Source organism: Mesorhizobium wenxiniae (assembly GCF_002284535.1).
Taxonomy (GTDB): Bacteria; Pseudomonadota; Alphaproteobacteria; order Rhizobiales; family Rhizobiaceae; genus Mesorhizobium; species Mesorhizobium wenxiniae.
Window position 1 is genome coordinate 402847 of sequence record NZ_NPKH01000039.1, and the last position, 56027, is coordinate 458873.

52 protein-coding genes and 1 pseudogene (1 of these 53 running past the window's edge) are annotated in these 56027 nt (G+C 63.5%); 19 read left to right on the forward strand and 34 right to left on the reverse strand.

What is annotated here, in order from left to right:
* Positions 1 to 101 precede the first annotated feature (101 nt).
* Positions 102 to 1751, reverse strand: a complete 1650-nt coding sequence (locus CIT31_RS32165; RefSeq protein WP_095521814.1) for an ABC transporter substrate-binding protein — start codon at positions 1749 to 1751, stop codon at positions 102 to 104.
* Between the two features lie 43 nt (positions 1752 to 1794).
* The gene (locus CIT31_RS32170) at positions 1795 to 3345 is read right to left on the reverse strand and encodes a trimethylamine methyltransferase family protein (RefSeq protein WP_095521815.1); all 1551 of its coding nucleotides are present in this window, start codon (positions 3343 to 3345) and stop codon (positions 1795 to 1797) included.
* Between the two features lie 92 nt (positions 3346 to 3437).
* On the opposite strand from CIT31_RS32170, the gene CIT31_RS32175 reads away from it, so the two are divergent.
* Positions 3438 to 4352, forward strand: coding sequence for a LysR substrate-binding domain-containing protein (locus CIT31_RS32175; protein ID WP_095521816.1), 915 nt, complete (start codon positions 3438 to 3440; stop codon positions 4350 to 4352).
* A 6-nt stretch (positions 4353 to 4358) separates the two neighbouring features.
* Here CIT31_RS32175 and CIT31_RS32180 read toward each other — a convergent pair whose 3' ends face one another.
* A complete protein-coding gene (locus CIT31_RS32180; protein ID WP_095521817.1) occupies positions 4359 to 5348 on the reverse strand; it encodes a zinc-dependent alcohol dehydrogenase family protein in 990 nt (329 codons plus the stop codon).
* A gap of 104 nt (positions 5349 to 5452) precedes the next feature.
* Between CIT31_RS32180 and CIT31_RS32185 the strand changes: the two genes are divergently transcribed.
* Complete coding sequence (locus CIT31_RS32185; protein ID WP_095521818.1) at positions 5453 to 6355, forward strand: LysR family transcriptional regulator; 903 nt, start codon at positions 5453 to 5455, stop codon at positions 6353 to 6355.
* An 81-nt stretch (positions 6356 to 6436) separates the two neighbouring features.
* Complete coding sequence (mutL, locus tag CIT31_RS32190; RefSeq protein WP_095521897.1) at positions 6437 to 8311, forward strand: DNA mismatch repair endonuclease MutL; 1875 nt, start codon at positions 6437 to 6439, stop codon at positions 8309 to 8311.
* A gap of 203 nt (positions 8312 to 8514) precedes the next feature.
* Here mutL and CIT31_RS32195 read toward each other — a convergent pair whose 3' ends face one another.
* Positions 8515 to 9408, reverse strand: a complete 894-nt coding sequence (locus CIT31_RS32195; protein ID WP_095521819.1) for a DMT family transporter — start codon at positions 9406 to 9408, stop codon at positions 8515 to 8517.
* A gap of 90 nt (positions 9409 to 9498) precedes the next feature.
* Here CIT31_RS32195 and CIT31_RS32200 point away from each other — a divergent pair, with 90 nt between their 5' ends.
* Both CIT31_RS32200 and CIT31_RS32205 read left to right on the forward strand, forming a co-directional pair.
* Positions 9499 to 10425, forward strand: a complete 927-nt coding sequence (locus tag CIT31_RS32200; protein ID WP_082982519.1) for a LysR substrate-binding domain-containing protein — start codon at positions 9499 to 9501, stop codon at positions 10423 to 10425.
* A 143-nt stretch (positions 10426 to 10568) separates the two neighbouring features.
* On the forward strand, positions 10569 to 10802 hold the full coding sequence (locus tag CIT31_RS32205) for a DUF2093 domain-containing protein (RefSeq protein ID WP_029354089.1): 234 nt from the start codon (positions 10569 to 10571) through the stop codon (positions 10800 to 10802).
* 24 nt (positions 10803 to 10826) lie between these two features.
* Here the strand turns inward: CIT31_RS32205 and lpxK are convergent, their stop codons facing one another.
* From lpxK to CIT31_RS34545, 7 genes are all read right to left on the reverse strand, one after another.
* A complete protein-coding gene (lpxK, locus tag CIT31_RS32210; RefSeq protein WP_095521820.1) occupies positions 10827 to 11855 on the reverse strand; it encodes a tetraacyldisaccharide 4'-kinase in 1029 nt (342 codons plus the stop codon).
* A gap of 1 nt (position 11856) precedes the next feature.
* A complete protein-coding gene (waaA, locus tag CIT31_RS32215) occupies positions 11857 to 13173 on the reverse strand; it encodes a lipid IV(A) 3-deoxy-D-manno-octulosonic acid transferase (RefSeq protein WP_095521821.1) in 1317 nt (438 codons plus the stop codon).
* Entirely contained in the window at positions 13170 to 13958 is a 789-nt protein-coding gene (locus tag CIT31_RS32220; RefSeq protein ID WP_095521822.1) for a lysophospholipid acyltransferase family protein, read from the reverse strand. The genes waaA and CIT31_RS32220 overlap by 4 nt, the downstream gene beginning before the upstream one ends.
* 5 nt (positions 13959 to 13963) lie before the next feature.
* On the reverse strand, positions 13964 to 14209 hold the full coding sequence (locus tag CIT31_RS32225) for a DUF4170 domain-containing protein (protein WP_029354097.1): 246 nt from the start codon (positions 14207 to 14209) through the stop codon (positions 13964 to 13966).
* Positions 14210 to 14285: 76 nt separating this feature from the next.
* Positions 14286 to 15092 carry a 3'(2'),5'-bisphosphate nucleotidase CysQ gene (locus CIT31_RS32230; protein ID WP_095521823.1) on the reverse strand — a complete coding sequence of 269 codons (807 nt, stop codon included), beginning with the start codon at positions 15090 to 15092 and terminating at the stop codon, positions 14286 to 14288.
* Positions 15079 to 16422: a TldD/PmbA family protein gene (locus tag CIT31_RS32235; RefSeq protein ID WP_095521898.1), complete on the reverse strand. Its 1344-nt coding sequence runs from the start codon at positions 16420 to 16422 to the stop codon at positions 15079 to 15081. Before CIT31_RS32235 ends, CIT31_RS32230 begins: the two co-directional genes overlap by 14 nt.
* A gap of 115 nt (positions 16423 to 16537) precedes the next feature.
* Positions 16538 to 16747 (reverse strand): hypothetical protein, encoded by a 210-nt coding sequence (locus tag CIT31_RS34545; protein ID WP_095521824.1) that lies wholly within the window; start codon positions 16745 to 16747, stop codon positions 16538 to 16540.
* 10 nt (positions 16748 to 16757) lie between these two features.
* Here CIT31_RS34545 and CIT31_RS32245 point away from each other — a divergent pair, with 10 nt between their 5' ends.
* The 3 genes from CIT31_RS32245 to CIT31_RS32255 are packed head-to-tail and all read left to right on the forward strand — an operon-like array spanning position 16758 to position 18931.
* Complete coding sequence (locus CIT31_RS32245) at positions 16758 to 17831, forward strand: glycosyltransferase family 2 protein (protein WP_095521899.1); 1074 nt, start codon at positions 16758 to 16760, stop codon at positions 17829 to 17831.
* On the forward strand, positions 17806 to 18498 hold the full coding sequence (locus tag CIT31_RS32250) for a class I SAM-dependent methyltransferase (RefSeq protein WP_095521825.1): 693 nt from the start codon (positions 17806 to 17808) through the stop codon (positions 18496 to 18498). The genes CIT31_RS32245 and CIT31_RS32250 overlap by 26 nt, the downstream gene beginning before the upstream one ends.
* A 49-nt stretch (positions 18499 to 18547) precedes the next feature.
* Complete coding sequence (locus CIT31_RS32255) at positions 18548 to 18931, forward strand: GtrA family protein (RefSeq protein ID WP_245316540.1); 384 nt, start codon at positions 18548 to 18550, stop codon at positions 18929 to 18931.
* Here CIT31_RS32255 and CIT31_RS32260 read toward each other — a convergent pair.
* The 7 genes from CIT31_RS32260 to CIT31_RS32290 all read right to left on the reverse strand — a co-directional run bounded on the left by CIT31_RS32260 (position 18928) and on the right by CIT31_RS32290 (position 27457).
* Positions 18928 to 19560, reverse strand: a complete 633-nt coding sequence (locus CIT31_RS32260) for a hypothetical protein (protein WP_095521827.1) — start codon at positions 19558 to 19560, stop codon at positions 18928 to 18930. The genes CIT31_RS32255 and CIT31_RS32260 overlap by 4 nt on opposite strands.
* Positions 19547 to 20710 (reverse strand): hypothetical protein, encoded by a 1164-nt coding sequence (locus tag CIT31_RS32265; RefSeq protein WP_095521900.1) that lies wholly within the window; start codon positions 20708 to 20710, stop codon positions 19547 to 19549. Before CIT31_RS32265 ends, CIT31_RS32260 begins: the two co-directional genes overlap by 14 nt.
* Positions 20711 to 20820: 110 nt before the next feature.
* Complete coding sequence (locus tag CIT31_RS32270) at positions 20821 to 22830, reverse strand: glycoside hydrolase family 127 protein (protein ID WP_095521828.1); 2010 nt, start codon at positions 22828 to 22830, stop codon at positions 20821 to 20823.
* 27 nt (positions 22831 to 22857) lie between these two features.
* Positions 22858 to 23715, reverse strand: coding sequence for a carbohydrate ABC transporter permease (locus CIT31_RS32275; protein ID WP_095521829.1), 858 nt, complete (start codon positions 23713 to 23715; stop codon positions 22858 to 22860).
* A complete protein-coding gene (locus tag CIT31_RS32280) occupies positions 23715 to 24641 on the reverse strand; it encodes a carbohydrate ABC transporter permease (protein WP_095521830.1) in 927 nt (308 codons plus the stop codon). Before CIT31_RS32280 ends, CIT31_RS32275 begins: the two co-directional genes overlap by 1 nt.
* Positions 24642 to 25017: 376 nt before the next feature.
* Entirely contained in the window at positions 25018 to 26271 is a 1254-nt protein-coding gene (locus CIT31_RS32285) for an ABC transporter substrate-binding protein (protein ID WP_095521831.1), read from the reverse strand.
* 130 nt (positions 26272 to 26401) lie between these two features.
* Positions 26402 to 27457 (reverse strand): LacI family DNA-binding transcriptional regulator, encoded by a 1056-nt coding sequence (locus tag CIT31_RS32290; RefSeq protein WP_095521832.1) that lies wholly within the window; start codon positions 27455 to 27457, stop codon positions 26402 to 26404.
* 439 nt (positions 27458 to 27896) lie between these two features.
* On the opposite strand from CIT31_RS32290, the gene CIT31_RS32295 reads away from it, so the two are divergent.
* Positions 27897 to 29627: an adenylate/guanylate cyclase domain-containing protein gene (locus CIT31_RS32295; protein WP_095521833.1), complete on the forward strand. Its 1731-nt coding sequence runs from the start codon at positions 27897 to 27899 to the stop codon at positions 29625 to 29627.
* A 158-nt stretch (positions 29628 to 29785) separates the two neighbouring features.
* Here the strand turns inward: CIT31_RS32295 and CIT31_RS32300 are convergent, their stop codons facing one another.
* Complete coding sequence (locus tag CIT31_RS32300) at positions 29786 to 30685, reverse strand: HNH endonuclease (RefSeq protein WP_095521834.1); 900 nt, start codon at positions 30683 to 30685, stop codon at positions 29786 to 29788.
* A gap of 205 nt (positions 30686 to 30890) precedes the next feature.
* On the opposite strand from CIT31_RS32300, the gene CIT31_RS32305 reads away from it, so the two are divergent.
* Positions 30891 to 31433 carry a dihydrofolate reductase family protein gene (locus CIT31_RS32305; protein ID WP_095521835.1) on the forward strand — a complete coding sequence of 181 codons (543 nt, stop codon included), beginning with the start codon at positions 30891 to 30893 and terminating at the stop codon, positions 31431 to 31433.
* A gap of 139 nt (positions 31434 to 31572) precedes the next feature.
* On the forward strand, positions 31573 to 32592 hold the full coding sequence (locus tag CIT31_RS32310; RefSeq protein WP_095521836.1) for a PQQ-dependent sugar dehydrogenase: 1020 nt from the start codon (positions 31573 to 31575) through the stop codon (positions 32590 to 32592).
* Between the two features lie 540 nt (positions 32593 to 33132).
* Here CIT31_RS32310 and CIT31_RS32315 read toward each other — a convergent pair.
* On the reverse strand, positions 33133 to 34053 hold the full coding sequence (locus tag CIT31_RS32315; protein ID WP_095521837.1) for a LysR family transcriptional regulator: 921 nt from the start codon (positions 34051 to 34053) through the stop codon (positions 33133 to 33135).
* A 167-nt stretch (positions 34054 to 34220) separates the two neighbouring features.
* Between CIT31_RS32315 and CIT31_RS32320 the strand changes: the two are divergent.
* Positions 34221 to 35116, forward strand: a pseudogene (locus tag CIT31_RS32320) (MBL fold metallo-hydrolase).
* Here CIT31_RS32320 and CIT31_RS32325 read toward each other — a convergent pair.
* Complete coding sequence (locus CIT31_RS32325; RefSeq protein WP_101918722.1) at positions 35019 to 36110, reverse strand: phosphosulfolactate synthase; 1092 nt, start codon at positions 36108 to 36110, stop codon at positions 35019 to 35021. The pseudogene CIT31_RS32320 and the gene CIT31_RS32325 overlap by 98 nt on opposite strands.
* 134 nt (positions 36111 to 36244) lie before the next feature.
* Between CIT31_RS32325 and CIT31_RS32330 the strand changes: the two genes are divergently transcribed.
* Positions 36245 to 37195 carry a CapA family protein gene (locus CIT31_RS32330; protein ID WP_245316541.1) on the forward strand — a complete coding sequence of 317 codons (951 nt, stop codon included), beginning with the start codon at positions 36245 to 36247 and terminating at the stop codon, positions 37193 to 37195.
* 213 nt (positions 37196 to 37408) lie between these two features.
* On the opposite strand, the gene CIT31_RS32335 is transcribed toward CIT31_RS32330, so the two are convergent.
* The gene (locus CIT31_RS32335; RefSeq protein ID WP_101918723.1) at positions 37409 to 37816 is read right to left on the reverse strand and encodes a c-type cytochrome; all 408 of its coding nucleotides are present in this window, start codon (positions 37814 to 37816) and stop codon (positions 37409 to 37411) included.
* Between the two features lie 105 nt (positions 37817 to 37921).
* Positions 37922 to 38281 carry a hypothetical protein gene (locus tag CIT31_RS32340; protein ID WP_095521839.1) on the reverse strand — a complete coding sequence of 120 codons (360 nt, stop codon included), beginning with the start codon at positions 38279 to 38281 and terminating at the stop codon, positions 37922 to 37924.
* A 352-nt stretch (positions 38282 to 38633) separates the two neighbouring features.
* Here CIT31_RS32340 and CIT31_RS32345 point away from each other — a divergent pair, with 352 nt between their 5' ends.
* Positions 38634 to 39785, forward strand: coding sequence for a helix-turn-helix transcriptional regulator (locus tag CIT31_RS32345; RefSeq protein ID WP_095521840.1), 1152 nt, complete (start codon positions 38634 to 38636; stop codon positions 39783 to 39785).
* 10 nt (positions 39786 to 39795) lie between these two features.
* Here CIT31_RS32345 and CIT31_RS35600 read toward each other — a convergent pair whose 3' ends face one another.
* Positions 39796 to 40062, reverse strand: coding sequence for a winged helix-turn-helix domain-containing protein (locus CIT31_RS35600; RefSeq protein WP_245316542.1), 267 nt, complete (start codon positions 40060 to 40062; stop codon positions 39796 to 39798).
* A gap of 21 nt (positions 40063 to 40083) precedes the next feature.
* Here CIT31_RS35600 and CIT31_RS35605 point away from each other — a divergent pair, with 21 nt between their 5' ends.
* A complete protein-coding gene (locus CIT31_RS35605) occupies positions 40084 to 40335 on the forward strand; it encodes an ADYC domain-containing protein (RefSeq protein WP_245316543.1) in 252 nt (83 codons plus the stop codon).
* A gap of 63 nt (positions 40336 to 40398) precedes the next feature.
* On the opposite strand, the gene CIT31_RS32355 is transcribed toward CIT31_RS35605, so the two are convergent.
* The 5 genes from CIT31_RS32355 to CIT31_RS32375 all read right to left on the reverse strand — a co-directional run bounded on the left by CIT31_RS32355 (position 40399) and on the right by CIT31_RS32375 (position 47068).
* On the reverse strand, positions 40399 to 41283 hold the full coding sequence (locus tag CIT31_RS32355) for a patatin-like phospholipase family protein (RefSeq protein ID WP_095521842.1): 885 nt from the start codon (positions 41281 to 41283) through the stop codon (positions 40399 to 40401).
* Between the two features lie 20 nt (positions 41284 to 41303).
* Positions 41304 to 42554: a M16 family metallopeptidase gene (locus tag CIT31_RS32360; RefSeq protein ID WP_425350690.1), complete on the reverse strand. Its 1251-nt coding sequence runs from the start codon at positions 42552 to 42554 to the stop codon at positions 41304 to 41306.
* A 262-nt stretch (positions 42555 to 42816) separates the two neighbouring features.
* Entirely contained in the window at positions 42817 to 44181 is a 1365-nt protein-coding gene (locus CIT31_RS32365; RefSeq protein WP_095521843.1) for a M16 family metallopeptidase, read from the reverse strand.
* A gap of 96 nt (positions 44182 to 44277) precedes the next feature.
* Positions 44278 to 44832, reverse strand: a complete 555-nt coding sequence (gene rsmD / locus CIT31_RS32370; RefSeq protein WP_065009665.1) for a 16S rRNA (guanine(966)-N(2))-methyltransferase RsmD — start codon at positions 44830 to 44832, stop codon at positions 44278 to 44280.
* Positions 44813 to 47068, reverse strand: coding sequence for a pseudouridine synthase (locus tag CIT31_RS32375; protein WP_095521844.1), 2256 nt, complete (start codon positions 47066 to 47068; stop codon positions 44813 to 44815). The genes rsmD and CIT31_RS32375 overlap by 20 nt, the downstream gene beginning before the upstream one ends.
* 176 nt (positions 47069 to 47244) lie before the next feature.
* Here CIT31_RS32375 and CIT31_RS32380 point away from each other — a divergent pair, with 176 nt between their 5' ends.
* Positions 47245 to 47697, forward strand: a complete 453-nt coding sequence (locus CIT31_RS32380; protein ID WP_095521845.1) for a nucleoside deaminase — start codon at positions 47245 to 47247, stop codon at positions 47695 to 47697.
* A gap of 29 nt (positions 47698 to 47726) precedes the next feature.
* Here CIT31_RS32380 and CIT31_RS32385 read toward each other — a convergent pair whose 3' ends face one another.
* Positions 47727 to 48404, reverse strand: coding sequence for a hypothetical protein (locus CIT31_RS32385; RefSeq protein ID WP_095521846.1), 678 nt, complete (start codon positions 48402 to 48404; stop codon positions 47727 to 47729).
* Positions 48405 to 48593: 189 nt separating this feature from the next.
* Entirely contained in the window at positions 48594 to 51578 is a 2985-nt protein-coding gene (ileS, locus tag CIT31_RS32390; protein WP_095521847.1) for an isoleucine--tRNA ligase, read from the reverse strand.
* Positions 51579 to 51633: 55 nt separating this feature from the next.
* Between ileS and CIT31_RS32395 the strand changes: the two genes are divergently transcribed.
* A complete protein-coding gene (locus tag CIT31_RS32395) occupies positions 51634 to 51849 on the forward strand; it encodes a hypothetical protein (protein ID WP_095521848.1) in 216 nt (71 codons plus the stop codon).
* A gap of 36 nt (positions 51850 to 51885) precedes the next feature.
* Here CIT31_RS32395 and CIT31_RS32400 read toward each other — a convergent pair whose 3' ends face one another.
* Positions 51886 to 52698 (reverse strand): MipA/OmpV family protein, encoded by an 813-nt coding sequence (locus CIT31_RS32400; protein ID WP_095521849.1) that lies wholly within the window; start codon positions 52696 to 52698, stop codon positions 51886 to 51888.
* 209 nt (positions 52699 to 52907) lie between these two features.
* On the opposite strand from CIT31_RS32400, the gene CIT31_RS32405 reads away from it, so the two are divergent.
* A complete protein-coding gene (locus tag CIT31_RS32405; protein ID WP_095521902.1) occupies positions 52908 to 53462 on the forward strand; it encodes an HdeD family acid-resistance protein in 555 nt (184 codons plus the stop codon).
* Between the two features lie 2 nt (positions 53463 to 53464).
* Here CIT31_RS32405 and CIT31_RS32410 read toward each other — a convergent pair whose 3' ends face one another.
* Together CIT31_RS32410 and CIT31_RS32415 are read right to left on the reverse strand one after the other, a co-directional pair.
* Positions 53465 to 54448, reverse strand: coding sequence for a bifunctional riboflavin kinase/FAD synthetase (locus tag CIT31_RS32410; protein ID WP_095521850.1), 984 nt, complete (start codon positions 54446 to 54448; stop codon positions 53465 to 53467).
* A 9-nt stretch (positions 54449 to 54457) separates the two neighbouring features.
* Positions 54458 to 55318: a TIGR01459 family HAD-type hydrolase gene (locus CIT31_RS32415; RefSeq protein WP_095521851.1), complete on the reverse strand. Its 861-nt coding sequence runs from the start codon at positions 55316 to 55318 to the stop codon at positions 54458 to 54460.
* Positions 55319 to 55665: 347 nt separating this feature from the next.
* On the opposite strand from CIT31_RS32415, the gene CIT31_RS32420 reads away from it, so the two are divergent.
* Positions 55666 to 56027: the 5' portion of a pilus assembly protein TadG-related protein gene (locus CIT31_RS32420; protein WP_095521852.1), read on the forward strand. Its footprint extends 1597 nt past the window's final position; 362 of the gene's 1959 nt are visible here — the first part of the coding sequence; it begins with the start codon at positions 55666 to 55668; its stop codon lies off the right edge, out of view.

Consider the following 56027-nt stretch of genomic DNA (forward strand, 5'->3'; position numbering starts at 1 on the left):
CTTGGGCGTTAACTCAGGCGCCCTTGGGCGTTAACTCAGGCGCCCTTGGGCGTTAACTCAGGCGCCCTTGGGCGTTAACTCAGGCGCCCTTGGGCGTTAACTCAGGCGTCCAACCAGACGTTCTGGAGATCCATCTCGAAAGTCTGGTGGACAGCGTAATTCTTCACCTTCTTGTCCATGTGGCTGTACAGCTTCTGCCAGAACGGCTGAATGATGACGCCCGAATCCTGCAGGATCTGCTCGATGTCCTTCATCACCTCGCGCCGCTTCTCCACGTCGACGAGCGACAGGGCCTGCTTGAGCTTGGCGTCGAAATCGGGATTCGAATACGCCGTCTCATTCCAGGCCTCGCCGGTGCGATAGCCGAGCGCCAACACCTGAACCCCGAGCGGGCGCATGTACCAGATCGTCATGGAATAAGGATATTTCGTCCAGTCGTTCCAGAAGGTCGAGCCCGGCAGCACCGTTCGCTTCACCTTGATGCCGGCATCGCGCAACTGGCCGGCGATCGCATCGCCGGTGTTCTTCTGCCACTCGTCCTCGACGGTGATCAGCTCATGCTCGAAGTCCGCCTGCCCCGCGTCGGCCATCAGCTTCTTGGCGCCGGCCGCGTCCCGCGTCTTCTTGGGCAGCGGATAATATTCCGGATGGATCGGGCTGACATGGTGGTTCTCGCCGACGGTCCCTCGCCCGGCATAGCCAAGTTGCAGCACGGCGCCGTTGTCGACCGCCATCTGCAGCGCGTTGCGCACCTTTTGGTTGTCATAGGGCTTGTGGGTGATGTTGGTGCGGGCAACCAGTGTGGTCGCTGTCGCGACCTCCGATTTCACCAAATCCATCTTGTCGAGGATGTCGATGAAGTCTGCGGGCGTCTCGAAGTTGATGTCGATCTCACCGGACTCGAACGCGTTCACGGTGGCGTTGAAGTCGGTGCCGTAGTCGATGAATTCGACACTGTCGAGAGGCGCCTCGCCGCCCCACCACTTGCCGTTCTCACGACGCTTGACGACCGCTTTCTGGCCGACATCATAAGAGACAAGCTCGAAAGGTCCAGTACCGATCGGCTTCTTGATCGGGTCGGCGCCGTCGGCGTCAAAGTTGCGGTGGACGACGAGCGCCGGATAGTCGGTGAAGTTCGGGATCAGCGAGATATCAGGCTCGTTCAGCTTCAGCTTGACGGTGTTGTCGTCGACCTTGGTTATGGCGCCATCCCTTGCCTTGCCGGTCTTTGCGTCGATCAGCGCGCCGACGCGCGCGGCCATCGAATTGCCCGAGGCGCCTTTCTCGCACCAGCGCGTCAGATTGAAGACAACGTCATCGGCGTTGAAGGCATCGCCATTGTTCCAGGTCACGCCCTTGCGCAGGTGCAGCGTATATTCGGTGGCGTCGTCATTGACGTCCCAGCTTTCGAGCAGAACCGGTTCGAAGGTGAACTGTTTGGTGTAGCGCACCAGCGGCTCCAGCCAGGTGCGGGTGACGTTTGCCATCTCCACCCAGTCATAAGTGCGGGGATCCTTCTGCGCCTTCACCGACATCGAAACGTGCAGCGTTCCGCCCTTCTTCGGTTCTTCGGCCAAAGCCTGCTCCGGCACGGCCAGACCGATCATGCCGTAGGCAAGGGCCGTCGATGCCCCAAAGGCGCTTGCCAGCGCCAGAAACTCGCGCCGGTCCATCCGGCCTGCACGCGTCTCTGCCGCCATTGCCTCGATCGCATTCGGCACGCGATCGCCGTTGCTTCTGAAGATTGTCATTTTTTCCTCCCGTCTGATTCCCGTCAGGTCTTCGCCTGTCCTATTAACTAACGCTGTCCGGCAGCTTCTCCTCACGCAGCGCAATCAAATCTTCGAGACCATCGGCAATGCCCTCATCGAGCTTCGGCTCCTCATAATCCGCGAGCATGTTGCGCGCTTTGTCGCGGCCGCGCGTGTCGTGGTCCTTTGCCCCTTCAGCCTTCCACTGTTCGTAGGAATTGAAGTCCATGATGCTGGGCATGAAGAAGGCGGACTCGAAATGTTCAAGCGTGTGCTGGGTGCCGAGGAAGTGGCCCTGCGGCCCCACCTCGCGGATCGCCGCCATCGCTTCCTTGAAATCGTCGAACGGAAGGCCGCCAGCATATTTGTACCAGCCAACAAGCTGTTCGCAGTCCGTCGCAAACTTTGAATAGCCGCAGGTCAGGCCGGCCTCGAGCCATCCGGCGGAGTGCCAGATGTAGTTGGCGCCGGCAAGGATGGCGGCATGCATCAGCATGTTCGCCTCGTAGCCCGCCTGGGCGTCATTCAGCTTCGATCCGACATGGAAGCCCGACGTGCGCCAGGGCAGCCGGTATTTCCGCGCCAGCGCCCCCATCAGATACATCATTTGGGCCGCCTCAGGCGTGCCGCCCATGGGAGCGCCGGTCTTCATGTCCACCGTAACCATGAACTGCCCGTAGATCTGCGGCGAACCTGGACGGAGGAGCTGTGTGAACGCGACGCCAGCCAGCGCTTCCGCATTGACCTGCGCGACCGCACCTACGGCAGAGGCCGAAGTCGAGGCGCCGCAGAGGGCGAACGGCGCCAGGATCAGCGGCTGGTTGTGACGCGCATAGACCTTCATCGCGTCCAGCATGGTGGCGTCCCATACCAGTGGCGAGTTGCAATTGGTGATCGCCACCAACACAGGGTTGTCACGGACGTAGTCCTCGCCGAAAACGATGCCTGCCATCGCCATCGTGTCTTCGGCTCGATCCCTGGACGTCACGATGCCCATGAACGGCTTGTCGGAATGCTTCAGCGCCGAATGAATGATGTGGAGGTGACGCTTCGGCACCGCAATTTCCATCGGCTCGCAGATGATCGAGCTCGACGAGTGCAGCGCTGGCGCCATGTAAGCGAGCTTATGAAAATTCTGAAGGTCGGCGAGCGTGCCATAGCGCCTGTTGTTGTCGAGGTCGCGCACGTAAGGCGCGCCATACATCGGCACGAAGATGGAATTCTTACCGCCGACGCGGACCGAGCGCTCAGGGTTGCGCGCATTGAGCGTGAACTCCGGCGGGACTTTCGAGACGAGTTCCATCAAGAGCGCGCGGTCAATGCGGACGCGCGTCTCAGAGACATCGGCTCCGGCGGCCATCCACAGTGCTATGGCCTCGTCGTCACGGAACTCGCAGCCAACCTCTTCGAGGATGGCGAGCGACTCCTGGTGGATAAGCTCGACAGCCTCGTTCGGGACCATTTGGTATGCGGGTATGTTGCGAACGAGCGTCGGAAACGACGCCATGGGAGTTCCCCGCAGCGCCTTGCGGCCTAGGCGGCCGCCACCTCGGCGGCTGGCGTGTTCGGTGACTTCGGCGGCCGGTGCGTTCATGGCAACTCTATCCTCCCAATGATGACCAGCGTAGCGAGAGAAAATATGGCTGTGACGCTGGAAAATCCTGATCTCTTGTATAAGCTCAGCTTATGCGAAGCTTGCGCCATCTGCTGCCGTCGGCCGGCAGCCTGATTGTTTTCGAGGCCGCCGGGCGGTTGTCGAGCTTTACCGCCGCCGGGCGAGAGCTCGGCATGACGCAGGCTGCCGTGTCCTATGCGATCCGCGGCCTCGAAGAGCAGCTGGGCGCGAAACTGTTCCAGCGCCGCCATCGGCAGGTCAGCCTTACCGAAGCCGGCGACCACTTCCACGCCGACGTCTCGCTCGGCCTGTCGCACATCCGCAGGTCAGCGGAGGACCTGCGCCAGCAGGCGACCGGCGGCCATGTGACGCTCGCCGCGTCGACGGCCTTCGCCTCGTTCTGGATGATGCCGCGCCTGCAGCAGTTTCGCGACGAACTGCCGGGCATCGACCTGCGCATCCAGACCGCCGACCGTGATCTCGACATCATCGCCGAAGACATCCCGCTCGGCGTTCGCGGCGGCGAACCGAGGGAATGGCCGGACTATCATTCGCTGCCGTTGGCCGATGAGGAAATATTCCCAGTTGCGGGCGCGAGCTATGTGGCGCGATTCGGGCTGCCGGAAACGGTCGAGGATCTCCCTTCACACCGGCTGATCCATCTCGAAGAGCCGTTTCGCGATGCCGCGAGCTGGGACGAGTGGTTCCAGTCGGCCGGGGTCAACATCACCGATGCCGGGCGCGGCTTGCGCATCAACGATTATGCGCTGGTGATCCAGGCGGTTATGGAAGGCCAAGGCATTGCGCTCGGCTGGGGTCACCTCGCCGAGCGGCTGCTGGCGTCGGGACTGCTGGTGCGTGCGACCGGCCACACGATGACGACCGGCAAGGGATTTCATATCATCTGGTCGAGAAACCGCGAGCTCAGCGACAACGCCCGCAAGGTTCGGGACTGGCTGGCCGCGCAAGCGCGAGGCTCCCATTAATGCTCGTCAGATCGTCACGACGATCGTGCCGAATTGCTCGTTCGACTCGAGAAAGCGATGCGCCTCGACGATCTGCTCGAATGGAAAGGTTTTGGCGATCACCGGCCGAAGCGACCCCGACATCAACCCGTCAAGGATGAACGTCTTGGCGGCCTCCAACCGCGCCGGATCGCCAGTGATTTCGTGGACGAGATAGCCGCGCAGCGTCAGCGTCTTGGCCAGCACGGCGAATAGCGGGAACGGCGTTGGCTCGGGGCTCAAGCCGCCATATTCGATGAGAATGCCACCCCGTGCCATCGCCCCCGTCAGAGGCGCTAATATCGGGCCGCCGACTGCGTCGAACACCACTCGGATGTCCTCCGCGCCGGCGATGTCCTTCAGCCGGGCTTCCAGATCTTCGTCCGCTAAAGAAATAACATGGGCGGCGCCGAACTCGAGCAAGGCCTCTCTCTTGGCAGATGTCCGCGTAGCCGCGATCGGGGTCGCGCCAACCATGTTGGCAATCTGGATCGCGGCGAGTCCGACACTGCTTGATGCCGCGGTAATGACGACAAAATCGTCCCTGCTGAGTTTGGCAATGTCGATCAGTGCGCCATAGGCGGTGAGATACTGCGTCCAGACGGCTGCCGCCTCTTCCCAGCTGAGCGATGGCGGGTGCTTGACCACGAGATTGGCGGGATATGTGGCAATCTCACCATAGGCGGGCCAGCGGGCCATGGATAGTGGCGGCACGACACTGACGGCCTCACCTGGCGCAAAACCGCCCACGCCTTCGCCGACCGCTTCGACGACACCGGCTGCCTCAAGGCCAAGACCGGAAGGCAATGGCGGCGTCTGGATATAGGTGCCCCACCGCATCAGCGCCTCGGCCCGGTTGAGCCCCAACGCCTTGACCCGGATCTGAATCTCGCCCCGACTAGGCTTGGGAATATCGACATTCTCGATGCGCAGAACCTCGGGACCACCATGCTGATGAAAACGAACAACGCGTGCCATCCGGCCATAACTCCAAAATATTTGAACCGAATACGCTATGCCAACAGCCGCCTGGCAGATAAATAGCTGCTTGGGCAAGACAGTAGAAACTGAGAGTTTTGAATATGGATCGCCTTACCAGCATGGCCGTGTTCGTCAAAGCCGTTGATCTGGGCTCGTTCGCGGCGGCTGCTGCCGCTCTCGATCTGTCCGGACCGATGATCGGCAAGCATGTCCGGTTGCTTGAAGAGCGTCTGGGTGTGCGCCTCATCAACCGGACCACTCGCCGCCAGAGCCTGACAGACTTCGGGCGGGCTTATTATGAGCGCTGCCGGCTGGTGCTCGCTGAAGCCGAGGCTGCAGATGCACTCGCGGCCGATCAACTTTCCGAACCACGCGGAAAGCTGCGCGTCATCATGCCTGTGCATTTCGGCCGGCGCTGCGTAGCCCCAATCCTGCTGGAGCTTGCGCAGCGATATCCTGCTCTGGAACTCGACCTGTCGTTCAGCGATCCCATCGCCGATCTTGCAGAGGATGGCTGCGATCTTGCCATCCGGACCGGCATTCTGGAGGACCAGGCCGGCGTGATCGCGCGGCGCATCGCGCGCCAGCGCATGGTCGTCTGCGCGTCGCCATTCTATCTCGAGATGCACGGGTGGCCACGGCAGCTAGAGGATCTCGGCAGCCACCAGGCCATCATCTACCGCCGTTCGGGCCGTGTCGTTCAACCTTGGCTGTTTCCGCGCGATGATCAGGCCGCGGTGGAGGTCATGCCGGTCAGCCGCTTGCGGCTCGACGACCTCGCTGCGATCGCCGATGCCGCGGCCGAGGGCATGGGGCTTGCCTGGCTGCCATACTGGCTGGTCCGTGAACACATTCAGACCGGCGCACTTCTCGTGCTGCTGCCGAAACAGCCGGGATTTCTTTACGACGCCTATGCGCTATGGCTGCAGACGCCTCACTTGCCGCTGAAGGTTCGTCTGGCCGTCGATGCGCTGGCGGCAGCACTGCCCAGGGTGATGACGTGAAATGCAGGAGTGCGGTGGGCGGCGCGGATACCTCTATTCTGCCTCTCCCGCATGGGCGGCGAATCCGCGTATAGTGCCTTCATGCCCATCCGCCAGCTTTCCGAAACGATGATCAACCAGATCGCCGCCGGCGAAGTCATCGAGCGTCCGGCAAGCGTGGTCAAGGAACTGGTCGAGAACGCACTCGATGCCGGCGCTGCCCGGGTCGAGATCGTCACCGCCGGAGGCGGGCTCAACCTGATCCGCGTCACCGACGACGGCTGCGGCATCCCGGAGAATGAACTGGCGCTGGCGATCGCACGCCATTGCACCTCGAAGCTCGCCGACAACATTCACGACATCCGCTCGCTCGGCTTTCGCGGCGAAGCGCTGCCGTCGATCGGCTCGGTGGCGCGGCTGTCGATCCGCTCGCGCACGGCCAACGGCGACAGCGCCGCCGAGATCGGCATCGAGGGCGGGCGCGTGTCCGCCGTCAGGCCGGCGGCCGCCAATCGCGGCACCACGATCGAGGTGCGCGACCTGTTCTTCGCCACGCCGGCGCGGCTCAAATTCATGAAGGGCGAGCGCGCCGAAAGCTCGGCGACCAGCGATGTGATCAAGCGCATCGCCATCGCTTTCCCCGCCGTGCGCTTCACGCTGACCGGTTCCGACCGCTCGACGCTGGAACTGCCGGCGACCGACGACAGCCCGGAAGGCCGGCTGCGCCGCGTCACGCAAGTGATGGGCGCCGACTTTCCGGAGAATGCCATTGCCATCGACGCCGTGCGGGACGGCGTGCATCTCGCCGGTCACGTCTCGATCCCGTCGTTCAGCCGCGCCAATGCGCTGCAGCAGTACGCCTATGTCAATGGCCGGCCGGTCCGCGACAAGCTGATCGCCGGCGCTATTCGCGGCGCCTTCGCCGACGTGCTGCCGCGCGACCGCCATGCAGTGACGGTGCTGTTCCTGACGCTCGATCCGGCCATCGTCGACGTCAATGTCCATCCGGCCAAGGCCGATGTCCGCTTCCGCGATCCGGGGCTGGTGCGCGGGCTGATCGTCGGCGCCATCCGCGAGGCGCTGGCCAATGCCGGCATCCGTGCCGCCACCACCGGGGCGGCCGGCATGATGGCGGCGTTCCGGCCGGGCGCGGCGTCCTATGCCCATGCCGGTCCGGCAAACGGCCATCGCAGCTACGAAGCGGCCTACCGGGCCTCCCGCTTCGCCGGTTTCGACGCCTCCCGCTCGCCGCAACGACCGCTGGACATGGGGCTTGAAGACACGGAATTCAGAAATGGTGGCTTCGGCGAAAACGATCAGGCGGCGTTCGACGCCGGACCGCTTCACAGCGCCGACGCGCGTGCCGGGCAAGCCGAAGCGGCGGAGACGCTGCTTGGCATGGCGCTGGGCGCCGCACGCGCGCAGGTGCACGAGAACTACATCGTCGCGCAGACCAAGGATTCGCTTGTCATCGTCGACCAGCATGCAGCGCATGAGCGGCTGGTCTACGAGGCGCTGAAGAACGCGCTGCATGCGCGCGCCGTGCCGTCGCAGATGCTGCTTTTGCCCGAGGTCGTCGACCTGCCGGAAGAGGATGCCGAGCGGCTTGCCATGCATTCCAAAACGCTGGCCCGCTTTGGCCTCGCCGTCGAGCGCTTCGGCCCGGGTGCGGTCGCGGTACGCGAGACGCCGTCGATGCTCGGCGAAACCAATGTCCAGCAGCTGGTGCGCGACCTTGCCGACGAGATCGCCGACAACGACACGGTCGACACGCTGAAGGAGCGGCTGGACAAAATAGCCGCGACCATGGCCTGCCACGGCTCGGTAAGGTCCGGCCGCCTGCTCAAGGCCGAGGAGATGAACGCGCTGCTGCGCCAGATGGAGGCGACGCCGGGGTCCGGCACCTGCAACCATGGACGGCCGACCTACATCGAGCTGAAGCTTGCCGACATTGAGAGACTTTTTGGAAGGCGGTAGGGAACTCGCAGGGCGCAGACCCCCGCCCGGACCTTCGGTCCTACCTCCCCACAAGGGGAGGTAGGGAGCTTAGCCGTGGACGCTTCGCGAAGAGCTTACTCTCCCCTTGTGGGGAGGGTCGCTGCGAAGCAGCGGGGTGGGTCCGAAAAGAGCCGCTGTACAGCGGCTCTTTTCGAGTCAAGAGACAGCCCCAACCATCAGATTCACCTCTTCAAATTCACCACGATCACGCCTCCCAGCGCCAGTGCACCACCGAGAATACCGAGCAGCGTCGGTACCTCGCCCAGCCAGAAGAAGCCGATCAGCGTCGCTACCGGCGAAACCAGATAGAGGAAGTTCGAGGCACGGGCTGCAGGCAGACGGGAAAGTGCTGTTGCCCAGGCGGCGTAGGCGATGAGGCTGGGCACGATGCCGAGAAAGATCACGGCGCCGAGGCCGGCGCTATCGGCAACCGCCGCCTGCTTCAGGCTGCTCGGCAGGAAAGGCAGCAGGCAGAGCGCGCCGAGCACCATGTTCGAGGCCGAAATGGTCAGTGGATGATGACGGGCAAATAGCGGCTTTTGCACGATGGTGTTGACGGCCGAGCACAGCGCCGAGCCGAGGATGAGCAGCGCGCCAGTGTTGAAATGCAAGCCTTGCCCCTCGCCCATGGCGATGATGCCGATGCCTGCGAACGAAATCGTGGTGCCGGCCCAGGCCAGGCCTGAGAAGCGTTCGCCGAGCAGCACCATCGCCATGATCGCGGTAAAGATCGGGCTGACATTGATGATGAAGCCGGCAGCACCGGCCGAGACGGTCAGCTCGCCGAAATTGAGCATTGCCGTGTACAACGCAACGAAGACGGCGCCGCCGAAGGCAAAGCGCCACAATTCATCGAGCCGGGGCAGCGCCGGCTGTTTGACGGCGAGGAAGATCGCCGCCGGCACCGCCGCGATGGCGAAGCGCAGCGCGCCAAGTTCCAGCGGCCCGAAAGCCACGAGGCCGGCGCGGATCGCCGGAAAGGCTGAGGCCCAGCCGACCACTGTCAGTGCCACAGCAATAACTGCTGTGGTGTCCACCCGCTGTGTCGAATTCAACGTGCCGGTACAGGCGTTCATCTCGTATCCTCGGGCCTTTATTGTCCTGAGGACACAAAACGCCTTTCCTGACCGGTTGACAAACGACCAAATCGAGGATCACCTGTGACTATGGATCACAGCTCGGATGCGATGTTGCCGCTTGAAACCCTGCGCGCCTTCGACGCCGCGGCGCGGACGGGCAGCTTTTCGGCCGCTGCCGAAAAACTCAATCTCACTCACGGCGCCGTCAGCCGGCAGATCGCCAAGCTCGAGGACTGGCTCGGGCTGAAAGTGTTCGATCGCGGCGCGCGCGGCGTTTCGCTCACGATCGAAGGCAACCGGCTGCATCTGCGCACCACTGAGGCCTTTGCGCTGATATCCAGCAATTCGGACCGTTGGATCGAGCCGCGCGGCACCGCCGTGGTGCGGCTGACCTCTATCCCCTCGGTCAGCGGGTTGTGGCTGATGCCGCGCATGGCGGCGCTGGAAAACAATCCATCCAAGCTGCGCATCGTGCTCGACGTCGATATCCGTCAGGCGGATCTTGCCGACGAGGGCATCGATCTGTCGATCCGCTGCGGCCGCGGCCGCATTCCCAGCCGCGTCTCGGTACAGCTGTTCGAGGAACATGTGTTTCCGGTCGCCTCGCCGGACCTCGCTAGGGAGATCGGCCGTGGCGACCCAGCCCGGCTGCTCAAATTTCCGTTGATCAATGATTCGGACGCTTCGGCCTGGCGCGCCTGGTTTGCCGCCCAGGACATGGACTATCGCCCGCGTCCACAGGACCGCCGCTTCGAGGACTACAATCTGGTGCTCGATGCTGCCGCCCACGGCCTCGGTATTGCGCTGGCGCGGCCGCCAATGATCGAGCATCAACTGAAGTCAGGCCGCATCGTCGCTGTGGACGACCGCATCGTTCTCAGCCCGATATCCTACTGGCTAGACCGGCCTATAGGGCGACCGCGCGCCGCCGCCGCCGAGCTTGCCCGGCGCATTGCGGCCCAGGCCGGGCTGGCGCCGGAAAAGATCGAGGATTTCATTGTAGCCGAGCAGTAGGATGCCGGACATCCACTTAGCCGGCTTGCTCGGCTGGTTGTCGTCTGAAACAGAGCCGACCAAACCCAATCTTGTCTCGCTCCAAGCTTGACCTTGCCGGCATTTTGTGGCGATGACATCCTCATGAACCTTGGCTCCCTGTCATGATGAACCGCTTCGAAGGCCCCGGCGGCAAGGAAGCCCGTATCCGCTACCTAGACGGCGACTTCCAGGTGACCAGCCCCGGCGCCTTCGTGCGCTGCGCGGTCACCGGCGAAAGCATCCCGCTCGATGAGCTCAAATATTGGAGCGTCGCCAGGCAGGAGCCCTATGCGAGTGCCGCGGCCTCGCTGCGCCGCGAGATCGAGGCAAATCCCGAAATGCGCAGCCGGCGCTAAACCAGCTTCCGGATCGGCTGCAAGTCAGCCCTGAAGCTTTCGCTGCCGCCAGGCATCCAGCGTCTCGTCGATGATGCGTTCAGGCACGTGGTCGGGATCGAACACGGTGTCGATCTCCAGCACATCGAGCTGTCCGAGGAAATCGGCGGACGCGGCATCATGGCGCAGCCGGGCGGCGTCCTTGGCGGTGGTGATGAGGCCAAGTCCGGCACCTCGCGCTGTCGTTGCCAGTTCGGCAAGCTCGTCCTCGCCATAGAAATGATGGTCCGGAAACGACCGGGTCAGCGCAATCTCGCCGCCGGCCTCACGGACCGTGTCGAAGAATTTGTCGGGATGGCCGATGCCGGCAAAGGCGAGAAATCGCTTGCCGGCCAACCCCGCCTTGCTGCTTGGCCGTGTACGCGCCTCGAAGATCGGCCGGCCGGCACGCGCCGCCTGGCGGACGACCGCATCGGCAGCAAGGCCCTCGCCCATCTTCAGCAGCCCGCTGGTGAAAACCAGTTGGTCGACGATATCAGCCCTGAGCGGACCGCCAGGAATGACGTGGCCGTTGCCGACGCCGTAGCGTGCATCGACGACGACCAGCGCATAGTCGATATGGATGCGCGCGCTCTGGAAACCGTCATCCATGATCAGGAAATCGCAGCCATGCTTTTCCAGCAGAAGGCGCGCGCCGGCGGCACGGTTCGGCGTCACTGCGACCGGCGCGTGCTCGGCCAAAAGCAGCGGCTCGTCGCCGACATGCTTGGCGGCGTCATGATGCGGATCGACGACATGCGGCTGCGCGAAGGAGCCGCCATGGCCGCGCGACAGGAAACCGGGATTGAGCTGCATGCGCCTGGCCTGCCGGGCCAGGGCGATCGCCACCGGCGTCTTGCCGGTGCCGCCGACGGTGAAGTTGCCGACGCACAGCACCGGCGCCTCGACCTTTTCGCGCGCTGCTGAGCGCATGCGGCGGCCGGCAATGAGCGCATAGATCGCGGACAGCGGCGCCAGCGCCAGCGCCCGCCAGTCCGGTTCTTCCCACCAGAAGGGGGGCGCTTCGCTGGCCATTTTAGCGGCCGTTGGCGCCCTTGAGGCGCGACTTGACGACCAACGGCTGAATGTAGGGTTCGAGCGACTTCAACGTGAGCGCCAGCGCGCCGCGCATCTCGTCGACGGTCGCCGCGCCGGCCGCCATCATTTCATGGCGAGCCACCTCGTTGCTCAACAGGAAATTGACGGCGCCGGCCAGCATGTCGCGGTCGCGCACCAGCTTGGCGCCGCCGCTGTCGAGCAGGCGCTGATAAGTTTCGCGAAAATTCTGGACATTGCGGCCGGCCAGCACCGCCGTGTCGAGCATGGCCGGCTCCAGCGGGTTCTGGCCGCCCTCCGAGGTGAGCGAACGACCAACGAAGGCGATCTCTGTCAGCCGGAGATAAAGCCCCATCTCGCCCATCGTGTCGCCGAGCAGAATGTCCGTATCGGCGATGATCCGGTCGCCCTTGCTGCGCCGAGCGACTTTCAGGCCCATGCCGGAAATCTGCGTGGCAAGCGATTCGGCGCGATCGGGATGGCGCGGCACGACGATCGTCAAAAGACCGTGGTGACGCTTGTGCAGCATCGCGTGAACCTCGGCAGCGACCACCTCCTCGCCGTCATGGGTCGAGATCGCCGCCCAGGTCGGTCGGGCGCCGATCTGGCGCTTCAGTGTGTACAGCGCCCTTTCATCGGCCGGCGGCGGCGTGGTGTCGACCTTGAGATTGCCGGATACGGTGACCGGCCGGGCGCCGAGCGAGAGGAAGCGCTCGCCGTCGACATCCGACTGGGCAACAACATGGGCGAGATTCTCGAACAGCGCCTCGGCGATGTTGGCGCGTTTCTTCCAGGATATGAACGAACGGTCCGACAGCCTGCCATTGACCAGCACCTGCGGCACACGGCGCGCGCCGAGCTCCAGGATGGTCATCGGCCAGATCTCCGATTCGGCGATGATCGCCAGATCCGGCCGCCAATGGTCGAGGAAGCGGCTGACCGCCGGCTTGAGGTCGAGCGGCACATATTGGTGGATGATGCGATCGCCGAGCCGTTCGTCGGCAACCTGAGCGGAGGTGACAGTCCCCGTCGTCAGCACGATGTTGACGCCGTAGTCGAGGATGCTCTCGACCAGCGGCACGACGGCGATTGTCTCGCCGACGCTCGCCGCGTGGATCCAGATCACCGGTCCCTCGGGGCGCTCGCGCCCGGCGATGCCATAGCGTTCGCGCCGGCGAATTCGGTCCTCCTTGCCCCTGGAGGTGCGCCAGGCGACATAGGGTCCGATCAGCGGGTAAGCGACTGCGCCTGCGAAACGATACGCCGTCAGGAAGGTGCGCGCCCAGCGCTCGCTCATTTTGAGCCATCCACGAGGCGATAGGCCTCGGCGGTCGCGGCGTTGAGCGCGGCCGTGACCTCCTGGCGCTTGCGTTCCATTTCGGCCTCATCCGCATTGGCCGGAACGAAAACCGGCGCTCCGACGACAATCGAGGAGCGGCCGAACGGCAGGTTGATCGTGGTCTTGTCCCAGCTGCGCTCCAGCACCTTGCGGCGGCTGGTGGCGATGGCGGCGGGCAGGATCGGTCGGCCCGAAAGCCGCGCCAGGAGAACGATGCCAAGCCCCGCATCGCGCGGCGTGCCATGCGGAATATCAGCGATCATGGCGACGTTCTTGCCGGTGGCGAGTGACTTTTTCAGGGCGATCAGCGCTGTGGCGCCGCCCTTGTCGCGACGCTTCGAGCTTTCGCGTCCGCCCGAGCCGCGCACCGCCTCGATGCCGAATTTCTCGATCATCAGTGCGTTGAGCTCGGCATCGGCACTACGCGACACCATGGCGACCAGCGGCCGTCCTTTGGGATAGTAGGCCGGAGTCAGAAGATGCTGGCCGTGCCATAGCGCGATGATGATGGGTTCGAACTGCGAGTAGGCGCCGCCCGACATCTGCGCCGACCCGTCGACGACACGGTTGGTCAGGCGGATGATGCGAACGAACTGCGCAAACAGGCTGGCGATGGCGTTCTTGACGAATCGCGATTGCGCCAGCGGTTCGCGTATTTTGCGCCAGAATGTCTTCGAGGTGCCACCGCGGCGCCCCCTTACCCCGGACCTCGTGGGCGGCCCTTTCACGGCTTCATGATCCATCAATGTCAACCGGCGGCCTTGTTGTCGGGGTCGAGCAACCGGTGCAGGTGAACGACGAAATAACGCATGTGGGCGTTGTCCACGCTGGCTTGGGCCTTGGCTTTCCACGCCGTTTGCGCGGACTGATAATCCGGATAGATGCCGACGATGTCGAGCGCGTCGAGATCACGGAATTCTGTCCCGCCCAGCGTCTTCAGTTCGCCGCCGAACACCAGGTGCAAAAGCTGCTTCTTTCCGTCTTCCGCGGTCATGTCGGTCCTTCACATATCGTGAGTTTGTGACAGGTCTAGACCAAAGCCGCCGACTTTGGAACCATTGATGATATGTTCAACCGTCCAGTCCTGCGATGATGCCGGAGAGCACGGCGAGCAGTTCGCCGCTGCCGGCAACCAGCGCGCCGTGGTGGATCACTTCGCCGGCGTAGCGCGGTGCACGGCCATTCTGGTCGAGCAATGCGCCGCCGGCCTCGCGCAGGATGAGATCCGCCGCGGCGATGTCCCAGTCATGGGCGTTGGGTTTGACGAAGGTCGCGTCGAGCCTGCCATTGGCGACCATCGCCAGCCGGTATGCGAGCGAGGGAATATAGGGCACGCGGCTCAGCCGGCCCTGCCATTCCGCCGGCATCAGCCCTATCAATGGCTTCGGCCCGCCGATTTCGACCATTGCTGCTGGGCGGCGCACGGCAATGCGACGGCCATTCAGGAACGCCCCCTCACCGGGCAGCGCCCAATAGGTCTCCTCGGTGGCGGGACATTCGAGAACGCCGGCAAGGGTGCGGCCGTCCTCGACCACCGCGACGCTGACGCACCAGGAGCGAAGGCCTTCGAGGAAGCCGCGCGTGCCATCGATCGGATCGACGACGAAGGTGCGGCGGGCGGCAAGCCTTGCCGGATCGTCGGCCGTCTCCTCCGACAGCCAGCCATAGTCCGGCCGCGCTGCAAGCAAGGTTTCGCGAAGATAGGCGTCGGCGGCGTGATCGGCCTCGCTCACCGGCGAGGTGCCGCCCTTCATCCACACCTGCGGATTGTTGCCGAAATAGCGCATGGCGATGGCGCCCGCCTCGCGGGCGGCGTCGCGCAGCAGTGGCAGATCCTCGCGAGCCCCGGCGGAGGTGACCTGGTCAAGCTCCGGCAAGGGTCATGCCTTCGATCAGAAGCGTTGGTGCGGCGGTGCCGAAATTGCGATCGAGATCGCTCGCCGGAACCATGTTGAGGAACATGGACTTCAGGTTCGAGGCGATGGTCACTTCCGCAACCGGATAGGCGAGCTCGCCATTCTCGATCCAGAAGCCGGAAGCGCCGCGACTGTACTCGCCAGTCACCATGTCGACGCCCTGGCCGAACACTTCGGTGACGTAAAAGCCTGATTTGAGCGACTTGATGAGGTCTTCGGGCGTCCGCTCGCCCGGCTCGATAGCGAGGTTGGTTGATGACGGCGAGACGGAGGAGCCGTTGCGCGAACCGCGCCCGTTGGTCGTCAGCCCCAATTCCCGCGCGGCCGAGGTTGAGAGGAACCAGTGGTTCAAAACGCCCTTCTCAACCATGAGCAGCTTTTCGCCTTCGATGCCTTCACCGTCGAACGGACGCGACGCCTGGCCGCGGAGCCGGAGCGGCTCGTCGGTGACGGTGATCGCGGCCGCCGCCACCTGCTTGCCCATCATGGCGCGCAGAAAGCTGGTCTTGCGCGCGACGGACGCGCCGTTGATGGCGCCGGCGAGATGACCGGCAATGCCGCGGGCGACGCGCGGGTCGAACACCACATCGACCGGCCCGGTCGCCGCCTTGCGCGCGCCGATGCGCCGCGCGGCGCGTTCGCCGGCCTTACGGCCGATGTCCTCGGGCGCGTCCAGGTCGGAGAAATGCTGGCGCGAGGAGAATTCATAGTCGCGTTCCATGCCGGTGCCCTCGCCGGCGATCACGCTGGTCGAGCGCGAAAAGCGCGACGCGAGGTAGTGGCCGACAAAGCCGTGCGAGGTGGCGAGCACCAGCCCGCCAAGCCCGGCGCTGGCGCCGCTGCCGGCCGAATTGGTAACGCCCTTGACGGCAAGGGCCGCCGCTTCCGCGGCCAGCGCCGCTTCCTTCAACTGGTCGGCCGAGACTTCCGTCGGATCGAACAGATCGAGGTCGCGCGGCTTCCTGACCAGCAAGGCCGGATCGGCGAGGCCCTGATAGGGATCTTCCGGCGAGACTTTCGCCATCGCCACGGCGCGCTCGGCTAGCGCTTTCGGGTCGGAGGCAGCGGTTGCCGAGACGCTCGCCACGCGCTTGCCGACGAAGACGCGTAGCGAAACATCCTCGCTCTCGGACGCCTCGGTGCCCTCGACCTTGCCAAGCCGCACCGACACGCCGGTCGAACGGCCGCGCACCGCAACCGCGTCGGCGGTGTCGGCGCCGGCCCGTTTGGCAGCCTCGACCAGGGCCGCGACGCGGTCGGTCAATTTCGCTGAGTCCAGCGTATCGGTCATGTGCATAGTCCTGTTTTCCCGCCGGGCGGCCGCTCCGCACCATCTATTGTTCCGTTGTGGCTTGTGCAATGGCAGAAGTGGCAAGCAGGATAGATCGGCCAGCAGACACTCGGCTTTAAGCGGCATGATCGGAGCGGGTCCTCAAAGGCTGCTTCGCATCGATTTCGGACTGGCCGATGGCCCTTTGACGCCGTGCTCCGACCACATGCGGACGTGCGATTGCGGTAACGCCGTTGTCCTTTCCACTCATGATCGGCACCTGCCCGAAACCGCTAAATTTAGCGATTTCTTGTGTGTCCTTGGAACTTTGTAGCTTGCGTTCCATTTTCAATCGCATGCGAGACTCTGTGATCCAAAGCATCAGGACTGCGGTGAACGTGTCGCCGCCGCGGTACTCGCTGGTCCTCCCCATATACAATGAAGAACAGGTGCTGCCTCGACTGATCGAGCGGATCAGTTCGCTGATCTGCCGGTTGGACGGCGAGGCTGAGGCGATCTTCGTCGATGACGGAAGCCTCGATGGGAGCGTCGAATACCTTCGGAACGTCGTCGCCGTCGAGCCGCGCTTCCGGTTGATCGAGCTTTCCCGCAATTTCGGCCACCAGGTCGCGATCACGGCAGGCATGGACGTGGCTGCGGGTGATGCCGTCATCGTCATGGATGCCGACCTGCAAGACCCGCCGGAGGTGGTTCTCGATCTGGTGGCGAAGTGGAAGGAAGGCTTCGAGATCGTCTATGCCCGCCGTGTCAAGCGTGAGGGCGAATCCTGGTTCAAGCGCTTGACGGCGAGTCTCTTCTACCGCCTGCTGGAGAAGATGACGTCGGTCGACATCCCGCGCGACGTCGGCGATTTTCGCCTGGTCGGGCGCAAGGCTCTGGAAACCTTCAAGCAAATGCCCGAACATGATCGTTTCGTCAGGGGCATGTTCGCCTGGATGGGTTTCAAGCAGACGGCGGTGCCTTTCGAACGCCCCGCGCGGACCCTTGGCCAGACCAAATACCCATTCTGGAAGATGATGCACCTTGCCGTTCACGGCATCGTCAGCTTCTCCGAGAAGCCACTGCGCATGGCGCTGTGGGGCGGATTGGCCATCTCCGCGCTTGCGATGGTGTTCGGTATCTTCGCCATCTTCGCCTGGATTTTTGAAACCGGCATCATTGCCGGCTGGACATCCACTGTGGTGATCGTGTCGCTCCTTTGCGGCATCAATCTTTTCATGACCGGCGTGGTCGGGCTCTATGTCGGCGGTATCCACGCCGAGGTCAAACGCCGTCCGCTTTACGTGGTCGATCGGGTCGCCGGCTTCAACACGGTAGTGCGTGCTGCCACCCCGGGTGATAGCCGTCGATCGTTTCGGAAACCCAGAAACGGAGCCTCGGCCGATGGCCGAACTCTTCGACAGCTATAAATCAAATTATGGCGAGGCGGTCGCAGGATCCATCCGGTTTTCCGGCCTCAAGCACGACTTCTTTCTGATCGCCAAGGCCGACCTGCTGCGGCGTCTCGTGGTCGAGCGAAGGCTTCGGCAGGGTGGTGCCGGTGTGCGGGCGCTGGATGTCGGCTGCGGCGTCGGGTCGCTCCACCCTTATCTCGAAGGCGCCTTCGAGCGCCTGGATGGCTGCGACGTCTCGGAGGAATCGATCCTGCGAGCCGGCCAGGTCAATCCAGGTGTGACCTACCGCGCCTGTACCACGCCGAGCCTGCCTTACGAGGACGGCGCGTTCGATCTGGCTTTCGCCAGTTGCGTCGTCCATCATGTTCCGCCCGTCTCCTGGCTCGATTTCTTCCGGGAGATGCGGCGCGTGGTGCGGCCGGGCGGCGTCGCCTGCATCATCGAACACAATCCCTATAACCTGCTGACGCGTCTTGCGGTGTCGCGGTGTCCATTCGACCAGGACGCGGTCCTGCTCAACGCGGCCAAAGCAAGGTCCCTCTTTCAGGAGACGGGCTTCAGCGATATCCGATCCGAGCATTTCCTGCTGCTGCCCTCGGCCAGGCCCTTCGCCCGAAGACTCGAACGCGTGCTCGCGCCCATGCCGCTTGGAGCCCAGTACGCGTGCAGTGCGTATGTCTGAGGGCCGTTCGACCGCCCGCATCGGGCTGAAGCTGCTGGCGCGCTTCGGGTTGGTCGGCATCGCCGCGACAATCCTGTATGCTGCCTTGGCTATCGGTTTGGTCAAATCGGAATGGATCGGCTTCTCGCCCGTCCAAGCATCGCTTGCAGCTTACGCCGCGGCTGCCGTGTTCTCGTATCTCGCCCATAAGTCAGTAACGTTCATGTCGAGCGGATCGCACCGATCGGAAGCTGCGCGTTTTCTCCTGCTGACGGCGATAGGCTTCGCCGTGGCTTACGCTGCGCCGGCGCTTTTGACCGCGAAACTCGGCCTGCCGCCCATCATTGCCATTCTGGTTACATGCCTGCTTATTCCAGCGGGCAATCTGCTCATGCTGGACCGATGGGTTTTTGCGCAGCGTAGACCCGGCCAGCAAGGCGACCGCTCTACCTAATCCACCTCAATGGCATCCAGCCGGAACGATGCCAGTTTGATGGAGCGCTTATAGATGTTGCTGGCGGCCGGAGTTGGCGGAATGCCGTCGAGATAATCGAAGGCAATTTCGAGTGTATCGGCCTTGCAGAGCGCCGCCGATGGAATGACGAACGAGACCGTTCGGGGTTCTTTGCCAGACAGCGTCACCGCATGCGCCCGAACACCGTTCACCGAGATCACAACCCTCTGCGTGATCTGTGGAGGACGAATGACGGCGGCCATCTGCAGCGTGGCTGTCAGCCCGTTGCGCAGCGGCGGTATCTTCACGCGGAGCCGCGAGGTCTCGCCCAGGGAATGGGTGCCGTCGGCGACGGGTCCCGACCAGCCGCAGACCTTTATGCCGGCTGCCTGCTTGGCGCCGTCGTTCCGGAACGATACCGTCTGACCAAGTGTGTAGCTGCCGACGGCATCGCGATTGAGGCAGGTCGTCGTCCGATCGATGTAATAGGCGCGATAATCGGCATTGACGTTCGGATTGAGAGCAAGCGCAAGGATGACGATCTCGGACCCGGCCAGAACCGCCGCGAGCGCGTAGCCGCCGAGCGAGGCGGCGCGTCTGTAAGGCCCCAGAGTGTCAGACCAAGGCAAGGTAGCCTCCGATCCACGCCACCGTCGTGAAATAACAGGCGCCGAGGAAGAGAACCAAAGCTGCGAGCCAAATGAGCCTCGACGCCGACAACAGGACGACGAGCATCATTGTCAGAGGCGCTAGCCCAATGACGTATCTGACCATCGAGGCCAGATTGGTGATCAGCGGCAGGATGATGCAGAGCGCGCAGAAGAGTGCCGCGCCATATTGCCTGCGAGCCGCCAGAACGGCCGACAGCGCCAATCCGGTGATCGCGGCCAGCGCGCTCCATTGCGGCGCCGTGGGCAGCCATCCGGTGGTCGGAACAGCTGAGAGCCCGTCCCATAGAAAGACCAGCGGATTGCCGGCCACTCGTCCGAAGGCGCGCTGGATGTGCAAGAACGCAAAGCCGTCCCCGACCGTAAGGTAAAGAAACAGGATGTAAGCAAACAAACCGGCAGGCGAGATGAGGACAGCGACCAGCAGATCCGGCCGGCCAAGCACCCAGCGCGGGAAAGACAGCGTCGACCCGCCCTGCTCGCGGTGCTCCCTAAATATTTGAATCACGGTCGCAAATACGACGAAGACCCCGACGAGCCTGGTCGCCGACAGCAGCGCGGATGAAACACCCGCGGCGAGATAGCTGGAGCGCTTGAGCGCCAGAAAAACGCACGAGGTCAGGGGCACGAAAAGAGGTTCGCTCAGGAAGGTCGTGAAGTGAAAGGAGAACGGGCCGCTCAGCAGAAAAGCGCAATACAGCACATAAGCGCGCATGTTCTTGTCCAGCAGCGGCCATGCCACCAGACAGGCGGCGTAGCTGCACGCAATCGATGTGATCGTCGCGATCAGTATCGTAGGGAAAGGGAAAACAGACCGGATTGCCGCCACCAGCATCGGGTAGAGCGGGAAGAAGCCCCAGCGACCGACATTGCTGTGGTCTGGAATGGGAAAGCGCTCGTAACCTTGTTCGCTGATGCCGATATACCAGGCGCAATCCCAGCGGCAGAGCGCACGGGCATAAGCCTCGAAACCTGTTTCCTCCGACACAGAAGCAAATGCTGCATAGCGAATAGCCAGTCCGCTGATCACGAACAGCAACGGCACCGCTGCGACGGTCAGGACCATGGCGCGAGCGCCAGCGCTCGCACGCGCGACATCTTCGAGCGCCAACTCTGCCTCCACCCATTCGAGTGGCTGGCGCCACTCTCCCCTCTAAATTAGCGCCGCCGGGGCAAATTCAAGACATCCCTTTCGTCGGCGGCATCATCTTCGTCCCCGGATCACGAGTCTCTCAGCCAGACGAGCATCTCGCCGGGATCGCGGTTGTCCCAGGCAAAATACGGCACGGCGGTGATTTTTGCTTCCTCCACCGCCGGCGGTTCGGGGCGGTAGAGGCCGTCGTCCCAGCCTTCAAACACCTCTTTCCTGGCAACAGCCGAAAGCGTCACGACGCCGCCCAGAAGGTTCGGCTCCTCGCACGCCTCGATCTGTGCCGTCCGTGGCAAGGCGATGCGGTGCAGCTGGCCGGCATTGTCGGTCTCCTCGACGCAATAGATCAGCGGACCGCGGGCAAGCGCGACGCGGCCGATATCCTGCCGGACCTCCGGATTGGCGTAGAACCGATCGACGGCCATTTCGAGGTCGAGCTCGACCTGGTCACCCTTGCGCCACTCGCGCCGGATCGCGGCATAGCCGTCGTTGGTTACGCTACCCAGATCGACTGCCTCCCCGTTCACCTTGAGCGCGGCCTTGCGGCACCAGGCTGGCAGGCGCAGGTGCAAGGTAAACTCGGTCGGCGCCTCGGGCTCGATCGTGATCGAGACTGCCCCGTCCCACGGATAATTGCTGGCCTGGGTCAGCTCTATTTGCGTCCCCGCGATATCGAAACGAGCCGTGCTGTTTCCATAGAGATGGACGGCGAGTGCATCGTCCGACAGACTGTAGAAATAGCTGCCGATCGAAGCCACCATGCGCGCGATATTGGGCGGACAGCACGGGCAGCGATGCCATTTCCAGCGGTTGTGCTCCCCCCGGCTTTCCAGCGGATTTTCATAGAAGAACAGCGAGCCGTCGAGCGACAGGCCCGAGATCGAGCCGTTGTAGAGAGCTCGCTCCATCATGTCGGCGTAGCGGGCATTCGGACCCATGCCGAGCATGCGGCTTGCCCAGAACACCAATCCGACCGAAGCGCAGGTCTCGGCATAGGCGGTGTCATTGGGCAGGTCGTAGTCGGCGGTAAAACCCTCATTGTGCGAGGACGGTCCAATGCCACCGGTGACGTAGAGGTTCTTGGTCGTGAGATCGTCCCACAGCCGGTCGAGCGCCACCCGCAGCGTGTCGTCGCCATATTCGGTGGCGATATCGGCCATGCCCGAATAGAGATACATCGCCCTGACCGCGTGGCCGACGACCTTGTCCTGATCGCGCACCGGCTTGTGCGACTGGCTGTATTCGTAGGTCTTGAAATGATAGGCTCTCGGGTCGGCGCCGCGGGCACGCGCCTCCTCGTCGAAATAATGCGGCTGTTGGCCTCGCTGGTCGATGAAGTATCTTGCGAGGTCCATGTATTTCTGCTGGCCTGTGACCCGCGCGAGCTTGACGAGCGCCAGCTCGACCTCTTCGTGGCCGCAATAACCCTTCTTCTTGCCGGGCTCGGGACCGAACGTCTCGGCGATATGGTCGACATAGCGGCACATGATGTCGAGCAGCTTGCGCTTTCCCGTCGCCTGGTAATAGGCGACCGCACCTTCGATCAGGTGGCCGGCGCAATAGAGCTCGTGACAGTCGCGCAGGTTGGTCCAGCGCAGGCCGGGCTGGATGCGCTGGTACCAGCTGGAGAGATAACCGTCGGGCTGCTGCAGCTTGCCGTACATGTCGATCACGGCGTCGATCTTCTTCTCCAGCGCGTCATTGCGGCGGCGATACAGCGAATAGGCCGCGGTCTCGATCGTCTTGCCCCAATCGCTGTCCCAGAACATCTGGGTCGTCACCGTAGATCCAGTGAACTCGTTGCCGGCGGTGGCTGCCTCGTCCGGCGAGGGTGAGTGGAACGGAATGACGACGCCCGGCGATGGCCGGTCCGGGTCGATCTGCTCCAGCATGCGCGCCTCGACGCAGCGCTCATAGAGGATATCGGCGGTCCTGGTCGCGACGGCATCGACGCGGTCGCCCCAGAAGCCGCGCACATCGACCTGCGGCACGGGCAGCGGACGGAAGGCGAGTCTTGGCTTGCCCAACTTGCCGGTTTGGCCCGGCGTAGTGCCCTGACTGACGGATTGCGATGCGGTCATCAATTTACTCCGGTTCGATTCGATTGGTCACTTCACGGCCCCTGCCATGAGGCCGCGGATGTAGAAGCGCTGCAGCAACAGGAAGAGCACCAGGCATGGCACCATCATCACGGTGACGCCGGCCTGCACCGCGCCCCAGTCGATGGCGCCGAAGCGGCCGGACTGCAGCGCCGTCATCATGATCGGCAGCGTGAATTTGGACTGGTCCGTCATCAGCACCAGCGCCGCCAGGAATTCGTTCCAGGCGCTGAGGAATGCGAACAGCGCGATGGTGACGATGCCCGGCCAGACCAGCGGCAGCATCACCCTCAGCAGCATGGTGACATTGTTGGCGCCGTCCATGCGGGCGGCTTCCTCGATCTCGCGCGGCACCGCGTCGAAGGCGTTGCGCATCATGAAGATCGAGAACGGCAGCTGCAGCGTGACATAGACGCAGACCAGCCCGGTCAGCGTGTTGTGCAGGCCGATCTTGGTCAGCACCAGGAAGATCGGCGTCAGGATCGACTGGAACGGGATCATGATCGTCGACAGGATGACGACGAAGAGCAGGTTCTTCAGCGGAAAGCGGAAGCGCGAGAAACCGTAGCCGGCCAGCACGCTGACGATCACCGACAGCACCACCGTCATGACAGAGACATAGATGCTGTTTTGCGCCGGCAGCCAGAGGCCATCGCCGAAAGTGTTGAGCGTGGCGTAATTCTCGACCGAAAAACCCGTCGTCGGCCAGGGCGGCAGCGGCGGCTGACGCGACTCCTGCGCCGGCTTGAACGCCGAAAGCACGGTCCAGACGATCGGCGCCAGGAACAGCAATGAGGCGATGATGCCCGTCGAGTGCTCGGCGATCTGCATGCCGATGCGGGTTCTGCGGCTCCTTGCCTGCGCCATCAGTCAACGCCCTCCGGTTGGCGCAGCAGCCGCAGCTGGATCAGGCTGAGCGCGACCAGGATGATCAGCAGGATCATCGACAATGCGGCGCCGTAGCCGAGCTTGAACGACACGAATGACTGGTTGAAAATCCAGTAGACGGCAGTCAGCGTCTGGTTGCGCGGCCCGCCGCGCAGGATGATGTAGAACTGGTCGAAGGCGAGCACCGAGCCGGCAACCGACAGGATCAGCGCCAGCGCCAGGGTGCGGCGCATCAACGGCAGAGTGATGGCGCGAAACCGCGCCAGCGGCCCTGCCCCGTCGATCATCGCCGCCTCCTGCAGATCCGGCGGGATGGATTGCAGGCCGGTCATCAGGATGATCATGGTGAAGCCGGCCACCTTCCAGACGACCATGGCGATGATCGACCAGAAGGCCGGCTGGAACGTTGCCAGCAGATTGACCTTCTTCTCGGTCAGGCCGAGTTCGAAGGCGGCCGGGCTGAACAGGCCGGAATCGACATTGAGAAGCCAAGACCAGAGCAGGCTGGCCGAGGCGAAGCCGATGACCGCCGGCATGAAGAAGGACGTCCGGTAGAAGCCGGTCAGCGGCCGCGGCCTTTCGATGAAAAGCGCCAGCGGAAAGGCGACGGCGAAGATCGCGATCGTCACCACCACCGTGTAGTAGCCGGTGAATTTGAGTGCGTTCCAGAACCTGGTGTCGCGCAGGATCGCCCAGTAATTGTCGAGGCCAATGAAGCTGTGCGCGCCCATCAGCGGCCAGTTGTGCAGCGACATCCACGCCGTCATGCAAAGCGGGATGATGAAGAAGACGACGACAAGGGCGACGGCCGGCGCGACGTAGAGCAGGCCGATCCACTGCCGGCGACCGGCGCCGACCAGTTTGCGGCGACGCGCTGGGGTGGAAATTGCTGCGATGGAGGTCATGCCTGTCCGCTCGCCTTCCCTTCTCCCCTTGTGGGAGAAGGTGGATCGGCGCGCAGCGCCGAGACGGATGAGGGGTGTTGGACGGAGTGCTGTCGGAGCCAAGCTGGAGCACCCCTCATCCGTCGCCTTCGGCGACACCTTCTCCCACAGGGGGAGAAGGGGGAGCCACGCACTGGCGCGGTGATTGCTGCGATTGATCTCATGGCTGCTCTTCCATTAGCGCTACGTCCCCCTCCCCCTTGAGGGAGGGTCCGGCGAAGGCCGGGGGTGGGGTCCTCCGCGAAGCGCGCCGACGCAAAGAGAACGTCGAGCACTGCCGCAACGACCCCACCCGGACCTGCGGTCCGACCTCCCCTCGAGGGGGAGGTAACGGCGCCTACTGTTGCGGCGCCGAGTCGATGATCGACTGCATGGTTTCCTGCGCGTTGGCGATGGCGCCGTCGACGTCTTCGCCGAAGAAGACCTCGTTGACCATCTGGTTCCACGGACCGTTGGCGGAGTTGATCAGGTCGTTGAACACCACCGAATAGGGCGTGCGGCCCTTGGCCATGGCCTCTGCGGCGACCTTGTAGCGCGGGTCGAGCTCCTTCAGCGCCTCATTGGCGATGTCGCCGCGCACCGGAAGGCTGCCATATTTCGCCAGGATGGTCTGGCCTTCGAGCGAATAGGCGAAATCGAGGAACTCCTTCACCACCGCGGTCTTGGTGGTGCCCTTGGTGACGACGAAATTGTCGCCGCCGGCGAACGACGACCAGCCGCCATCCTTGCCAGGCAGGAAGGTGACGCCGTAGTCGATGTCTGGGTATTGCGTGTTCAGCGCGCCGATGGCGAAGGCGCCGGACGGCGAGATACCGATATTGCCGGCGGCAAACGCAGCAAAGAAGTTGGAGCCAGTGTCGGTCTGCGCGCCTGCCGGCACCAGGTCCTTCTTGACCATCGAGCGGTAGAGGTCGATGGCGCCGCGCAGCTGCGGGCTGTCGAGCGTCGCCTTCGAGCCGTCCTCGGTGAGGATGTCGCCGCCCGAGGCCCAGATCAGCGGCGTGAAGGTGAAGATGTTGCAGCCGCCGCAATTGCCGGAGAAATAGAATCCCTTGGTGTCGCCGCCAAGCGCGTTGACCTTTTCGGCATAGGCTTCGATCTCGGCCCAGTTGGTCGGGCCCTTTTCAGGGTCGAGACCGGCCTGCTTGAACAGCTTCTTGTTCCAGATCAGCACCGAACTATCGGCGGAGAACGGCAGCCCGTAGATGCGGCCCTTGTAGGTGCCGGTCTTGACATGCGCCGGCGACAGGCTGGCGAAATAAGGCAGGGATTTCGCCCAGTCGGTGATGTCTTCCAACTGGCCGGCGGCAGCGAAGGACGGCGTGTAGATCAGGTCGAGCGACAGCGCATCGGGTGCTGTGCCGCCGGCGGCGGCCGCGCCGTATTTCGGGATGATCTCGGCATTGGGGATGATGTCCAGCTTGATCTGGTTCTCATGCCCCTTGTTGAAGGCCTCGACGATGCGCGGCATGAAGTTCGAGCCGTCGGCGCGAACCCAGATGTTGGCGGTCTCGGCTGCGGCCGGCCCGACTGCTGCCAGCGTGGAAAGAATGCTCGCGGCAAAGGCGAGCCCGGTAATTATGGTCCTCATGTTCTCCTCCTCAGGTTTCTGTTTCCTGTAACCGCGCTCCCAAGCGGGTGGCTATCGGCACGGCTGCCTTTAGTTTCATGCATGTCATTATCCCAAAACCGCTATGCACTTTTGGGCGACATGCATTCGTTCAGCCGTCCGGCAGACGGCCGCATGACTGACGCACCACCAGCCGGCACGGCAGTTTTCGGATACCCGGCTCGGCGGGTTCGCCGCCGACGAGCGAAAGCAAGGTGAGGCCGGCCTCGCGCCCGAGTGCCGCCAGGTTCATGTCGACGGAGGTCAGCGGCGGGCGGGTTGCCTCGGCCACGATCTGCCAGTTGTCGAAACCGATGACGCCGACATCGTCCGGCACGCCAAGGCCGCGCTCGCGCAGCGCGTCGATGACGCCGCGCGCGATCTGGTCGTTGCCGCAAAAGACGGCATCGGGTTTTTCGTCCCCGCTCTTCGACAGCTTACCGTCGAAGAGCTTCTTCACCGCCTCGTGACCCCAGGCCTCCGACCACGATCCGAGCAATGGTTCCATGACCGGCAAGCCTTTTTCGGTCAGCACATCACGATAGGCCTGTGCCCGCGCGTGCACCACCGCAAAACTCGCCGGCCCGGTGACATGGGCGATGCGGCGCCGTCCGAGCCGGCAAAAGTGCTCGACCGCCAGGCGCGCGCCGCCGGCATCATCAGACACGAACGCGATGGCGCCGGGATCGGGCTGGGTGAAAGCATAGATCGTGGGAACGCCGAGATTGGACAGGTCGACCGGCAGATGGCGGTCGATGCGCTTGCCGGTGGCGATGATGCCGTCGACGCGCTTGTCGAGCATGGCATCGACATGGAGCTGGCCGAGGCGCTTGTCGTCCTCCACGTTGCAGAGAAACACCGAGACGCCCTTGTCGACCAGCGCATCCGAAATGCCCGACATGACCGGCAGCGAAAAGCGGCCATAGGTGTCGTTGGTGAGCAGCCCGACGGTGAAGGAGCGCCGCCGCAACAGGCTCTGGGCCAGGCTGTTCGGGCGAAAGCCAAGCCGCTGTGCCGTCTCGCGAATCCGCTCGCGCGTCTCGGCGGTCATCCGCCCCTGCCCGTTCAGCGCCTTTGAGGCCGTGGCGACGCTGACGCCGGCAGAGGCAGCCACCTCGCGCAGGGTGACGGGGGTCTTGGCAGAGACTGGCTGGGCGTTGGAGGCCATGGTGCGTGGCGAATCCCTTGGTTGGGAAAAGGTTTTCTCTTGTTGGCCTGCGAGACGCTGACTGGTGAGGTCAGCGGGTTAGGAGCGCTCTGGGAAAAGGTTTTCTCAGGGGGAGATTAGGGGAAGGTATAGGGGATGGCAAGTGGGATAGATTTGGTTTTGGGCGTGTCAAGATTTCTTGCTAGGGCGCCATTTCAGACGTCAGTGAATGCAGCCACTATGGTCCCGACTCGTGTTTATATCGGACGTTTCCGGTCTGACGCCGCGCGGATCCCTCCCGCCATTGATGCGATCGAGTTCGCAGCCACCTGGCGAAAGAGGAAGGTTCTGATCCGCCCTTTCTTGCTGCTGCGGTAGGAAGACTTCTTGATTCAGCCGCAAGCCCAAATTGCTGGATTTGGCAGCCCAGGAAGGATAGGCTTGGTTTTTGGTTCAAGCGATGGAACAGAGACTAGCCGCAATTCTGGCTGCCGATATGGCGGGCTACAGTCGGCTAATGGAGGCCGACGAATCCGGCACGCTCGCACGCCTTCGGACCCATCGCATAGAACTGGTCGATCCCGCCATCGCGAAGAACAAGGGCCGGATCATCAAGACCACCGGAGACGGCATGCTCGTTGAGTTCCAGAGCGTGACCGATGCCGTGAAATGCGCCGTGGAAATCCAACAGCGCATGAAACGGCGCAATTCGGATGTGCCGCAAGAACGGCGTATCGAATTCAGGATCGGCATAAATCTCGGCGACATCATTTTCGAAGATGAGGACATTTTCGGCGACGGCGTCAATATTGCCTCGCGCATCGAGCAACTCGCCGACGTCGGCGGTATCTGCGTGACCGCAGCGGTGGCGACCCAAATTGCCGACCGTCTCGAAATTGCCATGGAGGACCTGGGCGAGAAGACGTTAAAGAACATCAGCCGCCCGGTTCGCCTCTATCGCATTGGGTTTGACAGTCCTGTCCTGCCGGAAGTCGAGGCAAAGCGATCCATCTCGAAACCTTCGATAGTGGTGCTGCCATTCAACAACATGAGCGGCGACCCCGAGCAAGAATTTTTCGCGGACGGACTGACCGAGGACATCATCACCGAACTGTCCCGCCACCATGAGTTGTTCGTCATTTCGCGCAATTCCAGCTTCGTCTACAAGAACCGCGCCGTGAATGTGCGCGAGGTGGCCGAGAAACTCGACGTCCAATACCTGGTGGAGGGAAGCGTCCGCAAGATCGGCGACAGGGTGCGCGTGACGGTTCAGCTCATCGACACGGCGAATGACGCTCATATTTGGGCAGACAAATATGACCGGAAGCTGGACGACATATTCGCGATTCAGGATGAGGTGACCGCGGCGATCTCAGCCACGCTGCCCGGTCGTGTCGAGGCGGCTCAGCGGGACCAGCTCGCGCGGGCGAAACCTGCAAACATGGCCGCCTATGAATGTGTGCTTGCTGCCAAGGTGCTGCATCACCGAAGCACGATTGCGGATAATGAACGCGCGCAGACCTTGATAGGCAGGGCCGTCGCGCTCGACCCCGATTATGCTCATGCCCATGCCTGGCGGGCCTGCATCCTTGGCCAGGCCTGGGTCCATAACTGGTGTGAAGACAGGAATGGCGTCTGGAACGACATCATGGCAGCGCTGGACAGGGCGCTGGCGCTGGACGACAACGATGCCGATGTCCACCGCATCCTCGCCGCAGTGAACGTGAACAACAATGAGCTGACCACGGCGCGCTACCATCAAGAGCGCGCCCTCGCCCTCAATCCCAATTACGACCTCGTGGTGGTGCAGCAAGGCGAGTTATTGACCTGGCTGGGGAGGCCGGAAGAGGGAATTGAATGGATCCGCAAGGCAATGCAGTTGAACCCGCACCACCCGGAGAGGTTCTGGAGCCATCTGGGAAAGGCGCATTTCGCCGCGCGCCAGTATGGCGAGGCGATCGAAGCTTTCATGCATCTGTCAACCATGGACTCGGTTCAGCACGCTTTCGCCGCTGCCTGCTACGGCTGGCTCGGCGACGAAATCGCGGCCGCGGCGCATCTAAGCAAGATCAGAACGCTCGATCCCCAATTCGACCTCGATTCATTTATCGCCACCCTGCACTTCGCCCAGGAGTCTGATGTGCAGCACGTCCGCGAAGGACTGCTGAAAGCCGGTATTGCCGACCTATAGCCAGCCCGCAACTGCGAACCACATCCAATCGGGGACAGGCGAAAAAGATCGGCCCCGCACCCGATGCGGACCTTGTGGCATGACCGAACGACGGGCGGCTTAGGGTCAGAGGCGGCCGTTCCACTCACCTACCAACACGCTGCCACGCCGGCAGTGCTTCACTGCTTGAAGCAGTGGTCGCGGTGCCATTGCAAGAAACGAGGATGCGGGCGGTCAAACTGTCGGCGAGGCGGAAGCACGCGACGGGTCCTGTTTATGAATGCCTGCACGCTGTCGAGGTCATTGACCTGTCGCGAGATCAGAATTTCCAGATCGTCGGATAGGCTGATCAGCCCGCGATCGAACATCCAATGCGCTGTACCGGATAGTGCGATTCCGTTGTTGATGACATCCGGGCCGTTCGCTTCGACCGGTCGAATATGGGCGGCTGAAACTTCTGCTCGGCCGCCGCCATTTATCAACTTCAGTCCCGTGATCGCGCACCGCTCGTCATAGGCGCGCAAGACGATGCGACGGAAAATGCGGTCCCGTACAATTCGCGATCCGATGTAGTTTACGCGATCACGGCTCTGCTCGAACTCGAACGGCGCCTGCTCATCCTGAAAACCGGTAGATGTGCCGACCTCATCAAGGCGCGGCAGCAACAACTCACTCGTGTCCAGGCCCAAATCGATAATGCGGTTGAAGTCGCCTGGACTGATCTGCCGGACGGCCGATTGGGCGCGACCGGAAATCCGTCCTTGGTCGTTGAGTAGGCCTCGTTCAACGAGACCATCAGGTCCGTTAAATGGAACAGGATTGACGAAATCGAGGTAGGTTCCGGGCTCGATCAGAGCGAGGTACATATCAGGCGTCACAGGATCGGGAATGATCTGTTGGACTTTGGCTACGGCGTAATAGCCGCGGGTATCGTTTACCCTGCTAGGCTCGTAGTAAATGATCCAGTCGCCGACGCATTCTTCGACACGACGTAGATACGGGCGAGGAAACTGGTATTGCTCTGCGGGGCGATCGTTGTATCTCGAATCTGAGCGGTGAATGAAGACCCCGAATCCCATGATCTTCCTGCAATGCGTTCTTTGGGAATACCTGCCTCAGATGTAATACCAATCCGATCTTGGGAACTTAGTCCAGGTCGGAGAAGCTTTTCCCCATGGTATCGGTCCTTTGATAGGGAAAGCCCTCTACAAGCGACCGCACTTTTTTCATGGAACGTGTCGCGAAAGGCCAGTGCGGTCCGTCCTCTGACAAAAGGAGATCGCCATGCGAAAACTTATCGTCACCGAATTCATCAGCGTCGATGGCATTGCCGAGGTCGAGAAGCTGCCCGGCGTGACCTGGAACGATGAAATGCAAAGGTTCAAGGAAGACGAACTTGCCGACAGCGGCGCCATGCTTTTGGGGCGCACGACCTATGAGATTTTCGCCGGCTCATGGCCCAAGGAAACCGGAGACTTCGCGCAGCGGTTCAACGTGCTGCCGAAATATGTCGCGTCGACGAGCCTGAAGGCACTCGACTGGAAACCGGCCGAGCTGCTGAAGGGCGCCTTGCCGGATGCGGTCAGGGAACTGAAGCAAGGCAGCGGCGGCAACATTTATGTCCATGGCAGCCTCAGCGTGGCGCAGGAATTGCTGCGCCACGGGCTGGTCGACCGCGTCAGGCTGCTCAGCTACCCCGGCGCCGTCGGCCAGGGCAAGAAGCTGTTCCCGCCCGCCCAGAAGGTGCCGCTCGAGCTGGTCTCGGCCGCGCCATTCAGCAACGGCGTGGTGGCGCTTGAGTATGCGCCGGTATTAGCGAGGTCGTAATACGCTTTGCCGCTCCTCGCCCCTCCCCGTTTCACCCCATCTGCTGCTCAGCCGCAACGAGGCCTGGGCTCCGGCTTGAAACGAGAACAAGCCGCCCCAATTCCCTCCAGCAAAGTCAGCTTGTATTCGGAGGGTGCCGATGGACGTCTTTTCCCTTAAGGCCGGGTTCCTTTCCGCTAGAATTGGGCTTCTCGCTCTCGTCTCGGTCGCGGCGGCCGCCTCTGGCGTGGCTCTCGCCCTCGGACCCGCGCGGGCTGAGGTTCTCGCCCGCGTTCCCGCGGCGCGCGAAATGGCGGTCTGCGGCGACGTACTGTTCGTCGGAACCAAACGCTCCTCGGTCTACGCGGTGCCGGTGTCCGGCGGCCGCGCCCGGCGGGTCGCCTCCGGATTCTCCGCTCCGAATGGAGTCGCATGCTCACGCGCTCGTTTGTTCGTAGCTTCGAGGGACCGCGTGACCGCGTTCGACATCGGGCCGGGGGGCGCTCTGAGCGGCAGGCGCGACATTCGCCGAGGGCTGCCGAATTCGGGAGCCCACAGTCTTCGCTATATTGCCGTCGGTCCCGATTCCCGGCTCTACGTCTCGTTCGGATCGCCTTGCAACATTTGCTTGCCGCGTGGGCTGCAAAGCACGATCGTCAGCATGAACCAGGACGGGTCCGATCTTCGGCGCGTCGCTTGGGGCGTTCGCAATTCGGTCGGCTTCGACTGGCGCGGCGGCACCATGTTCTTCACTGACAACGGCGCCGACCGAATGGGCGACGATATCCCGCCGGACGAGCTGAACGCGCTTCGGCCGGGCGGCTTTTATGGCTTTCCTTACTTTGGAGGCCGAATTCCGCTTAAAGGGTTCCGGGGCGCACGGCCGCCCGCGCAGCAGATTCCGCCCGTCTTCGAATTTCAAGCGCATGTCGCAACCCTCGGAATCCATTTCTTCCGCAGCCTAGGCGGCGACGCTCTGGTCGCCGAGCACGGCAGTTGGAACAGGTCAGTTCCAGTCGGGCGTCAGGTCGTGCGCGTGCGTTTCAAGGGCGGCCGGCCCGTCTCGGCGACGACTTTCCTCAGAGGCGTCGGTCGGCCCGTGGATGTCAAGGAAGCGCCGGACGGTTCCGTGCTCGTATCCGACGACGCCGGAGGCGCGATTCACGTCTTCAGGCGATGACGCCCGACGGTTTCCTTTCAGGCGAAGCGCTTCAGGCTGGCGGATTGGTTTGGCGGTTGAGCGCTTCGAAGTGGTCGGATTGAAGTTGCCGAGCCTGCGGCGGACTTTAATGAGGCTGCGTAGGGCCCAGCACCGGTCCCGCATCGCGCTTCATGCGACTTTGACAATGGTCCTTCTGACGAACGGTCTTCCGCTTTGCGTTTCGAAAGGCGCAGTTCCGCCCCTTCCAGACCCATCTACAGCCATGAAGTAACGGCCGCATTGGGTCAGGAGCATTGGTCGCTGTAAACGTAGGTCTTCGGGCAAGCGATTGAGAGTCGGTAGGTCCTGAATAGGATCAGTACCGGCGCGGGGAACACCAGGGCGGCGCAGACGGCATCTCAAATCAGCAGTAGCTGGAGCTTCAGCAATAAGCGGTTAGCCCGACCAATCGAAACTTTGGGCAGCTCGGACCATTGCCGCCGTCGAGGCGCGTCCCTATCGCCCCTCCGACTTGGTCTTGAGCGAAGAACATCCCGCTAACGACGCGCGCGACCTGTTCTACCGCGCGCCTTCTCGCCCCTCCCCGACCGGCCCCGTTTTCTGCTCAGCCGCAACAAGCATCTCGACAAACCTGGTCACCTTGGGCGGGCGGAAGCGCGCGGCGGGGTAGACCGTGTAGATGCCTCCGGAGGGCAGCTGCCATTCGGGCAGGATCTGGACGAGCCGCCCTGCGGCCAGCTCGTCCCGCACCAAAAAGTCCGGCAGGACCGACAGGCCGGCGCCGGCGCGGACGGCGGCCAGCACTGCCGGCGTCGCGTCGATGGCGATCGTGGCCTGCATGCGCACGGCCGCCCCGTGCTCGTCGTCGCCGCGCGAAAATTGCCATAGCAGCGGTTCGCGCAGCGCCAAGTTGGCGACGAAGGGCAACTCGGCGAGGTCTTGCGGTTCGCCAGCCGTGAACCGCCCGGCAAACTCAGCGCCGCACACCATGAATTGCCGAAAGGTGCCGATCCGCCGCGCCTGCAGGCTGGAATCGGCCAACCAGCCGACGCGGATCGCCACGTCCATTCCCCCGGAAGCCAGGTCGATCGTCTCGTCGCCCAGCGTCAGCTCCACCCGGCAGGCCGGATAGCGTGCGCTGAAGGCGGCGACCACCGGCACCACCGCCGACGTGCCGTAGTCGTTGGGCGCCGCGATGCGCAGCGTGCCGGTCGGCTCGGCGGCCGCCTGCGCGAGCTCGTCGAAGGCATCCTCGGCCTGCTGCAGGACGTTTAGGCAGCGGGCATGGAATGTCCGGCCGGCCTCGGTCGGATGGACGCGCCGCGTCGTGCGGATCAGCAGCGTCGTTCCGAGATCGCGCTCCAGCCGCGCCACCTGCTGGCTGACGACCGCCTTGGTGATGCCCAGCCGCTCGGCAGCTCGGGTGAACGAGCCGGCGTCGACCACCGCGGCGAAATAGGCCAGCCGGTTCAGGTTCATGCGTGGTTCATGGCAGGGGCGATCCTATTGTCAGGCAATGGCATACATTACGTCTATTTTGTTGGCCTTCAATACGCATTCCGGCTTTGCCATCTTCCGGACATCGAGGCTGCGTGGGGGAGATGCGACCCGCCTCGCCCGAATTCCGCATCTCCCAGGAGACATCCATGTTCACACGGAGAGCCATCATGAAACCACCCTCGCCGCCGGCGCCGCCGCCGTCTTCGCTCCCGCCGGGCTTGGCCATGCCGCCGCAGGGCTTTCCTGGAAGCATTTTCCGGCCGGCGAAAACGGCTTCTTTCGCGCCCCCGTGCTGATCACCGGCGCCTCCGAGGCGCTGCTGATCGACGGCGGTTTCACCTATTCCGACGGCCGCGCCGTGGCCGAGGCGATCAAGGCGACCGGCAAGACGCTCACCGCCATCTATGTCAGCCAGTCCGACCCGGACTATTATTTCGGCCTCAAGGCCATCAAGGAGGTTTTTCCGCAGGCACGGGTGATAGCCGCTGCCGAGACGGTGGCCGCCATCAATGGCAGCGTCGACAAGAAAATCGCCGTCTGGGGGCCGCAGCTCAAGGAGAACGGCCCGCAGGCGCTCGCCGATGTCGTCATCCCCGAAGTCTTCGACGGCAAGGCGCTCACCGTCGATAGCGAGACCATCGAGATCGTCGACGCGGAAGGCCTTGCCAACCGGCGCTATCTCTCGGTGCCGTCGCTGAATGCGGTGTTCGGCGGGGTGATGATTTTTGCGGGCGTGCATGTCTGGACCGCCGACACGTCGAGCAAGGAACAGCGCGCCGCCTGGCTCGCCAATCTCGAAAAGATTGTTGCCGCCAAGCCTGAAATCGTCGTGCCTGGCCACATGACGCCGCAGGCCGCCACCGACCTTTCGGGCGTCGAGCACACCAAATCCTATCTCATCGCGTTCGAGGAAGAGCTGGCCAAGGCCAAGGACGCGGCCGCGCTCAAGGGCGCCATGGAGGCCCGCTTCCCCGGCCTCGGCATGGGCGTTGCGCTCGACATCGGCTCCAAGGTCGCCACCGGCGAGATGAAGTGGGGCTGAGGGCAAGATCTGGGTTCCCCGCCCCCACCGAAAGGTGGGGGAGAGGTGGCCGCGAAGCGGCCGGAGAGAGGGCTTTCGTAAGGCGCAGTCCCCTCTCCGTCTCGGCTTCGCCGAGCCACCTCTCCCCACTTTCGTGGGGCGAGGAACCCAAGCTGGAACGAGGCCGCTCAGCCCTCTCACCCAATATTCTGAATCCGCCCCCAGGTGCTCTTGTTCCCCAGATGCCGGAGCGTAGCGCTTCGAGCTGCACGATCTGGCTGTGGTCGACGAACAGATTGATCTCGTTGCCGTAATTTTTGATGTACCATTCGAAGACCGCCGGATCAGCGGCCTCGAACATCACCTTCTCCAGGCCGACCTCGTTGATTATGCGGGCCACCATTTCGGTGCGCCAGGACGTCACGTTTTCGGTGATCCCTTCACTCTCGATCATGATGATATCGGCGCCGGCATCGAGGGCACGCCGGGCCTGTGCGACCAGCCAGCCGACATCCCTGGTGCCTTCGGCTTCGAGCTCCTTGGCCGACGTGTCACCACCGGCCCCGAACTGGATTCCGAGCTCCGGCTTGGCCTTGAGCCCGGCCTTTTTCACGGTTTCGACCAGGCGCAGCAGCGCTTCCGTGGGCAGACTGATGAAGCCGGTGGAGATCTCGATCACGTCGAACCCCAGCGCCTTGGCTTCCTCGACGTAGCGGTCCACGGCGTCCGGGCCGAAACGGAGGACATTCTCGATCCAGCCGCCCGTCGAAACATAGGCGTCGTGATCATGCGCCAGCTTGTTGATCGATTTCACCGCTTCCGGCGGCATCAGGGCGAATGATCCGCCGGCAAACTTGATGCCGTCGATCCAGTTGCCCATGGTTTCCAGGAGGTCGGCCAAATGGCGCGGCCCATAGGCGCTGTAATAGGGTCCGCGAATCTCGGTCAGGCCGGTTTTGCGCGGCTTGGGAGAGCGTGCGGCGCGCGGGATGAAGGAGAAGGCTGTCTCGGTCATTTCTGGCCTCGCCTGTCGGTTCTCCTTGGTTAACTCGGTTCTCCTGCCTTAACGACTGGGCGCGGGATCCGATCCGCGCAAATTGGGCTGGAACCCTTGGCGTCACGGGGTGTTGGCGGGAAAGGAGGTCTGGGATGCCGCAGATCGCGAACAATGCCGCCGCAGGACCTGAACGGCCTGTCCGAAGCAGCGCAAAGCTGTTCCTGTGCGGCGACGTCATGCTCGGCCGCGGGATCGACCAGATCCTCGCCAATCCGGGTGATCCGCACCTGTACGAGCGCCACGTCAGATCCGCGACGACCTATGTCGAGCTTGCCGAACGCATCAATGGCCCGATCCCGAGAAAGGTCGACGATGCGTATGTCTGGGGCGATGCACTCGCCGAACTGGACCGTGAAGCTCCCGACGCGCGGATCATCAACCTCGAGACCAGCATTACCACCAGCCTGTCTTTGGCGCCCAAGGGCATCAATTACAAAATGAACCCCGCAAACATCGGCTGCCTGGCGGCGGCGCGGGTAAGCTGCTGCGTGCTCGCCAACAACCATGTGCTCGACTGGGATGAGCCCGGCCTCGTCGAAACCCTCGATACGCTCCGGCATGCCGGCCTCGCCTATGCCGGGGCCGGGCTTGACGCGGATGAGGCGGCGGCGCCTGCCGTAATCGAACTGGCCGGCGGAGGCCGCGTGCTGGTCATCGGCTTCGCGCTCGAGACGAGCGGCGTTCCAGCTTCATGGGCAGCCGGAGCCTACAAGCCCGGGGTCAACCTGCTGGCGGATGTCTCGGCCCGCTCGCTCGCGCAGATCGCCCGATCCGTGGAGGCCATGAAGCAGCCTGGCGACCTCGCAGTGGCCTCGATCCACTGGGGCGGCAACTGGGGCTACGAAGTCCCCACGGAAGAGCGAGCGCTTGCCCATGCTCTCATCGATGTTGCAGGTTTCGACGTCGTGCATGGGCACTCCTCCCACCATCCCAAGCCGATCGAAATCCATGACGGCCGGCTGATCCTTATGGATGCGGCGACTTCCTCACCGACTATGAGGGAATCACAGGCTACAAGATCTTTCGCGGTGGGCTTGCGCTGATGTACCTGCCGCGGCTCGCGATGCCTGAGGGCAGGCTTCTTTCGCTCGAGTTGGTGCCGTTCGAGCTCCGCAAATTCCGGCTAAACCGCGCCTCGCCCGAAGATGTCGCCTGGCTCGCGGCCGTGCTTGAGCGAGAGAGTTCGCCCTTCGGCACTCATGTGGCGCTCGATAGCCGTCTCACTGTCCTTTGGTGAAGCTGGCAGCCTGCGATATCTAGCGTTCAAGCCGCTCAGGCCGTCCTCGGCCAAGCGCACCGTCGGCGCGGGCCTGCAGATAGGCGTAGATGTCGTCGATGTAAGGAGCGACGTTGGGGTCGTCGGCGAAGCCCTTCATCACGGAAGGGCCGCTTCGCACGCCGTCGCGAACGCTGCGCCGGAAGACCTCGATGCCGGGCAGCCGGTCGACAAGGGCCGAGGCGAACGTCGAGCCCATGCCGTCGGGACCATGGCAGTGATTGCAGCTGCCATGGTAGCGACGGAAGCCGTTATAAGTCCGCGCATCGACCTTGCCGCCGACAATTTCGTAGAACTTGCCCGAGGCCAGCTCGGCTTGCGAAGACGCGGCGAAGCCGGCGGCGACGGTAAAGACGGCGACAGACGGGAGGACGAGCCACAGGGGCATCGTCTGTCGCCCACGTTGCAGGCTCATCCAGCGCCGTCGCAACGCGCATGCCCCCGGATCACTCGACCTTGGATCACTCGACCTTGGATCACTCGACGGCGGTCATCAGTCGACGGCGGGCTTCGGAGAAGAAACCACGATGCCGTCTATCGGTTGTGGGCTGACGACAAGCTTGCCGCCGACACGGGATATCTTGATGATCTGGTCCGACTCTCCCAGCTTGCCCGGCACGGAGACCGCGACTATCTGGTTCTCGGTCAATGTCGCCACGAAACGCACTGGCAAGCCAGCCTCGCCCTGCGCGATTGTGGTGACCACCCGATAGCCGTCCTCCTGAGGCGTATAATAGACGACACCAAGGAAGCCGGCGAGATCGATGCTTTCAGCTTTCATGGCTCCAAGCTCGTCGGCATGCGCGGGCATCGCCGCCATGCAAAGTGCTGCAAAAGCAATGTATCTGTACATAATGCTGCTCCATCCCGAATTGTCCGGGTCGAGCCCGGCTTAAATTTCAGCAATAGGCGGTCGCGCGCCGTGATAGTCGGCGCACGCAGGCAGAATTCTTGATTAATCCCCCCGGCTGCACCGCAGTGGCGAGGGCCCGCGAGCCAGGAACGCGCTGAACCCCACTGGTGTCACAGCTAAGTGTGACCTTGTCTTCTGGGCGAGTATTTCACCGCCCGGCTGCTTGCGCATCCCCTGTTTGGGGGAGATAATCGGAATTTAAGCGATCGCTAAAATTTGGAGAGGCGAGAGCACCTGTGAGAGCGCGCTGCTTTCCGCGTCGGACGCGCTGTCGACATGCGGGGGGCCGTCGATGGCTAAGGCATTGTCGCATCATGATCTGTCGAAGCTGATCGGCTCAATCTACGATTGCGCACTCGACCCGGGGCGATGGGAGCACGCGCTGGCTGGGATCAGGGATGCGCTCGATGCCCAGACTGCGGTCCTGCACCTTGACGACCTCGCCAACGACCGGCTGCTGATCTACAGGACCGTGGGAATAGAGCCATACTGGCTGGAGCAACAGGCGAAATATATCCCCGAAATCCACGCCCGGCTGCTCGAGGATCTCTCGACATGGCCTTCGCTCGATGTGCCGCATGTGGTCTCGCGTCATATCCCTCAGACCTACCTGGAGACCTCCCGATATTTTCAGGAGTGGCTGAAGCCGCAAGGCCTGGTCGACGTCATGTCGTTCTTCCTGATCCACAGCCCTGCCCGTCTTGCCGGCTTCGCCGTTGCCCGACACAAGCGGCAAGGCATTATCACCGAGCGCGAAATCAAGCTTGGCAGACTGTTGCTGCCGCATGTGCGCCGTTCGGTGATAATCAGCAACATGCTGGACATCGGCACTGTCGAGCGCGCAGGAATGGCCGAGGCGCTCGATGCGCTCACATGCGCCGTGGTCCTCACCAATGAACGTGGCGCCGTCCTGCACGCCAACCGCTCGGCCAAGCACATGCTGCAGAGCGGCGGCCCGATCCAGGATGTCCGGGGCATTCTGCAAGCGAAGATCCCGTCGGCTTCCAGGGAACTTCACAGCGCCATCATGCTTGCGGCTCATGATGAGGTCAGCATCGGCAAGACGGGGCTTGCCGTCCTCCTCACCGAATCCGGCCTGCCGCCCGTCTTCGCCCGCGTGCTGCCGATGGCCGGCGGCGACCTGCGCGCCGGCATGGAACCCGCGGCGGTAGCCGCGGTGTTCATCGGCAATGCACCGGACGAGCATGACGCCGCCGGAATGCTGGCGAGAGCCTTTGGGCTTACGCTGGCCGAAACCCGTGTGCTCGCCAGCCTTGTGGCCGGGCACACCCTGGCCGAGACCGCCGCCAGCCTTCATATTGCCAATGCGACCGCCAAGACGCATCTCGACAATATCTTCCAGAAGACCGGCGCCTCCCGGCAGGCCGACCTGATGCGCCTTGTCATGCAGATCGTTCCGCCCGCGGGGCAGCCTGGTTCCTGATCACACTCATTCACCGTCTTGGATACAGGTATCCCACACCCCGGATCGTCTTGATCAGTTCCGGCTTGGCCGCGTCCTTTTCGAGCCGGCGGCGCAGCCGGGTGATGCGGCTGTCGATGCTGCGGTCGAACGGCTCGTCGCCCCTGGGCGGCGCCAGATCGAGCAATTCGTCGCGACCAATGACCTGGCCGGCCCGGGTGGCGAAGGCCGCCACCAGATCGAGCTCCATCGGCGTCAGCGGCATGGCCACGCCGTCGGCGTCGATGGCGTCGGCCATACCCGCAACGGAACGCCGATCGTGATCTACGACCGCAAGGGCATCCAACAGGACGAGGCCGCGCGTGATATGTCGTTCGAGGCGGCGTGGGGTGCCGACGGTGCGCTTTGCGTCAGCCACACCAGAATACCCGACGTGCTCTCGATGGAGGGGCTGGCTGCGATCTGCCCGGATGTGCGGCAACAGCCGCGAACAGCGTGCGAAAGCCATGCCGGGCCGCTGATCCTCAACCGTTCAATCGACCTGCGAACGGTTCAGGCGGCAGCGGAATAGTCATATCGCGAAAGGGTCTGCTGGGCTTCTCGCGGTGCGCCGTTCGATTGAGGCCACCAAACGTCAGACTTTCCGCGCCACGCCCCCCACCTGCTTGGTGCGCTTGCCCGTGTCGACCTTGGCCCGCACCTCCACCGCCTTCTCGATCTCCCGCTTCAGCTCATCTTTGATATCAGCCGTTTCGGCCATTAAGGCGTCGATCTTCATGAAATCGAGCACGCGGTATTTCGACACCGCCGGCCTGACCAGTATGTCCGGCTGGCATTGCCTCAGCTTGGCGGCGATGATCGACTGCATCATCAATTGCGTGGCGCCGAACATCAGATCGACGGAGGTCGGGTATTTGCGCCCGCTTTTGGTCGGCGCGCCAACGACGTCGACGGCGATGATGATATCGGCGTCGTGCTCGATCAGATCGAACGGCACCGGATTGTAGATGCCGCCGTCGATCAGCAGCCTGCCGTCGCGCATCACCGGGCGGAATACCGCGGGAATAGCCGCCGAGGCGGCAAGCGCCGAATGCAGGTCGCCGCCGCTAAGCACGGCGAGCTTATGGCCGAAGAAATCCGTGGCCGTCACCTTTAGCGGTATTTTCAGCTCGGCGAAGCTTTCGGGTATGGCGTCGGGCATGAATGCCTTGAGGATGCGCTCGACATTGAACTGGGTGACACGCAGCCCGCCCTGCAGCGCCTCGGCAAAGGTGCCTGGCCGCGCCCGCCACATGCGCGCCGCCACCTCGGCGCGGCGGCCGAGGATCGAGCGCATATAGTCGTGAATGTCGCTGCCGGCCATGCCCGAAGCCATACCGGCGCCCATGATGGCGCCGATCGATGAGCCTGATATCGCGACCGGCCTGATACCCAGCTCGTCCAGCGCCTCGATGACATGGATGTGCGCCAGCCCGCGCGCGCCGCCGCCGCCGAAGGCGATGCCGAAGCTCGGGCTCATTACTTGCCCCCCATTTGGGCTCATTCCTCCTTGGCCTCGCCGTGCTTCGGCCCGACGATCATGATGGCCGGCTCGGCGGAGAGCAGTTTTTTCGCCGCCGCCTTGACCTGATCCAGCGTCACCGCGTTGATGAGGGCGGCGCGGCGCTGCATGTAGTCGATGCCGAGCTTGTCGAGCTGCAGTTCGAGCAGCGTCGCGGCGATGGCGCCGGAGGAGTTCAGATTGTTGATGGCATAGGCGCCGATCAAGTATTTCTTGGTCGCCGCCAGTTCCGCTTCGGTCGGCCCCTCCTCGGCCATGCGCTTCACCACGTCGCGCACGACGGCCAAGGTCTCCGCCGCCCGGTCCGCGCGGGTCGCCGTGGTGATGGCCAGGGCGTTGGCGTGCTGGTGGTCGACCAGGTCGGAGCTGGCGCTGTAGGCCAGGCCGCGTTTTTCGCGCACCTCTTCAAACAGCCGCGAGGTGAAGGCGCTGCCGCCGAGGATCTCGTTCATCAGAACCGCGGCGAAGAAATCCGGCGCACTCCGCTTGACGCCGGGATAGGCGAGTTGCAGCGACGTCTGGGGCTGGTCGTAATTGACCTCGAGCTGCTGGTTGAGTTTCGGATCGACATCGGCGACGGGCGCGAGCGCCTGGTGTTGCGGCAGGCCGCCGAAGACCATATCGAGCTTTTTCTTCAACGTCTCGGCATCGATGGCACCGACCACCGCCACATGCAGACCATCGCGAGCGAAGTTCGCCTTGTGAAAGGCGATGAGATCGTCCGGCGTGATCGTGGCGATGCTTTGCCTGGTGCCCTGGTCGGGCCGCGCATAGGGATGGGTGCCGTATAGTGCCTCCAGCCATTTGCGCTGGGCGAGCGTGTCGGGGTCAAGCTCGTTGGCGATGATGCCGGACAGCACTTGCGCGCGGATGCGGTCGATTGGCGCCTGGTCGAAACGCGGCTCTGTGACCGCCAGCCGCAACAGGTCGAACGCCGCGTCGCGCTGCTCGGCCAGCATGCGCATCGAGCCGTAGGTGCCGTCGCGCGCCGCCTCGAAGCTCATCTCGGCACCGACGTCGTCCAGTTTTATCTGGAAGGCCTCGCTGTCAAGATCGCCGGCGCCCTCGTCGAACAGGCCGCTCATCAGATTGGCAAGCCCTTCCTTCCCAGCGGGATCCTGCGTCGTGCCGCCGTCGAAGACGAAGCGGATGGCGACCAACGGCACGGAATAGTCCTCAACCAGCCAGGCGGTGATGCCCTTTGGCGACGTCACCTCCTGGATGCTCATGGCCGCGCGAGCGGTGAGTGACGGCAGGATGAGGAAGAATAGGGAAAGGAGCAGGGTGGCCAAAGGGGCTATGCGCGACCTTCCCTTCTCCCCCTGTGGGAGAAGGTGGCCGAGCGAAGCTCGGTCGGATGAGGGGTGTTCCAGCTTGGCACCGATGGCGCTCCGGCCAACACCCCTCATCCGTCTTGGCGCTTCGCGCCAATCCACCTTTTCCCACAAGGGGAGAAGGCAAAACGCGCCGCTATGCTGATTCCTCATCAAATCAATTCCCCGCCTGTGTCTGCGGCAAGAGATAGCCTGATGTCGAATGGTTGAGATTGAGATAGCGCGCTGCAACGTCCCTGACTTCGTCGGCGGTGACCCTGCGGATGCGGCCCGGCCATTCCTCGACATCCCTGACGCTGCCGCCGGTGGCGAGCGTCGCGCCGTAGATGTTGGCCATCGAATCCTGCTTGTCGCGGGCGAAGATCATCGAGCGGACGAAACGATCCTTGGCCTTCTCCAGCTCGCCTGACGTGACGCCGTCCTTAGCGATGCGGGCGACCTCGGCCTCGACCGCCGCCTGGACATCGGCCAGCCTGGCGTCGCCGCGCGGCGCGCCATAGACGGTGAAGTTGGTGGCATCGAGCATGGTGCCCTGGAAGAAGGCGCCGGCCTCGGCGGCGATGCCCTGCTTGACGACAAGCTGCTGGTGGAGCCGGCTGCGGCTACCGCCGCCGAGGATCTCCGCCAGCAAGTCCAGCGCTTCCGCTTCGCCCGGCTTTGCAGTGTGATAGGAGGGAACCACCCATTGCGTCGAAAAGTTCGGCACACTGACACGCGCATCAGTGAGCGTCACCGTGCGCCTGGTGTTCTGCTCGGGTTCGACCGGACGGATGCGCGGCGGCAGGTCTGGACCACGCGCAATCTTGCCATACGTCTTTTCGGCCAGCGCCTTGACCACCTCCGGGTCGACATCGCCGGCCACCACCAGCACGGCGTTGTTGGGCGTGTAATATTTGTCGTAGAAAGCCTTGGCATCGGCGCGGTTCAGCTTCTCCATCTCCTGCATCCAGCCGATCACCGGAATGCGATAGGGCTGGTTCTGCCACAGCGTGGCGTCGACCTCCTCGCCGAGCACCGCCTGCGGATTGCTGTCGATGCGCGAGCGGCGTTCCTCCAGGATCACGTCGCGCTCGGTGGCGATGACATTGTCGTTGAGGATGAGGTTGCGCATGCGATCAGCCTCGAAATCCATCATCTGCTCGAGCGCCTGCGGCACCACCGTCTCGTAAAACGCGGTGTAGTCATAGGAGGTGAAAGCGTTGTTCGAACCGCCGATCGCGGAGACGGCGCGGTCGAACGCGCCGGCCGCGTGATTGGTCGTCGCCTTGAACATCAGATGCTCGAAGAAATGGGCGATGCCGGACTTGCCGGGCGGCTCATCCGCGCTGCCGATCTTGTACCACACCATATGGGTGACGATCGGCGCCCGGTGATCGGGAATGACGACAACCTCCATGCCGTTGTCGAGCAGGAAATTCGTCACCTTGCCGTCGTCCGGCTTGTTGTCGGCCAGCACCGGGCCGGTCATCACGAGAGCCAGCGCCAAGAGCGTTCCGCGCAGCCATTCAGCCTGAGGTGTCATCAATGGCTCCGGTTGTCATGGGCGGGACGATAGGCGGGGATGGCGATACAGGCAAAGTGATTTGTTCGTCATTTTCGCGCGCAAAGGAGGCCGAACTCAGGCGGCTTCGATGAAGCGGATAACCGTCTCGCCATAGCTGCGCTCGTCGACAACCGAAAAGCCCGGCCCTGCCTCGAACGGCGCCGCTGCCGCCTCCTCGACGACGCAGAGCGCGCCGGGGGCGAGCCAGCCGCCGGCCTTGGCCGAGCGCAAGGCACGCTCACCCAGTCCCTTGCCATAGGGCGGGTCGGCGAACACCAGGCCGAACGCGGCGATCGTGCCCGCGTCGCCCAGGGCCGTAGCGTCGCGACGAAATATCTTGGTACGCCCGGTGAGGCCGAAGGCCTCGACATTGGTGCGGATCAGGCCGCGCCCTTCCGCCGATTCTTCGATGAAGACGCCATAAGATGCGCCGCGTGACAGCGCCTCGAGTCCGAGCGCGCCGGTGCCGGCGAACAGGTCGAGCACGCGCGCGCCGATCAGCCTGTCGGGGAAGCGATGCGCCAGCACGTTGAAGACAGCCTCGCGGGTGCGGTCGGTGGTCGGACGGATGGCGCTTGAGCGGGGCGTCGCCAGCGGACGCCCGCGAAACTCACCGCCGACGATCCGCATTGCCTCCCCTTGATCCCTTGGGGCCCCTGCGCGGCCGGTCGCCGCCTTTGCCGCTATCACTGCTGCCGGAATTGGGGCGTTCGCCACGCGGCTTGCCGAACGGCTTTGCGCCTCCGGGTTTGGCCGGCTTGCCGGAAGACGGCTTGAACGAGGCCTTGCGTTCCTTGGCTTCGGCCGCCTTGGCGGCGTCGGCGTCCGCCCTGCCCTTGCCGATCGGCCGCGCGCCCGGCGCCATCCAGACATTGGCCTTGCGCTGGCCCGGCGGCTCGATCGGACGCTGCTCGCGTTCGGACTTTTTCCTGCCGCCCGGTTTTCCGCCAAAGCCGCCCGGCCTCGGGCCGCGATCGCCAAAGCCGCCGCGTTCAGGCCCGCTGCGTTCAGATTTTGGGCCACGCTCACCAAAGCTCTTTTCCGGCGCAAAGCTTCTACCGGGACTTGTCGACAGCTTGCCCAGCGCCGCGTCGCGGCCGCCTTCGCGGCGTTTGCGGTTCTTGATCAATCCGCCTTCGCCGATCGGACGGCGTTCGCCGTCGCGGGTGAATTTCGGCCGCTCCGGTTCCTCTTCCCGCACCGCTTCGCGCCGCACCGGCCTGTTGGAAAACGGCTTGGTGATGTCAGCGTCGAAATTGGCGCCGGACTCCTCGACCAGGCGTTCGCCAAGCTGGTCGCGCAGCACCCGGCCCTTGATCTCCAGCACATGACCCTCCGGCAGGTCGTCGAGCTGGAACGGTCCGTAGGAAATGCGGATCAGTCGCGTCACGTCGAGGCCAAGCGAGCCCAGTATGTTCCTGACTTCGCGGTTCTTGCCTTCGCGCAGGCCGAGCGTCAGCCAGGCGTTGGTGCCTTGCTCGCGGTCGAGCGTCGCCTCGATGGCGCCATAAAAGACGCCGTCAACGGCAATGCCTTCGCGCAAGCCGGCGAGCGCACTTTCCTCGACCTTGCCGTGGACGCGCACGCGGTAGCGCCTGAGCCAGCCAGTCGCCGGCAGTTCGAGCACGCGCGCCAGTCCGCCATCATTGGTGAGCAGCAGCAGGCCTTCGGTGTTGATGTCGAGCCGGCCGATAGTCATCAGCCGCGGCAGCTCGGCCGGCAGCACGTCGAAGACGGTCTTGCGGCCCTCGGGATCACGGTTGGTGGTGACGACGCCGGCCGGCTTGTGGAACAGGAACAGCCGGGTGCGCTCGATCGGCGGGATCTCCATGCCGTCGAGATGGACGATGTCGCCAGGCATAACATTGAAGGCGGGCGAGGACAGCACCCTTCCATTTACCTTGACGCGGCCGGCCGCGATCAGCTCCTCGGCATCGCGGCGCGAGGCAAGGCCGGCGCGGGCCAGCCGCTTGGCAATGCGCTCACCAGCCTCTTCCGTCGCTTCGGCGGGACGCGGGCGAGGCTTGAAGCCGCCGGCCGATGCCCCTTGGTGCCGATCACCGGCAAAATCGCGCTTGGGGCGATCACTGAAGTCTCCCTTGGGACGGTCGAAGCGCCTTTCGCTGCGCTCGCCTTCGGCAGCCGCCGGCCGGTCACCGCGTGGCGCATAGGGTTTTCGAGGCCCCTCGCGCTTTTCATAAGGTTTGCCTTCAGGGCGCGGCCCCTTGCCGAACGGCCGGTCGCCACTTTTGAAGTCGCGCTTCGGCCGCTCGCCGTCAGCCGCGATCGGGCGGTCGCCGCGCGGGGCGTATGGCTTGCGCGGCCCCTCACGCTTTTCATAGGGCTTGCCTTCAGGGCGCGGCCCCTTGCCGAACGGCCGGTCGCCACTTTTGAAGTCGCGCTTCGGCCGCTCGCCGTCAGCCGCGATCGGGCGGTCGCCGCGCGGGGCGTATGGCTTGCGCGGCCCCTCACCCTTTTCATAGGGCTTGCCTTCAGGGCGCGGCCCCTTGCCGAACGGCCGGTCGCCACTTTTGAAGTCGCGCTTCGGCCGCTCGCCGTCAGCCGCGATCGGGCGGTCGCCGCGCGGGGCGTATGGCTTGCGCGGCCCCTCACGCTTTTCATAGGGCTTGCCTTCAGGGCGCGGCCCCTTGCCGAACGGCCGGTCGCCACTTTTGAAGTCGCGCTTCGGCCGCTCGCCGTCAGCCGCCATCGGTCGATCGCCGCGCGGCGCGTACGGCTTTTTCGCGCCGAAGGACGGCTTACCGCCCTTGCCGGCAGCGGTATCACGACCACGCGGGCCCGACGGTTTCGGGCCGTTCTTGCGGGGACCCTTTTGGCGCGGGAATTTCTTGTCTTTGTCGTCCATGTGGCTTTTGCTCGTTTGCACTACAGCTTTGCGCGTCCGTACGGACGCGCAAAGGACGCTGTAGGACTTTGATTTGGCGCATGATCCCTTCCGAAACCGATTCCGGTTTTCGGGGTCATGCGCTAGATAACAGGATCACGCCGGAGTAGCGAGGAGATAATAGGAATGGAAACCGCTTGAAGCGGCCGGATTTCATGGCGCTGGCGCTGAAGGAGGCCGAAGCCGCCGCCTTGCGCGGCGAAGTGCCGGTCGGCGCGGTCATCGCCAGCGGCGATATGGTCGTTGCCAGTGCCAGCAACCGCACCCGCGAGCTTTCCGACCCCACCGCCCATGCCGAGATGCTGGCGATCCGCGAGGCCTGCCGCAAGCTATCGAGCGAGCGGCTCACCGGCCACGATCTCTATGTGACGCTGGAGCCCTGCGCCATGTGCGCCGGCGCCATTTCCTTCGCCAGGTTGCGCCGGCTCTATTTCGGCGCCGCCGACGAGAAGGGCGGCGCCGTGGTCAACGGCGTGCGCTTCTTCGCCTCACCGACGTGCCACCATGTGCCAGACATCTATCCAGGCATGGCTGAAAGCGACGCGGCGCTGCTCCTGAAGGATTTTTTCAGAGAGCGACGCGAACCGTAGCGTCGCCGGATTTCCCTGGCGCCGGCAGCTTACCACGGCAGCCAGTCGAACATGCCGCCGCTCTTGTTCTTGGCGGCCGCTTCCTTCTTGAGGCGGCGTGCTTTCTTGTATTCGTCCTCGCCGAGGTCGTCCACCGGCGCGGTGGCGGCAGCGGCGCGGTATTGCACCGGCGGCTCGCTCAGATATCTGCGGGTGTTCGGATCACCCTGCTTGGCTTCGGCGAGGCGGCGCTTGACCTCGGCGGCGCGCCCCTTGTCCGAATCCGCGGGCGTCCAGGCCGGCGGATGACTGGAAGCCGACTGCGCCATCGCAGTCTTGACCGCCGACGGATCCGTCTGGACGTCATCGACGATCTGCGCCTGATAGTCCGGATCGTCCTGATGGAGCGTCGCCTCGGCGCGCAGGCGAGCGCGGCGTTGCTCGGGCGATTCCGGCCAATCGGCGCTTGCCGTCGCGATGCTTTCCTGCGGCGGCGGCAGTTCCTTCTGACCCGGCGCCGGCTTCACCAGTTCGGGGCGCGGCTTGTAGTCGATCTTTTCCTTGTTCTTCGGCATGACTGTAAAAGCGCTGGTGAGATCGCCGGCAAGCTGGGCGGAGGCGGTCTTGTCGGTCCCGTAGGTCGGCGAGCCCATGCAGCCGGACAGGGCCAGGCCGGATACGACAAGCGGCGCCAGCAGCGCAACGCGCGCGCAAGTTCTTTCGGTCATGGCAAAAAGTCCCACTCTAGCAGCCTCTCGATCACCACCGGCCAAAGGCCCGGTCCCCCATCGCTTATGCTTCCGACGGAAATCCGGCGACAATTTGTCGGCCGGAGTTTCGCGTGTTTACCTCAACCACTCGTTAAGGGCAACGAGCGGGGGCTGATCAGCCGCCCGCCGTGGCATTTGTGCACCGCCTTATATACGACCAAGCGCCTTCAATTCATGCAGGACCGCCGCGTCCCGCGCCGAAACGTCGGGGAATTCCTCGTCCTGCCCGACATCGGCCGTGTATCGCCATGAGCGCGCGCATTTGACTAGGCCCCGGTCCTCGGCTTTCTCGACCACCACGGCGACGCCCTTGATGTCGTCCAGCGTGAAGGCACCAGAAGGCGCGTCGCCATGCGCAATGACCAGATCGCTGGTGATCGCCATTTCGGCCATGTCGACATCTGATATCGCCGCTTCGAGCGCCGCATCGTCGAGCATGACGACCGGCACCGCTTCCAGCGACGAGCCGATGACCTTCTGGGCACGTGCGATCTCCAGAGCGCCGGTGACGACACGGCGGACCTGCCGCACCTTGCGCCATTTTTCCGCCAGCGCCTCGTTCTTCCAGCCGGACGGGATTGGCGGGAACTGGTCGAGATGCACCGAGACGGCGTCCGGATGGCGGTCGAGCCAAGCCTCCTCCATAGTGAAGGGCAGCATCGGCGCCAGCCATTTCACCAGGCAGTCGAACAGATGGCGTACCACCTGCACGGACGCCTTGCGCTTTACGCTGGACGGCGCCTCGCAGTAGAGCGCGTCCTTGCGGATGTCGAAATAGAAGGCCGACAGCTCGACCACCATGAAGTCGAGCAGCGTGCGGGTGATGCGCTTGAACTCGAAGGCGTCGTAGCCCGCGCGCACGACTTCATCGAGTTCGGAAAGCCGGTGCAGCATCAGCCGCTCCAGCTCCGGCATCTTGTCCAGCGGCACGTCCTCGCGATCGTCATGGGCAAGCGTGCCCAGCATCCAGCGGATGGTGTTGCGCAGCTTGCGGTAGGCGTCGACATTGGTCTGCAAGACGTTCTTGCCGAGCCGCTGATCCTCCCAGTAGTCGGTCGTCACCACCCATAGCCGCAGGATATCGGCGCCCGACTGTTTGATGACGTCCTGCGGCACCACGGTGTTGCCGAGCGACTTCGACATCTTGCGCCCCTCCTCGTCCATGGTGAAACCATGGGTGACGACGGTGTCGTAAGGCGCCCTGCCCGTGGTGCCGCAGCTTTCAAGCAGCGAGGAGTGGAACCAGCCGCGATGCTGGTCGGAGCCTTCGAGATAGACGTCGGCCGGCCATTTCAGGTCAGGACGATCCTCCAGGGTGAAGACATGGGTCGAGCCGGAATCGAACCAGACGTCGAGGATGTCCATCACCTGCTGCCATTTCGAGGCATCGTGGTTGCCGAGGAAACGCTCCTTGGCGCCGGCCGCAAACCAGGCGTCGGCGCCTTCCTTCTCGAAGGCGTCCATGATGCGCTGGTTGACCGCCTCGTCGCGCAGGACATTGCCGTCGGCATCGGCGAAGACGGCGATCGGCACGCCCCAGGCGCGCTGGCGCGACAGCACCCAGTCGGGGCGCTCCTCGATCATGGCGCGGATGCGGTTCTGGCCGGCGGCAGGCACGAAGCGGGTGTCGTCGATGGCCTTCAAGGCACGGCTGCGCAGCGTCGTGCCGTCGCCGAGCTCCTTGTCCATGTAGACGAACCATTGCGGCGTGTTGCGGAAGATGATCGGCTTCTTCGACCGCCACGAATGCGGATAGGAATGCTTCAGCCGGCCGCGCGCGAACAGCGCGTTGCGCTTGATCAGCTCGTCGATGACCGCCTGATTGGCATTGCCCTTCTTGCCGTTGTCGTCGATGACGCGGGCCGCACCGCCCTCGCGGTCCGGGCCGAAGCCGGGCGCATCCTTGGTGAAGAAGCCGGCGTCGTCGACAGGGAACGGGATCGCCGTGTCGATGCCGCGTTGGCGCAGTTCCGATGCAGCGTCCGTCCAGGCATCGAAGTCCTCGCGGCCGTGACTGGGCGAGGTGTGAACGAAGCCGGTGCCGGCATCGTCGGTGACGTGGTCGCCGGCGAGCATTGGGACGGGGAAGTCGTAGCCGCCATTCAAATCTTTGAAGGGATGAGAAAGGGTAAGGCTTCCAAGCTCTTCGGCCGAAATGCTACGGAAGCGATTCATCGTCACTTTGGCTTTGGCCGCAGCCTCGTCCGCCAACGCGTCGGCAAAGATCAGTCTTTCGCCAGGCTGCGGGCCGAAAGCATTCTCGGCCGCAGTGACCTCGTAGAGGCCATAGTTGATGCGTGGCGAATAGTTTACGGCGCGGTTGCCGGGTATGGTCCACGGCGTGGTCGTCCAGATGACGACATGGGCCTCCAGCAAGTCCAGTGACGTCTGCGTCAGCTTTGGATCCAAGGCCGGCTGCCCATCTTCGACGTTGGTGACCTGACGAGCGAGGCTGACGACCGGAAACTTCGCCCAGATCGTGTCGCTCTCATAGTCCTGGTATTCGACCTCAGCCTCGGCCAGTGCGGTGCGCTCGACAACGCTCCACATCACCGGCTTGGAGCCGCGATAGAGCTGGCCCGACATGGCGAATTTCAACAGTTCGCCGGCGATGCGCGCCTCGGCATGGAACGCCATCGTCGTATAGGGATTGTCGAAGTCGCCGACGACACCGAGCCTCTGGAACTCGCCGCCCTGCACCTTGATCCAGTGCGCGGCGAACTCGCGGCATTCCTTGCGGAACTCGTTGACCGGGACCTCGTCCTTGTTCTTGCCCTTGGCGCGGTATTGCTCCTCGATTTTCCATTCGATCGGCAGGCCGTGGCAATCCCAGCCGGGCACATAGTTCGAGTCGTAGCCGCGCATCTGGAACGAGCGGGTGATGACGTCCTTGAGGATCTTGTTCAGCGCATGGCCGATATGGATGTTGCCGTTGGCGTAGGGCGGGCCGTCATGTAGCACGTATTTTTCGCGGCCGGCGGCGTTTTCGCGCAGCTTGCGGTAAAGGTCCATGTCCTGCCAGCGCTTGACCAGCAGCGGTTCCTTCTCGGGCAAGCCGGCGCGCATCGGGAAATCCGTCTGCGGCAGATAAAGCGTTTTGGAATAGTCGATCGTTTCAACAGTGTCGGTCATTGGGGTATCGGTCATTGGTCTGCCATATGCATTGCCCGGCAAAAGAGCCCGGGCGTTGAACTATCATGATCTGGAAAAAGCGCGAGAGGCCGCGCGCAAAATTCCCGGCGGCTCCGGCGGCGCTCAAGCCGTCCGGAACACCGGGCTCGTAATTCGTATCGCAAGCGCGAGAGGGCGCGAAACGCTCGTCATGGCCGGGCTTTTAGCCGAGACAGGCGATATTGAAAAGCCCGAACTCTCGGTGCCTTCATTGCAGCTAATGACGTCATAATGCATCCGGCCGATAGGCGATTGCCGGGCTAAGCACTCACATCGAGAAATCGAAGCGATAGGTCGTCGATACGCCGATCATGAACTGATCTCTGGAGCCGCGCTCCTTGACCAGGCTGGAATCGGCCGCCGGGCCCATCAGGCGTGAATACTCGCCGAACAGGCTGGCCGTCATCGGCTCGGTCACTTTCCAGGTCACCCCGCCGCCGAGGCCCGCCGACTTCACTCCGCCGCCCGGACGGTATCGGCTGAGGCCCGAAGCCACGGCTTCCTCGGCGTTGACGCCGTAATAGGCGTCGAAATAGTCTGACGAGGCAAACGAGACGCGCGGCCCGCCCGAAATTCTGACGTCGGGCGTCACATCATAGAATGCGTCGGCGGCGATGTCGGCGACAAAGCCGCTATGGGCGCGAATGCCGCGCCGCAATTCGGCGCGGGCACGCAACCAGTCAAAAGGATAAAATTCGAAGAAGCCGCCGGCCTCGCCACCCCAGCGCACCGGGTCGAGGCCTTTCAGCTCGTCGGCGTCGTCGCCATCGCGCGAAAACAGCAATTTTCCGGTCAGGCCGGCGCGGAGGCCGCCGTCGTCGATCAACGCCAGCGAAATGTTGTCGTTGCGCGAGGTGAAGCGGGCCGCAGGACCGGCCTTGCCGAGCGAGATGATCGGCTGGGCGCTGAGCAGGTACTTCTTGCCGCCCTCAAAGTTCGGCGCGACCATGCCGGTGGCGCCGACCGTCAGATACCAGTCGCCGGACAGCCAGCCCAAAGCGCCCTCGCCGGCTTCGGCGGCACCGGGCGCGCACAGCACGAAGCTGGCCAAGACCACCTGAAACACCCTGACAGAACGCATCGTCACTCCATACGCACGAAACGCCGGCGGGAACAACCGGCCTGGCCAAGAGCCATGGCGCCGGTTCAGTAAACTTTGATTTAAATTCGAAACGCTGCCTCGCTTTTTTGGCGTGCGTCCGGTGCAAGCTGCTCGCTGGACGGGCAAGGCCTTCGGCGCTACCCTCCAAATTGGCAAGATGCCAGGCGACCTCGATGGAGATGGCGGCGATGACCCTGCAACGCGATGCTTTAAGGGATGCGATTGGTCAGACGCGGGCGAAATGGGGATGGTTCGTCGGGCTCGGCGTGCTGCTTCTGATCCTCGGCGGCATCGCATTCGGCAATCTGTTCATCGCCACGGTCGCCTCGGTCTATGTCGTCGGCTGGCTGATGCTGATGGCCGGAATCATCGAGATCATGCATGCCTTCGGTGTGAAGACATGGAGCCGGTTCTTCTACTGGCTGCTCAGCGGCCTCCTCTATGCAGTCGCCGGGTTCTTCGCCTTCTACAATCCGCTGCTGGCGTCGGCGGTGCTGACCTTCCTGCTGGCGGTCGCCCTTCTCGCCTCTGGCGTGCTCAGGGCCTGGGTCGGGTACAAGCACAGACCGGAAAAAGGCTGGGGCTGGCTGGTGGCGGCCGGCGTCATCAGCGCGCTGGCAGGCCTGGTCATCGCTATGGGCTGGCCAGTCAACAGCGTATGGGTGCTGGGGCTGTTTCTCGCCGTCGACCTGATCTTCCAGGGCTGGGCCTTCATTGCGGTCGGCCTGGCGCTAAAAAAATAAGCTCAAAAAGCAATGGCCGCGTCGAGATCGGAAAGCGGGCGGACCCCGGCAAGCAGCGCCCTCGCCTCGACCTCGTCGCGCTTCATCTGTGCGACCAGCGCGTCGAGCCCGTCGAACTTCACCTCGGCGCGCAGGAAACCAAAGAAGGACACAGCGCAAATCTCGCCGTAGAGATCGCCGGAGAAGTCGAAGACGAAGGTTTCCAGAAGCGGCGCGCCGTTGTCATCGACGGTCGGGCGGCGGCCGAAGCTGGCAACCCCATCATGAAGCGTGCCGTCGGCGCGACGAAAGCGGACGGCATAAATCCCTTCCTTCAGAGTGGCTTCCGGCGAAAGCCTCATATTGGCGGTTGGAAAGCCGAGCGTCCGGCCAAGCTGCTGGCCGCCGATCACCTCGCTGTCGACCGTGAAGCGGTAGCCGAGCAGGCCGGCGGCCTCGGCCACCGCGCCTTCGCACAGCAGCGCGCGGATCCGGCTCGACGACACCACCTCGGCGCCCTCGTCGCGAAACGCGTCAACCAGGGTGACGCCGAAGCCGTGGCGTTCGCCGGCCGCCATCAGAAAGGCCGGGCCGCCTTGCCTGTCCTTGCCGAAGTGGAAGTCGAAGCCGGTCACTGCGTGACTGATGCCGAGGTTCCTGTCCAGCACGTCGGTCACGAACGCTTCCGCCGACAATGCGGCGAAGCCGCGCGTGAACGGCTGTTCGACGAGTGCGGCAAAGCCTAGATACGATAACAGCCGTGCTTTCATCGGCGGCGGCGTCAGCACGAACAGCGGTATCTCAGGCCGGAACACCTTTCTCGGATGCGGCTCGAAGGTCAGCACCAGAGCCGGCACGCCGCGCCGGCGGGCCTCGGCAAGCGCGCGCTCGAGCACCGCCTGGTGGCCGCGGTGCACACCGTCGAAATTGCCGATCGCCACCACGCCACCCCGCAAATGGGCCGGCAGCGGCGAGATTGCAGAAACGCGTTCGGAGGCTTCCGTCATCGAGCGACCCTACTGCAGTCTCGGAATGACCGCGACCGGCCGGTAGCCGTGCCTTTCCAGAAAGGCAATTAGCCTGGCCGGATCCGGTTGTAGCGGATCGCCGTAGTCGCGGGCATGCACGCCGCCCGACACGTAGAGCACGTCGAAGCCGTTGTCGGCAGCCCCCTTGATGTCGGTCATCATGCCGTCGCCGATGGCCAGCACGTTCGAGCGCTCGACCGTGCGGCCGAGCAGGTCGGCGATCTCCTTCATCGCGACATCATAGACCGGGGCATAAGGTTTTCCGGCGATCAGCGTCCGCCCGCCGAGCTGGGCATAGTCGCGAGCCAAGGCCCCGGCGCACCAGATCATCCGCTCGCCGCGCTCGACCACGATGTCGGGATTGGCGCAGATGAAGGGCAGGTTCCTGGCGCGTAGCCGCCGAAGAAGATCGGCGTAGTCCTCCGGCTTCTCGACCTCGTCGTCGAACAGCCCGGTGCAGACCACGCCGGATGCCTCGAACTCCTCGACGAGCTCGACGTCAAGACCGTCATAGAGCGTGAAATCGCGGTCGGCGCCGATATGGAAGATCTTTCGCGGGCCCTCGATGATCAGGTCGCGGGTCACGTCACCGGAGGTGACGATACGGTCATAGGCCGCAGAAGGAACGCCGATCGCATTCATCTGCGCCACCACATCGGCGCTGCGCCGCGGCGAATTGGTGATCAGCACCACAGGTATCTTCGCTTTGCGTGCGGTCGCCAGCGCCAGAGCGGCGGCCGGAAAATGCCGTTCGCCATTGTGGACCACGCCCCAGACATCGCACAGGATGGCAGAATAGGCTGCAGACAAATCCGCGAGCGAGCCGATGATATCGGGCGAATCCGCCATATCGTTTCCCAGGTCATGATGGTTGCGAGCGCCGCCGCCGACGATCCGCAGCGACCGGACCGCATTAACCGAAGCTCTTCACCCTGTCACCAGCTTTCGCTGCGTTCAGCATGCCACCCAGCAATGAAGGCATAATCGCAAAGCACAAAAATTTTCGTTTCCCGAGCTTTAGCCGATTCCGGAGGCTCGGCGGCGATCCCGATCGCGGGCGGCATTGGCCCAGCGGCGGCGTGGTTAACGAGCTTTGAAAAAGTGTGTCGACCTTGGACATATTTTAGCAATCTGAAATTTAAGGATTGGTGGCATCGTTCGCGGACATAAGGGGTTCTGGCGGGGTGCTGACGGCAATGATCCGAAAATTCGGTAGGGACCGGCGTGGCAACTATACGCTGATGACGGTCATCACCATGGTGCCGCTCATGGGCGGCTTGGCGCTCAGCGTCGACTACTCGGAACTGCTCCGCCAGAAGAACGCTACGTTGAATGCCCTGGACGGCGCCGGCCTGGCTACCGCTCATAAGATCGTCTCCGGCGCAAGCGACGACGACGCCAAGGCCTATGCCAAGACTTTCTTCGAAGCCAATCTCGGCCCTGTCGATCCGGCCAATACTTTGCTTACCGTCACCCTGCCCAACAGCAATGCGGGTGGCGGCACGTTGAAGCTCTGCAGCGCCCTGACGTATCACCCCTATTTTCTGCCGGCCGCCGC

Excerpts from the sequence above, each read along its gene's own strand:
- CIT31_RS32225 (WP_029354097.1), bottom strand. The coding sequence starts at position 14,209 with ATGACCGCGGAAGACGGAAAGAAGCAGCTTTTGCACCTGGTGTTCGGC.
- CIT31_RS32385 (WP_095521846.1), bottom strand. The coding sequence starts at position 48,404 with ATGACCGAAAGAACTTGCGCGCGCGTTGCGCTGCTGGCGCCGCTTGTC.
- CIT31_RS32310 (WP_095521836.1), top strand. The coding sequence starts at position 31,573 with ATGGACGTCTTTTCCCTTAAGGCCGGGTTCCTTTCCGCTAGAATTGGG.
- CIT31_RS32170 (WP_095521815.1), bottom strand. The coding sequence starts at position 3,345 with ATGAACGCACCGGCCGCCGAAGTCACCGAACACGCCAGCCGCCGAGGT.
- CIT31_RS34545 (WP_095521824.1), bottom strand. The coding sequence starts at position 16,747 with ATGGAACGCAAGCTACAAAGTTCCAAGGACACACAAGAAATCGCTAAA.
- CIT31_RS32415 (WP_095521851.1), bottom strand. The coding sequence starts at position 55,318 with ATGGCGGATTCGCCCGATATCATCGGCTCGCTCGCGGATTTGTCTGCA.
- CIT31_RS32340 (WP_095521839.1), bottom strand. The coding sequence starts at position 38,281 with ATGTACAGATACATTGCTTTTGCAGCACTTTGCATGGCGGCGATGCCC.
- CIT31_RS32295 (WP_095521833.1), top strand. The coding sequence starts at position 27,897 with ATGGAACAGAGACTAGCCGCAATTCTGGCTGCCGATATGGCGGGCTAC.
- rsmD (WP_065009665.1), bottom strand. The coding sequence starts at position 44,832 with ATGCGGATCGTCGGCGGTGAGTTTCGCGGGCGTCCGCTGGCGACGCCC.
- CIT31_RS32315 (WP_095521837.1), bottom strand. The coding sequence starts at position 34,053 with ATGAACCTGAACCGGCTGGCCTATTTCGCCGCGGTGGTCGACGCCGGC.
- CIT31_RS32250 (WP_095521825.1), top strand. The coding sequence starts at position 17,806 with ATGGCCGAACTCTTCGACAGCTATAAATCAAATTATGGCGAGGCGGTC.
- CIT31_RS32360 (WP_425350690.1), bottom strand. The coding sequence starts at position 42,554 with ATGAGCATCCAGGAGGTGACGTCGCCAAAGGGCATCACCGCCTGGCTG.
- CIT31_RS32245 (WP_095521899.1), top strand. The coding sequence starts at position 16,758 with ATGCGAGACTCTGTGATCCAAAGCATCAGGACTGCGGTGAACGTGTCG.
- CIT31_RS35600 (WP_245316542.1), bottom strand. The coding sequence starts at position 40,062 with ATGGCCGACGCCATCGACGCCGACGGCGTGGCCATGCCGCTGACGCCG.
- CIT31_RS32200 (WP_082982519.1), top strand. The coding sequence starts at position 9,499 with ATGGATCACAGCTCGGATGCGATGTTGCCGCTTGAAACCCTGCGCGCC.
- CIT31_RS32400 (WP_095521849.1), bottom strand. The coding sequence starts at position 52,698 with ATGCGTTCTGTCAGGGTGTTTCAGGTGGTCTTGGCCAGCTTCGTGCTG.
- CIT31_RS32280 (WP_095521830.1), bottom strand. The coding sequence starts at position 24,641 with ATGACCTCCATCGCAGCAATTTCCACCCCAGCGCGTCGCCGCAAACTG.
- CIT31_RS32290 (WP_095521832.1), bottom strand. The coding sequence starts at position 27,457 with ATGGCCTCCAACGCCCAGCCAGTCTCTGCCAAGACCCCCGTCACCCTG.
- CIT31_RS32410 (WP_095521850.1), bottom strand. The coding sequence starts at position 54,448 with ATGACGGAAGCCTCCGAACGCGTTTCTGCAATCTCGCCGCTGCCGGCC.
- ileS (WP_095521847.1), bottom strand. The coding sequence starts at position 51,578 with ATGACCGACACTGTTGAAACGATCGACTATTCCAAAACGCTTTATCTG.
- CIT31_RS32185 (WP_095521818.1), top strand. The coding sequence starts at position 5,453 with ATGGATCGCCTTACCAGCATGGCCGTGTTCGTCAAAGCCGTTGATCTG.
- CIT31_RS32275 (WP_095521829.1), bottom strand. The coding sequence starts at position 23,715 with ATGGCGCAGGCAAGGAGCCGCAGAACCCGCATCGGCATGCAGATCGCC.
- CIT31_RS32375 (WP_095521844.1), bottom strand. The coding sequence starts at position 47,068 with ATGGACGACAAAGACAAGAAATTCCCGCGCCAAAAGGGTCCCCGCAAG.
- CIT31_RS32365 (WP_095521843.1), bottom strand. The coding sequence starts at position 44,181 with ATGACACCTCAGGCTGAATGGCTGCGCGGAACGCTCTTGGCGCTGGCT.
- CIT31_RS32205 (WP_029354089.1), top strand. The coding sequence starts at position 10,569 with ATGATGAACCGCTTCGAAGGCCCCGGCGGCAAGGAAGCCCGTATCCGC.
- CIT31_RS32325 (WP_101918722.1), bottom strand. The coding sequence starts at position 36,110 with ATGACCGAGACAGCCTTCTCCTTCATCCCGCGCGCCGCACGCTCTCCC.
- CIT31_RS32305 (WP_095521835.1), top strand. The coding sequence starts at position 30,891 with ATGCGAAAACTTATCGTCACCGAATTCATCAGCGTCGATGGCATTGCC.
- CIT31_RS32220 (WP_095521822.1), bottom strand. The coding sequence starts at position 13,958 with ATGGATCATGAAGCCGTGAAAGGGCCGCCCACGAGGTCCGGGGTAAGG.
- CIT31_RS32235 (WP_095521898.1), bottom strand. The coding sequence starts at position 16,422 with ATGACCGATACGCTGGACTCAGCGAAATTGACCGACCGCGTCGCGGCC.
- CIT31_RS32165 (WP_095521814.1), bottom strand. The coding sequence starts at position 1,751 with ATGACAATCTTCAGAAGCAACGGCGATCGCGTGCCGAATGCGATCGAG.
- mutL (WP_095521897.1), top strand. The coding sequence starts at position 6,437 with ATGCCCATCCGCCAGCTTTCCGAAACGATGATCAACCAGATCGCCGCC.
- waaA (WP_095521821.1), bottom strand. The coding sequence starts at position 13,173 with ATGAGCGAGCGCTGGGCGCGCACCTTCCTGACGGCGTATCGTTTCGCA.
- CIT31_RS32195 (WP_095521819.1), bottom strand. The coding sequence starts at position 9,408 with ATGAACGCCTGTACCGGCACGTTGAATTCGACACAGCGGGTGGACACC.
- CIT31_RS32335 (WP_101918723.1), bottom strand. The coding sequence starts at position 37,816 with ATGCCCCTGTGGCTCGTCCTCCCGTCTGTCGCCGTCTTTACCGTCGCC.
- lpxK (WP_095521820.1), bottom strand. The coding sequence starts at position 11,855 with ATGGCCAGCGAAGCGCCCCCCTTCTGGTGGGAAGAACCGGACTGGCGG.
- CIT31_RS32285 (WP_095521831.1), bottom strand. The coding sequence starts at position 26,271 with ATGAGGACCATAATTACCGGGCTCGCCTTTGCCGCGAGCATTCTTTCC.
- CIT31_RS32345 (WP_095521840.1), top strand. The coding sequence starts at position 38,634 with ATGGCTAAGGCATTGTCGCATCATGATCTGTCGAAGCTGATCGGCTCA.
- CIT31_RS32300 (WP_095521834.1), bottom strand. The coding sequence starts at position 30,685 with ATGGGATTCGGGGTCTTCATTCACCGCTCAGATTCGAGATACAACGAT.
- CIT31_RS32405 (WP_095521902.1), top strand. The coding sequence starts at position 52,908 with ATGACCCTGCAACGCGATGCTTTAAGGGATGCGATTGGTCAGACGCGG.
- CIT31_RS32330 (WP_245316541.1), top strand. The coding sequence starts at position 36,245 with ATGCCGCAGATCGCGAACAATGCCGCCGCAGGACCTGAACGGCCTGTC.
- CIT31_RS32355 (WP_095521842.1), bottom strand. The coding sequence starts at position 41,283 with ATGAGCCCGAGCTTCGGCATCGCCTTCGGCGGCGGCGGCGCGCGCGGG.
- CIT31_RS32175 (WP_095521816.1), top strand. The coding sequence starts at position 3,438 with ATGCGAAGCTTGCGCCATCTGCTGCCGTCGGCCGGCAGCCTGATTGTT.
- CIT31_RS32180 (WP_095521817.1), bottom strand. The coding sequence starts at position 5,348 with ATGGCACGCGTTGTTCGTTTTCATCAGCATGGTGGTCCCGAGGTTCTG.
- CIT31_RS32270 (WP_095521828.1), bottom strand. The coding sequence starts at position 22,830 with ATGACCGCATCGCAATCCGTCAGTCAGGGCACTACGCCGGGCCAAACC.